Origin of the sequence: Zobellia sp. OII3 (genome assembly GCF_002211465.1) — a bacterium.
Lineage (GTDB): Bacteria > Bacteroidota > Bacteroidia > Flavobacteriales > Flavobacteriaceae > Zobellia > Zobellia galactanivorans.
In genome coordinates this window covers 57,672-115,342 of the sequence record NZ_MWRZ01000004.1, presented here as the reverse complement: position 1 = coordinate 115,342, position 57,671 = coordinate 57,672, and the positions used below count along the sequence as shown (strand labels likewise).

Sequence of the window (57,671 nt, the reverse complement as noted above, 5' to 3'; positions counted from 1 at the left end):
GTCTGGGCTCCGTTAAAAGACAATTTAAAATCCGTTTCCCTATCCGCCAACTGGATGTGGCCCTGTAAGAACGAAGGCGAAGACGCCCGATTGTACAAGGCCGTTGAAGCGGTTTCCGAATTCTCCATCGCCCTGGGTATCAACGTACCTACAGGAAAGGACTCGCTTTCAATGAAGCAAAAATATAAAGATGGGGATGTCATCGCGCCTGGTACGGTCGTTATTTCCGCCGCCGGAAATTGTAATGACATTACCCAAGTAGTAGAGCCCGTATTCCAAAAAAATGGTGGTTCGGTATACTACATCAACCTATCTAAAGATTCGTATAAACTAGGAGGCTCGTCCTTTGCCCAGATTCGCAATACCATCGGTAACGAAGCCCCAAGTATTAAGGACGCTTCTTATTTTAAGACCGTTTTCAACGCTATTCAAGACCTGATAAAAGAAGGGAAAATCGTTGCAGGGCACGATGTAGCTTCGGGCGGATTGATCACTACCTTATTGGAAATGTGCTTCGCCGACAACGATTTGGCCGCGGATCTCGACCTTTCAAGCTTAGGTGAGGAAGATACGATCAAACTACTTTTCTCAGAAAACTCCGGAATTGTTTTTCAAGCGAAAAATGCTTCAGTAGAGGAAAAATTAGCGGACCTCAACATCGATTTCAAGAAAATAGGAAGCGTAGTTTCCGATACCGTTCTGAAAATCAAGAATGGAGGAATGGAAATGGGCTTGAACATAGCATCGTTAAGGGATACCTGGTTTAAGACTTCCTATTTGTTAGACAACAAGCAAACGGCCGGCAATTTAGCCAAAGACCGATATGACAACTATAAAAATCAACCGCTTCAGTATAAATTCCCTGAAAACCTTGATTTAAGTACGGTTCCTGCAAACACTGCACCACGACCAAAAGCAGCCATCCTTCGTGAAAAGGGAAGTAATTCTGAACGCGAAATGGCCAATGCCATGTATTTGGCCGGTTTTGATGTTAAAGACGTTCATATGACCGACCTGATCTCGGGCCGCGAAACCCTTGAGGACATTCAATTTATCGGTGCCGTTGGCGGATTTTCCAACTCAGACGTTTTAGGAAGCGCCAAGGGTTGGGCAGGTGCTTTTAAGTACAACGAAAAGGCCAATGCCGCCCTTAAAAACTTCTTTGCAAGACCCGATACCTTATCCATAGGTATCTGTAACGGATGTCAGTTGTTCATGGAATTGGATTTGATCAATCCTGAACACGAGACCCATGGCCGAATGACCTATAACGATTCACACAAGCACGAAAGCAATTTTACTTCGGTAAAAATACAAGAGAACAACTCGGTGATGCTTTCAAGTTTAGCCGGAAGCACCCTAGGCGTTTGGATCTCACATGGCGAAGGTAAATTCAGTCTTCCGCATAATGAAGATCAGTATGACATCGTTGCCAAATACGGTTACGAAGGCTATCCCGCCAATCCGAACGGAAGTGATTTCAACACGGCTATGCTTTGTGATACCACTGGCCGCCATCTGGTGACCATGCCCCATATCGAACGCTCTATCTTCCCTTGGAACTGGGCGTATTACCCAGAAGGCACTACCGATGTAGTATCGCCATGGTTAGAGGCTTTTGTAAATGCACGAAAATGGATTTTGGAGAACAAATAGCCCTGTAAAACACCCTTATTCAAATCTTACAGCAGCGTGCATTTAAAAGTGCACGCTGTCTTTTTGTAATACATTAGGGCGTGAAACTACATCCTTAACGCCGTACAAAAGTCTAAAAGACCTTATTTCACCATCAATTTATTGCTCCATATTTTATCATTGCTGCTCGTGATCTTATAGAAATAGAGTCCCGAAGTCAAATTGTTCCTTTTCAAGACAATACTATTCTGGCCCGCCTTGGTATCACCGCCCATATCATGCGATGAGATTTTTTTACCGGCCATATTGAAGAGTTCCAAGGTATAGCTTCCCGCACCTTCCTCGTAAAAATAGAGATGGGATTCTGATTGCATGGGGTTGGGAAACACAAGAGATTCCGAAGTGTCTTCGGAAATAAAAATTCTTTCTTCCTCATTGTTATTAAAGGAAATATTCGATAGGCTCATTTGCTTGCTTTCCTGACTTCCATCTTCGGACAATAAATTAAAATTGATGACTTTCAGACTCGAGAAATCGGTTGTCGCATTCGTTGCGCTTTTAAAATCGGAATACAACACATTGTAAGTTTTGGTCTCTCCCGTTAAATTCACTTGGGCCGAATAGGATGCCCCATCACCTTTTAGCAATTTTACTTCCAATACACCCGTTCCACTAGCGTCAAATGTCAACTTGCCGTAATCCGATAAATTGACCGGTGTAAACCGTGGACTCAGTGCACGATATACCCCAATATAGCTTGATGTTTTTCCACTCAACTCAACATTTCGTTCTACCGGATAACCATCTTCGATATAAGGTGCCTGTACAGGTTTTACTTCATAGTTATCTACCGTAGTACCTTCCGATGAAGCGTCTAACCCCCATGGGGCATCGGCCACAAATAGGTCATCGGGAGTACCATTGGCGATACTCACCCTAAAGCCGAAATCAAAAATATTCCCCGTACTTAAAGCTACTGAATCTAAGTAGCCTTCTATTGGCGCACTTAAGGTTATATTCTCAGAATCACTGGTTTCCGTCCTTTTAAGACCACCTTCCAATTGTATTTTCTCCGTTTTATTGTTGTTCACCAAATTAAGTACCACCTCTCCTTTGGCATATTTTGCCGATTTCACGAAAACCGGTGGGGGTGTAGAGCCCTTAAATTCAGATATTGGACTATGTACTTCCAAAAGGTTCAAAATCTCATCTGCAAGCAGTAAAAGATCATCTACCGTATTGGACCATATCTGAAAATTATAATAGGCCGTGTTGTCGGCGTAGGTATCAATATTCCAATGTGATTCCACCACAAATTCGTCGTTGGCATCCAATCGCACCGAAAAGGTCAATGCGAATTCGGTATTTCCATCGGGCTGTTTGATGATCGACTTGATAAAGTCTTTCTCCCTTAGCTGTATGGTGGATACCGATAACAGTTGGGCCCCAAGGAATCTGTCACAAATAAACTTACTATGTTCATACACCTTGTTATCGGTCTTGATAACCATCAATGCGCCTATATTATCGTCCTTCCTTAAATAATCTACCGAGTAGATATCGGAAGCATTCGTAAGGTCTAAAAGATCGGCCGGGGAAGACTCTATGGTACTGGTTTCACCGACCACATCTAAGGGAACCAATTGCTCCAAAGGAATAGCGTCTGCCGCAAATTTTCCCGTCTTGGCATAGGTTGAACCTTTCATCACCCTTTTGGCGCTAAGCTTATCAAACTTATAATTGGTTTTGGCCCGGTTGTAATTCCGCTCTCCGATAAGGGAAGATAACCGGTCATTGCTTTCCAAGCCCCCATCATTGGCACCAGAAGTAAGGTTTATGGTCGGACAAGAAGCTACTCCCGAACACGAAGGGTCATCACAATCCACAAGTCCGTCCCCATCATCATCCACCCCGTTGATACAATCTTCCTGTGGTACAGGGGCCGTAGGACACCTTGCCCCATCATTACTTGAGGCCGCAGGACCAAAGGCGAAAATATTGGATTTGATGGTACCCGAAACAATGTCTTGCACCTTTTCGATTTTATAAACAGCCCCGGTTTGGTTGGCCGAAATATAAAAATTGCCATCTACATCAAAATAAACGGCTCCAAAGGAATAATTCAGCCCCTCTAAAACCGGGACTTCCCCCAAAGGTTCCACTACTCCCGTTTCTGCGGAAATTCGATACAGCACATTCGTTCCCCGCTCTACCGTATACAGCTTATTATCTTGGGCATTAAAGGCCCAGTCGGCTATTGAAAGGCCTCGACTTAGAGAGAACTGCCCTAAATATTCGAGGTAGGTTTCAGATTCAGGGTTTAAATCGATTTTATAGTAAGAAGTGCCACCCGCTTTAAAGTAATAGATACCGTCCGTTGAAATATCGCCTACATATTTATTACCCGTAGGCAATTCCGGAATGGTATATTGCTCAACCTTAAAATCCTTACCTATACGAACAATAGATTGTGAAGGGGTTGATAAATACCCCCAGATATAACCATCGGTACTATTATAAGCTACCGCATTAACATTACCTGGCGTAATGTTTTCCGATACCAAATATGAACTGCCAGACGCTAGGTCTAATGCATAAATATCATTATATTGAAATAAATACGCATTGAAGTCACAATCGAACGGAGTGGACTGTGATTGCCCTATTGTACCCAATAATACGATCAGATACGTTAACTTTTGTAAAAAAAATTTCATAAGAAGTAGTTTTAAGGCATACTTTGGGTGTAAAAATGGGAGGAGTAAGAATTATTTTAAAAGCGTATGTTTTTTCTTACTTTGATGCTTCGTCAAAAGATATAACTATTTCATTTTCTTTTTATTGCGGTCTTATAAAATTATCGGTCGAAAAGAGCGTTCTTAGTAAGTGAAATAGTGATTTCTCATAAAACCAATATCAATTTTATGAAAGCTGTTTTAAAATCCCGTGTTCTTTCCCTAATTTGCAAGGACCTTTTAGATATATACTATGCAAGAAATTAGCCGACTTTTTGATTTCCCCTACTATCAGTTGGAAAAATTCAATCTGGAAAAATCACTCGTCTCCAAAAAGGATGGCAAGTGGATTTCCACATCGACCCAAGAATATATAGACCAAGCCAACGCCATGAGCCGTGCCCTACTGCGAATGGGGGTACGCCCTAATGATAAAATTGCCGTCATATCGATGACGAACCGAACGGAATGGAATATTATGGATATCGGCATTCTTCAACTAGGCGCGCAAAACGTTCCTATTTATCCCACTATTTCGGAAGAAGACTATGCTTATGTACTGAACCACTCAGGGGCTAAACTTTGTTTTGTTTCATGTGAAGAGGTCTACAAAAAAGTGAGTTCGGTAAAAGACCAGGTGCCGAGTCTTGAACATATCTATTCCTTCGATGAAATCGGCGAATGCGATAATTGGAAGAAAGTACTTGAACTCGGTGCCGACACCTCTAATCAAGAGGAAGTAGAACAATTAAAAAAACAGGTCAAGTCAGACGATTTGGCCACCCTTATCTATACATCGGGAACCACCGGAAGACCTAAAGGAGTGATGCTATCGCACAATAACCTGGTCAGCAACGCCCTGGAAAGCTCAAAGCGCTTTCCCATAGAAGACGGCAAGACCAAGGCACTTAGTTTCTTGCCTTTATGCCATGTGTACGAACGTATGTTGATCTATTTGTACCAATTCAGGGGCGTAACCATATACTATGCGGAGTCACTCGATAAGATCAGCGAGAACCTTAAGGAAACACAACCTCATGTAATGACGGCCGTACCTAGGCTTCTAGAGAAAGTGTACGATAAAATATACGCCAAGGGCGCCGAACTATCAGGCATTAAAAAAGCCTTGTTCTTTTGGGCGGTAAACCTAGGGTTAAAATATGAGCCCTACGGCAAGAACGGTTGGTGGTACGAACAGCAATTGTCCCTCGCCAGAAAATTAATTTTTAGCAAATGGAAAGAAGGCCTAGGCGGCAACCTAAGCTTGATCGCTTCAGGAAGTGCAGCCTTACAGCCCCGTTTATCACGTATTTTCAACGCTGCTGAATTCGGGCTCATGGAGGGTTACGGCCTTTCGGAAACATCACCGGTCATTTCGGTAAACGACATGCGCGATGGAGGTTTCCGCATAGGCACGGTCGGAAAACCAATAGACCGTACCGAAGTAAAGATTGCCAGTGACGGGGAAATCTGTATAAAAGGCCCACAGGTAATGTTGGGCTATTACAAAGACCCACAGAAAACCGAAGAGGTGATTATAGACGGCTATTTCCACACCGGCGATATCGGAGAATTGGACAGTGACGGCTTTTTAAAGATCACCGACCGTAAAAAAGAAATGTTCAAGACCTCCGGCGGCAAGTACGTAGCACCCCAACTCTTAGAGAACCGCTTCAAGCAATCTCGTTTTATCGAACAGATCATGGTTGTCGGTGAGGGAGAAAAAATGCCCGCAGCCCTCATTCAGCCCGATTTCGACTTTTTACACGAATGGGCCTCTAAACACAACATATCGGCTTCAAGCAATTCCGAAATCATTAAGAACGAACAGGTCTTGGCACGCTACCAACAAGAGGTCGACCTGGCTAACGAAAAATTTGCCAAGTGGGAGAAAGTGAAACAATTTCGTCTAACCCCCGATGTTTGGAGTATTAATGAAGGGCATCTTACCCCTACCCTTAAACTTCGACGTAAAATTGTCAAAGAAAAATATATGGATCTCTATAACGACATCTATGGGCGTTCATAGGCACTCCCTTCGAGCGCTATAAATTTTCGCCCGAAAATATTCTTTTCCCAAAAAGGACCCTACCCCATTACGAATAAGGTAATTTCTTCGTAGGAAGGTTGTTTAATTGGTTTAAAAAATCAAAAATATATTATGCATGCATAATATATTTTTGTATATTTGATAACCGACAACCCACCTTATGTATGAAAGATATTACAATAGACTACGCGCTGCGTGCCACATGGCAAGCGGTAGCCCGTATGTACAATGAAGAAGCCAAAAAATTCGATTCCACCATGGCCGTGGGTTTTACCCTATTGAGTGTCGACCCTAAGACCGGCACTCCCTCCACAGCCTTGGGCCCCAAAATGGGCATGGAAGCTACGAGCTTATCGCGTATTCTAAAAAGGATGGAAGAACAAGGCCTTATTGAACGAAAACCCAACCCTAATGACGGGCGCGGTGTTCTTATCTATTTGACAGACTTCGGTCTCGAAAAAAGAAACGATTCAAAAAACGTGGTCTTAAAATTTAACGAATCGGTCAGGAACAGTTTATCCGAAGAAAAGATAAATACCTTTTTTGAAGTTATGGAAACCATAAACGAACTCATAGCGGAAAAAACAATTTATACCAACGATAACCCAATAGGCGGTCAAGGTGCACTTGATCCAAAAACAGATTAATTAATAACCCAATAACTACATCGTGAACAAGCATATTAAAAAAGTAGCAGTCATTGGATCCGGAATCATGGGGAGTGGCATTGCTTGCCATTTCGCAAATATCGGAGTAGAAGTGTTATTGCTCGATATCGTTCCTAGAGAGTTGAACGATAAGGAAAAAGCAAAAGGATTAACCCTTGAAGACAAGGCCGTACGCAATCGATTGGTAAACGATTCATTGACGGCAGCCTTGAAATCTAAACCTTCACCCATCTATCATCAAAAATTCGCCTCGCGTATCACCACGGGAAACCTTGAAGACGATATCGCCAAGGTGAGTAAGGTAGACTGGATCATAGAAGTTGTGGTAGAGCGTCTTGATATCAAGAAGAAGGTTTTCGAAAATCTTGAAAAATACCGTACTCCCGGTACCTTGATTACCTCTAATACATCGGGTATCCCTATCAAATTTATGTCCGAAGGCCGAAGTGATGACTTCCAAAAGCATTTCTGCGGAACGCATTTCTTCAATCCGGCACGATACTTAAAACTTTTTGAAATCATTCCTGGCCCGAAAACCTCTCAAGAAGTCCTTGACTTTTTGAACGGATACGGGGAGAAGTTCTTAGGAAAGACTTCTGTTGTAGCCAAAGATACCCCAGCCTTTATTGGTAACCGCATCGGTATTTTTAGTATTCAAAGCCTTTTCCACACAGTGAAAGACATGGGCATGACCATTGAAGAGGTTGACAAACTTACCGGTCCCGTTATCGGCAGACCTAAATCGGCTACCTTTAGAACCGTTGATGTGGTCGGACTCGATACCTTGGTACACGTGGCCAACGGTATTCACGAAAATTGTAAGGACGATGAAAGGTTAGAACTTTTTAAACTCCCCGACTTCATCGATACCATGATGGAAAACAAATGGTTGGGAAGCAAAACCGGACAAGGGTTCTACAAAAAATCAAAAGATAAGGACGGAAAGACGGAAATCTTGACCTTGGATTTGGACACGATGGATTACCGTTCAAAGAAAAGTGCCAAGTTCGCCACGCTAGAGCTTACCAAAACCATTGATAAGGTGGTGGACCGTTTTGCCGTATTAGTTGGAGGAAAAGATAAGGCCGGCGAGTTTTACCGAAAGAGCTTCGGTCAATTATTCGCTTACGTATCGCACAGGATTCCTGAAATAACCGATGAACTTTACAAGATTGACGATGCTATGAAAGCCGGTTTTGGCTGGGAACACGGACCTTTCCAAATTTGGGATGCCGTTGGTTTGGATAAAGGGTTGGAATTCGTTCAAGCCGAAGGCCTAGAGGCCGCTGCTTGGGTAAAAGAAATGAAAGCTTCCGGACACGACTCGTTCTATTCGGTGAAAGATGGGGCTTCTTATTTCTATGATATCCCTAAAAAGTCCATGGAAAAAATACCGGGACAAGATGCCTTTATCATTTTAGATAATATCAGAAAGACCAAAGAAGTATTTAAAAACAGTGGTGTTGTTATCGAAGATTTGGGCGATGGCATTTTAAATGTCGAGTTTCAGTCGAAAATGAACACCATCGGCGGTGACGTCCTTGCCGGTCTGAACAAGGCCATTGACCTTGCCGAGAAAGATTTTCAAGGTTTGGTTGTCGGTAACCAAGCGGCAAACTTCTCTGTAGGGGCCAATATCGGTATGATTTTTATGATGGCCGTTGAGCAAGAATATGACGAGCTTAATATGGCTATTAAAATGTTCCAAGATACGATGATGCGTATGCGCTACTCGGCTATCCCTACGGTCTCTGCCCCACACGGCATGACCCTTGGTGGTGGATGTGAGCTTTCACTTCACGCGGATAAGGTCGTAGCTGCGGCAGAAACCTATATCGGTCTTGTAGAATTTGGTGTTGGTGTTATCCCCGGTGGAGGTGGCTCAAAGGAGTTTGCCGTGAGAGCACAGGATACCTTTAAAAAGAACGATGTTGAACTAAACGTCTTGCAAGAGTATTTCTTGACCATCGGTATGGCCAAAGTTTCTACTTCGGCTTACGAAGCCTATGATTTAGGTATTCTTCAACATGGAAAAGATATCGTAGTGGTGAACAAAGACCGCCAGATTGCGACAGCTAAGGCACATGCCAAACTGATGGCCGAAGCCGGATATACACAACCCGTAAAACGAAAAGATATCAAAGTACTTGGTAAACAAGCTTTGGGTATGTTCTTAGTGGGCACTGATTCTATGGAAGCTAGCCACTACATCAGTGAGCACGACAAGAAAATCGCAAATAAATTGGCCTATGTCATGGCCGGTGGCGATTTATCGGAGCCTACTTTGGTAAACGAACAATATCTATTGGATTTAGAGCGTGAGGCTTTCTTATCGCTTTGTACCGAACGCAAAACGCTCGAGCGTATCCAACACATGTTAAAGACAGGTAAACCTTTAAGAAATTAATTATAAATAAGTATTGAGATATTAGAATTGGGAAATTAGATATAATGCATAAAGTAGTAAATTTAAAAATATGGAAGAAGGCTATTGAATTAGCTAAATCCATTTATCTACTAGCAGCTGATTTGCCTTCCGAAGAAAAATACGGGCTAGTTTCTCAAATTAAAAGATGCTCTGTATCAATTCCTTCAAATATAGCAGAAGGAGCTGGTAGAAATTCGCAAAAAGAGTTTAAACATTTTTTGAGTATTGCAAATGGTTCAGCTTATGAACTTCAAACTCAGTTAATACTCTTAATCGAATTAAACTTAATAAAAAAAGAAAAAGTAAAACCAGTAATTGACGTTTGTGTTGAAATTCAAAAAATGAATTATTCGTTTCAAAAAACATTATAGATCTCAATACAATAAACTCAATACTCAATACCATTTAAAATGAAAACTGCATATATAGTTAAAGCATACAGAACGGCTGTCGGAAAAGCTCCGAAAGGTGTTTTTAGGTTCAAGCGAACAGATGAGCTCGCCGCGGAGACCATTGAATACATGATGAAAGAATTGCCCGATTTTGATAAAAAACGGATCGATGACGTCATCGTTGGTAACGCCATGCCAGAAGGATCGCAAGGGCTGAACATGGCCCGATTGATTTCTTTAATGGGACTGGACATTGTTGATGTTCCCGGGGTTACGGTAAACCGATTTTGTTCTTCAGGTATTGAAACCATTGGTATTGCCACTGCAAAAATTCAGGCGGGAATGGCCGATTGTATTATAGCCGGTGGGGCCGAAAGTATGAGTTCCGTCCCTATGACGGGATATAAAACCGAATTGAACTACGATTTGGTAAGTGAAGGCCATGAAGATTACTACTGGGGCATGGGAAATACTGCCGAAGCTGTAGCCAACGAGTACAAAGTATCTCGTGAAGACCAAGATGAGTTTGCTTACAATTCGCACATGAAAGCTTTGAAGGCGCAGGCGGAAGACCGTTTTCAAGATCAGATCGTTCCTATTGAAGTAGAGCAAACCTACATTGACGAAAATGGAAAAAAAGCCACTAGAAAATACACCGTGACCAAAGATGAGGGCCCTAGAAAAGGAACTTCCATAGAGGTACTGAATAAATTACGCCCCGTTTTTGCGGCCGGTGGTAGCGTTACCGCAGGTAACTCTTCGCAGATGAGCGATGGTGCCGCATTTGTATTGGTAATGAGCGAAGATATGGTCAAGGAACTTAATCTCGAGCCTATCGCCCGTTTGGTGAATTATGCCGCTGCCGGCGTACCCCCAAGAATTATGGGTATCGGTCCGGTTGCCGCCATTCCAAAAGCTTTAAAACAGGCTGGCCTAAAACAAGATGACATAGAGCTTATCGAGTTGAACGAAGCCTTCGCTTCACAATCACTTGCGGTAATACGCGAACTCGGATTGAACCAAGACATCGTAAACGTTAACGGAGGTGCTATTGCACTGGGGCACCCATTGGGCTGTACCGGTGGCAAATTATCGGTGCAACTATTCGATGAGATGAGAAAACGGAATATGCAAGGCAAGTACGGCATGGTAACTATGTGTGTAGGTACAGGTCAAGGCGCTGCCGGCATCTACGAATTTTTGAACTAACACAAGAAAACTAACATTAAGCAAAAAACTATGAGCAAAGAAATTCTACGTGGTGGTCAGTTTTTGGTAAAAGAGACCAATTGCGAAGACATCTTCACTTTAGAAGATTTGAACGAAGAGCAGAAAATGATGCGCGAAAGTACCAAGGAGTTCGTTGATCGCGAACTATGGGCGCATTGGGAACGCTTTGAAAAGAAAGATTACGCCTACACCGAAGCGTGTATGCGCAAGGCGGGCGAACTCGGACTCTTAAGTGTTGCCGTACCCGAATCTTATGGAGGAATGGGCATGGGCTTTGTTTCTACCATGTTGGTCTGTGACTATATTTCGGGGGCTACAGGTTCTTTTAGTACCGCTTTCGGTGCACATACAGGTATTGGTACTATGCCTATCACCCTGTACGGAACCGAAGAGCAAAAACAGAAATATGTTCCTAAATTGGCTTCTGGCGAATGGTTCGGTGCCTATTGTTTGACCGAACCTGGCGCGGGATCTGATGCCAATTCGGGTAAAACAAAAGCGGTACTTTCCGACGATGGAAAATACTACAGCATTACCGGACAGAAAATGTGGATTTCGAATGCTGGTTTTTGTAACCTCTTCATTGTTTTTGCCCGTATAGTAGACGATAAGAACATTACCGGTTTCATTGTTGAGAACGACCCTGAAAACGGTATCTCATTCGGTGATGAAGAAAAAAAATTAGGGATCCACTCCTCCTCGACCCGTCAGGTGTTCTTTAACGACACCAAAGTACCGGTAGAAAATATGCTCTCTGAAAGGGGCAACGGATTCAAGATCGCGATGAACGCCTTGAACATAGGCCGTATTAAATTGGCCGCAGCCTGCTTAGATGCCCAAAGACGGGTAATCAAAGAGGCGGTGACCTATGCCAATGAACGCATTCAATTTAAGACACCGATTATCAATTTTGGCGCGATCAAAGCCAAAATCGCCAATATGGCCACCAATGCCTATGCCGGTGAATCGGCCAGTTATCGTGCCGCCAAGAACATTGAAGACCGTATTGCCATTCGTGAAGCCGAAGGCAATTCGCATCAAGAGGCCGAATTAAAAGGTGTTGAAGAATACGCCATCGAATGTTCTATCTTAAAGGTGGCCGTTTCCGAAGATGTTCAAAACACCACCGATGAAGGTATTCAGATTTTCGGAGGAATGGGCTTTAGTGCCGATGCCCCAATGGAAAAGGCATGGAGAGATGCCCGTATCGCCCGTATTTACGAAGGAACCAACGAAATCAACAGAATGTTGGCCGTTGGTATGCTGGTTAAAAAAGCAATGAAAGGCCATGTAGACCTATTAGGTCCGGCTACGGCAGTAGGTGAAGAATTAATGGGAATCCCATCGTTTGATACCCCTGATTTTTCAGAGTTGTTTGCCGAAGAAAAAGATTTGATCAAGAGGTTGAAAAAAGTCTTCTTGATGGTTGCCGGAAGTGCCGTTCAAAAATTTGGTCCTGAATTGGAAAAACACCAACAATTGATGCTTGCCGCCGCCGATATACTGATTGAAGTATACATGGCCGAAAGTACCATCTTGAGAACCGAGAAAAATGCGAAACGCTCTGGGGAGGATTCCCAAAAAACCCAGATCGCCATGTCTAAATTGTACTTATACAATGCTACCGAAACCATAATCCAAAAAGGGAAAGAGGCCATTGTCTCTTTTGCCGAAGGTGACGAGCAACGTATGATGCTTATGGGCTTGAAACGTTTCACCAAATACACGAACAATCCCAATGTGGTTGCCCTGCGCACACAAATCGCAGATCGAATCGCCGCTGATAACGGATACACTTTCGATTAGTGTTTATGAATGGATGAGAAATAAAAAACACCCCGGCCGGGGTGTTTTTTTATTATTGGATTTCTTTTATAAAAAAGGACTTACGCACGCATAGACTCCTTGATATCCTCGTTGGAATCTTTTTTTGAAAAGTTAACGGCACACTCGATCAATGCCAAATGGGAATAAGCTTGCGGGAAGTTCCCCAGCAACCTTTTGGTCTTAAAATCCAAATCTTCACTGAAGAGTCCCAAATGGTTACTATACCCGAGTAATTTTTCGAATAGCTCAAGCGCCTGGTCGTGTTCCCCAATTTTAAACAAGCTGTTCACATACCAAAAAGTACAGACCGTAAACGATGATGAAGGCAGTCCAAAATCGTCTTCATTCTTGTATCTATATAGCAGTCCATCATTGCTCAACTCCTTACCAATGGCCCTTACCGTGCTCTTATAACGCTCATCGGAGGCGTCAACGCAACCGTAAGATTCCATAAGTAAAACGGAGGCATCCAAATGTTTGGACCCGTACGATTGGGTGTACGCCCCTACTTCCTCGTTCCAGGCATTTTCGTAGATATCGTTCCAGATTTCCTCCCTCAAGGGCTTCCATTTTTCTATTTTATGGTGCTTTCCTAACATTTCCGCCACCTTTATGGCCCTATCCAAAGCCGTCCAACACAATACTTTCGAGAAGGTAAAGTGCCGGTCTTCGGTACGGAATTCCCATATCCCCTTATCCGCTTCATGCCAATGGTTTCCAACGATCCAAACGATTCCCTTGGTAATCGACCACAAGTCTTCACCGTTTTCGATATCTACGCTAAACTTTACCATCTGTTCGTAGATTACATCCATAAGGATCCCATAAATATCGTTCTGCTTTTGGTGATATGCGGCATTTCCGATACGTACTGGCTTTGACCCTTTGTAACCGCTTAAATGCTCTAAGGTTTCCTCGGTCAATTTTTTCTCCTTGTTGATCCCGTACATAATCTGTAGTTTCTCGGCCTTATCGGGAATCAAGTCGATAATAAACTTCAAATAGCGTCGGGCTATGTTCTTATGGCCCAATTCAGACACCACTTTTATTACCATGGAAGCATCGCGAATCCAACAAAAACGATAATCCCAGTTTCTTACCTCCCCTATGGTTTCGGGCAAGGAGGTAGTAGCTGCGGCCAATACCGCACCGGTTTTATCGTAACTCAATAGTTTTAGGGTTAGCGCACTCCTTGAAATTTCTTCGTTGAACTTTTTATATATGGGTGTCCGAGCAGACCAGTTCAACCAATAGACCTTGGTACTCTCTAGTTCCAAATAGGCCTTGTTCGTTGTGGTCGGGAATATTTTCTCGTTATAGCCCATTAAGAAAAAACCATCTTCGGTCAAACTGATTTCCTTTCCGTACAGTACGGCTTCCTTATCAAAGGAAGTATAAAGAAATACGGTATCAAACTTGATTTCATGGGTTAAGCTGGCAATGAAATCCTTTTTAATATAACTCTTGGTCTCCCCTTGGGCATATTCCAATTTGGGGTCGTAGCGTACCTTGAACTTTGGCTTACCCTCTACCAACCTAATATATCTTATAAATTCGGGCGGAGCCACATAGCTACCGTCTTCTTTATGATAACGCGGCATGAAATCATGGACTTCAAAACAATTATCCCCATCGGTAAACGTGGTTATTAAAATACAGGTCCTTGGTTCATATCGTTGTTCTATAGTATATTTTTCATCGACCAAAAACTCAAAACTCCCTCCGATTTCCTCATCTAAAAGTTTCGCAAATACCGAAGGGGAATCAAATTCTGGTAAACAGCACCAATCGACACTACCCGTCTTAGATATTAATGCTGCACTTCGACAATTTCCTATTATTCCGTAGTCTAAACTATCCATTCAATAAAATTGTTAATTCAATCAGGGTTCGTATTGTAATTGCCCTTCTTTTTCACGAAATTTAGAGAAATTAAATATAAAACACCGCAAAATATCCGATTTATGGGCAAAACTATCATAATCTCAAATAGACTACCCGTTCAGTTGCAAATCAGCAACGGAACCATTACCGCAATACCGAGTGTTGGCGGTTTAGCTACAGGTATGAAATCTGTACATTCGAGCGGAGACAGCTTGTGGATCGGGTGGAGCGGACTCACGGAAGAGGATATTGTACCGGAGTTGGAACCTAAGATCGATGAGGCCCTTGCTGCGCACGGTTCTTCCAAGGTGAAGCTTACCGAAAAGGAAGTGGACGGCTTTTACTACGGATTCAGTAACCGGACTATCTGGCCTTTGTTCCACTATTTTTTAGAGTATTCCGAGTTTCAACTGGACTATTGGAATACCTATAAGAAGGTAAACCAAAAATTTGCCGATGCCATTTTGGCAAAAGCGGAAGACGGCGATACCATTTGGGTGCACGACTACCAACTCATGTTGGTGCCACAAATGGTCCGCAAAGAACGACCCAATGTTTCCATAGGATTCTTTTTGCACATCCCGTTTCCCTCTTTCGAAATTTTCAGGACACTACCTTGGCGTGAAGAACTGTTGGAAGGCGTTTTAGGCTCCGACCTTATCGGTTTTCATACCTACGACTACGAAAGACACTTTCTTAGCTCCGTAAGACGTTTGTTGGGGCTGGAGGTGAGCTTTAACGATATCTCCATGGGCGACCGGTTGATCAAAGTGGATTCCTTTCCTATGGGTATCGATTACAAGAAGTTCAGCGATGCGGCCAAAATACACTACAACAGGGCCGAAGATGAACAATCCGAATTACAGCAACGTTTAAATGCCCATAAGAAGACCGACCCCGAAGCCAAATTCTTTTTATCCATAGACCGTTTGGACTACAGTAAGGGAATTGCCAAACGATTGAACGCCTTTGAGTATTTTCTAAATAAATATCCACAATATAAAGAGAAGGTAAGGTTGATCATATTGGCCGTCCCCTCCAGATCCAATGTGCCACAGTACCAATTATTGAAAAGGGAGATAGACGAGCTTGTGGGCCGTATAAACGGTGAGTTTTCAACCGTAAGCTGGACCCCCATCTGGTATTTCTACCGATCCATGCCCTTTGAAAACCTTATCGACCTTTATACTTCCAGTGATATTGCCTGGCTTACGCCACTGCGCGACGGTATGAATTTGGTAGCCAAAGAGTACATCGCCACCAGAACCGACAAAACCGGTGTTTTGATCCTGAGCGAAATGGCGGGATCGGCCAACGAAATGAACGAATCACTACTGGTCAACCCCAATAACTTTGAACAAACGGCCGATGCCTTGCACGAAGCGATAAACATGCCGGTAGAAGAACAAAAAGCCCGGAATTCAATACTGCAAAAGAGATTGGCACGCTACAATGTGGAAAAATGGGCCAACGACTTTATGACCTCGCTTAAATCGCAAAAGGAACGCGATGCGGCCAATGTTTCGCGTAAACTGACCGATAAGTTATTGGAGTCTATATCCGTACAATATTCCAAAGCGAAAAAAAGATTACTATTCCTCGATTATGACGGAACGCTCGCCGGTTTTCACAACGACCCGCAAAAAGCAGGTCCCGACGAACAATTATACGAACTGTTGGACATATTGAACGAGCAACCCAATACCGTTCTTTACTTAATAAGCGGTAGGGACAAAGATACCTTTACCCAATGGTTCTTGCCCAAAAAGTACAATATGATCGTTGAGCACGGGGTATGGATCTCGCAGGAAGGTGAACCCTTTAGAATGCTGGAAAACGTTAAGAACGACTGGATGGAAAAGGTGCGCCCCGTATTGGAATCCTTTGTAGACCGTACACCGGGAAGCTTTATCGAAGAGAAGAACTATAGCTTGGCCTGGCACTACAGAAAAACCGATCCCGATTTTGGTAGCAAACGCGCCATGGAGCTTTCCACAACCTTGACCAGCCTTATCGGCACCGACGACCTGAGCCTGCTCAACGGAAACAAAGTGGTGGAAGTAAAGAGCAGTAACGTAAACAAGGGCCGGGCTTCGGTACGGATCCTGGGTGAGGACGAATACGATTTTGTCTTTGCCATCGGCGATGACTGGACAGACGAGTTCATGTTTCAAGAATTACCGGAAAGCACGGTCACCGTAAAAGTGGGCATACAAAAAACAGCGGCCAAATATTATGTAGAGAGCACACAAAAAGTTAGGGGACTCCTGCAAAAATTTGCCGAACTGTAAAATCGCCTTGCCCTATACGCTCAAAAAACATACGAAGTACGGCCATACCGTTTGAATAAATACAATTCAGTCCAACAGGATATCAGGGTATACCTGTTGGACATCCTATAAAGAAACGGAAGGACCGAGAAACACAAAAATGGGCAAACCAAGAACCACATTATCACCGATAATAAAACTAGTGGCAAAAAGAAGTCTACCTCTGCAGGCGTCCCCTCTTGTACAGTTGCCCTTTACGCGCATGAAAAAGACAATAATGCCAGGGCCACTTTTGTTCCGTAAATTATATTGAAGCCGCGCGCCCACATACTCCCCATAATCATCCTCTCGCAATTTGCCTGCACCTCTTTATGGTTTGCCGGCAATGCCATTGTAGATGAACTGACGCTTAAAACGGGATTAGGACCTGAAATCATTGGCTACGTGCTCTCTTCGGTACAATTGGGCTTTATCATCGGCACTTTGGTCTTTGGCCTTTTTATGATTGCCGACCGGTTTTCGCCCTCCCGAGTATTTCTCATCTGCTCCCTTTTAGCCGCCCTCTGCAATTTTCTACTGCTCTCTGAAACCTTATCGAAGTGGACCTTGCTCTTCGCCCGTTTCGGTACGGGATTTTTTCTTGCCGGCATTTATCCCGTGGGCATGAAAATAGCGGCAGATTATTACCAAAAAGGATTGGGAAAGGCCTTGGGCTATTTGGTAGGCGCCCTTGTCTTGGGAACCGCCTTCCCCTATTTTGTGAGCGGTACCAGTTTGGGCAAGGATTTTACCTTGGTCATAAAAATTACTTCCGCCCTTGCCATAATGGGCGGTGTGGCCTTATGGGCATTCGTCCCCAACGGCCCCTTCCGTAAGCCCAGTGCCAAGCTTTCGCTAGGTGCGGGGCCCTTACTTTTTAAATTACACAGTTTTAGACAGGCCGCTTTTGGGTATTTTGGCCATATGTGGGAGCTTTACGCCTTTTGGGCCTTTACCCCACTCGCCCTTCAAACCTATAATACAATGTGGGCTTCGGAGATATCCGTTCCCTTATCCACTGGAATGATCATTGCCTTAGGTGGACTTTCCTGCGTGTTTGGAGGATTGCTATCCTTGCGAAGCGGAAGTCGAAAAGTGGCGGTGGTCTCCCTGCTTCTTTCCGGTCTTTTCTGCTTAATTTCCCCCGTACTCTTTACCCTCCCCTCGGGATTGTTTTTGGCCGGTTGGTGTTTTTGGGGGATGGCCATTACCGCAGACTCCCCTCAATTTTCAAACCTGGTGGCCACCTCGGTTCCACCCGAATTAAAAGGTACGGCACTGACCCTCGTAAATTGCATCGGTTTTGCTATTAGCATTTTCAGCATACAATTGCTTTCCTTCTTAGCGGAAACCTTCGACATTACCTACCTCTTTATCGCTTTGGCCTTGGGGCCTTTCATCGGACTCTTGGGTTTGCTTGGAAGAAAGCACAGGCATGTTCGATAGCATATCGGTAAAACGATATCGTCATTCTTTCAATCTCCCCAATAATTCTTATAATTAGTTCAAATACACACGCAAATAGGATTTTTCTTAATTACTTTTACACAATGGACACTTTCGATGATTTTAAGATTAAAAAACAGTTAAAAAAGGCCATTGTTGATTTAGGGCTTGAAAAGCCGACCCCTATTCAACAAGCGTCGTATTCTACCATTCTTGGTGGCTCCGATTTTGTGGGAATTGCACAGACCGGAACCGGAAAAACAATTGCATACCTGCTACCCATCTTACAGGATTTGAAATTTTCAGACCAACTACATCCTCGGGTAGTCATTCTGGCACCGACCCGCGAACTTGTAATTCAAATTGTAGAAGAAATAGAAAAATTAACACCCTTCCTTAGCGTAAGGGCTCTTGGCGTCTTCGGAGGCTCTAACAACATAAATCGTCAAAAAAGAGCCGTTGCAGAGGGGCAAGACATCATCGTAGGTACGCCCCAAAGGTTGTACGACTTGGTTCTGGCCAACGTCTTGCGACTCAAATCGGTAAAAAAACTAGTAATCGATGAAGTTGACATTATGCTCGACTTTGGCTATAAAACACAGTTAAAGAACATCTTTGAATACCTTCCCAAGAAACGGCAGAACATTCTTTTTTCGGCTACCATGACGACCTACATAGATGAATTAATGGACGATTTTCTGATCAACCCCGTTAAAAAAACCATCTCTATCAGTGGTACACCTTTAGAGACTATAAAACAAGAGTCTTATACGGCCCCTAATTTTTACACCAAGGCCAACCTACTGAACCATTTATTGAAAGACCGGGAAGAATATAATAAAGTCTTGATTTTTGTTGCGAGCAAGGTCGATGCCGATAGGTTGTTTGAAGTGCTCGATTTTGAATCTGAAATATCGGTCATCCATTCAGGTAAGGAGCAAAACTATCGTACCAAATCCATAGAAAAATTCGAAAGCGGTAAAAGCAGGATCCTAATTGCTACCGATGTTATATCCCGTGGAATCGATATAGAAAAAATCAGTACCGTAATCAGTTTTGACACCCCTTATTATCCTGAAAACTACATCCACCGTATTGGGAGGACCGGTAGGGCCGGGGAAAAAGGACGGTCTATCCTCCTTTATAATGAAAAGGAGACCATTTTAAAGGAAGCCATTGAAGAGTTGATGAATTACGCCATCCCCTTCAATGAATTTCCAAAGGAAGTGGAAATAAGTTCAAAACTCACTCCCGAAGAGGATGTCAAGCCCATAGACCCCAACAATGAATTGGACGACGACCAAGCACACAAGGCCGGGGCTTCCTTTCATGAAAAATCGGCCAAGAACCGCAAGAAAAAGCCCGAACTAAAGAGCTACGAGAGAAAACTAAAAAAGAAATACAAGAAGCCGCAAAAGCGAGGAGACAAAATACAAAACAAAAAAAGCAGGAAAAAGAGGTAATACATTCCTTAAAGAAAGGCGTTCTATCAAAACAAGCTTTCCTTTAAATTTTACAGAAAAGCGGAATCCAAAAAGCATAAGCCGCTATCTTGAACCTGTTTCTAATTCCATATACCCAATACCAATGAAACGGATATTAATTTTAACTATGATGATGGTTGCCACCGCAACCTATGCCCAACAATTCACAGAACAAGACAGCCTGAGGGGGAGCATTACCCCGGAACGCGAATGGTGGGACCTCAACTATTATCATCTTGACGTAGCCGTAGACCCCGACAAAAAGTTCATTTCAGGAAGCAATACCATTCGCTATAAAGTCTTAAAGAAAAATCAGGTGATGCAGGTTGACCTACAGCCTCCGATGACCATAGAAAAGGTAACCCAAGACGGCCAAGAACTACAGGTAGCCCATAATGGCAATGCCCATTTCGTACATCTGAAAAAGATCCAGAAAAAGGGAGATTTCAATGAGATCAAGGTATACTATTCCGGTCACCCGAAAGAAGCGGTAAGAGCTCCTTGGGACGGCGGGTTCTCTTGGAAAAAAGACAATAAGGGCAAAGACTTCGTAGCCACCTCGAACCAAGGCCTGGGAGCCAGCGTGTGGTGGCCCAACAAAGACCATATGTACGACGAGGTAGATAGTATGCTTATCAGCGTAAAGGCCCCAAAAGGGCTAATGGATGTCTCCAACGGCAGGTTGAGAAAAGTCGACAAAGACACCAATACCTACCACTGGTTCGTATCGAACCCCATTAACAACTATGGCGTAAATATCAACATAGGGGACTATGTACACTTTGGTGAAAAGTACAATGGGGAAAAAGGTATATTAGACATGGATTATTACGTGCTCCGCGATAATCTTGAAAAGGCCAAGGAACATTTTAAGGACGCCCCAAAAATGATGAAGGCCTTTGAACACTGGTTCGGCCCCTACCCTTTTTACGAAGACAGTTTTAAACTGGTAGAAGTTCCTTACCTCGGCATGGAACACCAAAGTTCGGTTACCTACGGAAATCAATATATGAAGGGGTATTTAGGAAGAGACCTTTCAGGAACCGGATGGGGGCTGAAATTCGATTTTATTATCATTCACGAAGCCGGACACGAGTGGTTCGCCAACAACATTACCTACAAAGATGTGGCCGATATGTGGGTACATGAAGGGTTTACCGCCTATTCGGAAAACTTGTTCGTGGACTTTTACTATGGAAAAGAGGCCGCCGCCGATTATGTAATCGGTACCCGTGCAAGCATTCAAAACGACAAACCGATCATTGGCCCGTACAACGTAAACGTAGAGGGGTCAAAAGATATGTACTATAAAGGGGCCAACCTTCTACATACGATAAGACAGCTAGTAAACGACGATGAAAAATGGCGACAGATCCTTAGGGGGCTAAACCGTGAGTTCTACCATCAAACGGTAACTACCGATCAAATTGAAGATTATATTTCCCATCACGCAAAAATAGACCTTTCAAAGGTGTTCGACCAGTATTTACGTACGGCAAAGATTCCTATGTTCGAGTACGAGGTGGATGGAAACGAGGTAAAATACCGATATACGAACGTTATAGCAGGTTTTAATATGCCTTTAAAAGTCTGGGTCGACGGTACGGCACATATCCTTAAACCGACCGGAAAGTGGAAAAAGCAAAAACTGGATGGAGATCTATCGACATTGGAAGTAGACCGGAATTATTACGTAGACCAGCAATTTTTACCCTAGCGTAATTTGCTTACTCCCCATAAAAAAAGCGGCCCACATAAATGTAGGCCGCTTTTCTATTTTTAAGGAAAGACGTTTTATTTAGACGTATCCGCTGCTTCCTTTTCTTTCAACACTACGGTTTGTACACCGGTAAGCGGTATGGCCCCTTCTTGGCCGTTATCGGTATAACTTGCCGTGATGACCATCACCTTGTCATCCTTGGTCGGTTTCGGTACAATACTGCCCGAAGCGGGAAGCGACTTCTCCTTTACCGAAGTGTCGGCCAAAGACATGATGTACTCCACGATCTGTCGGGTTTCATCTTTGGTGATATTCGGATGCGCAGGCATTACTACCTCGCCCCAAACACCGCCACCGCCTGAAACGATTTTTTTCTGCAGGTAGGCCTTGGCTTTTTTGTCCTTTTTATACTTATCGGCCACAGCCATATAATTCGGGCCAATAGACGGACCGTTCTCTTTGTGGCACGTTTTACAGTCCATTCCCTGAGTAAGCGCCTTTCCTGTTACGGCTGCGGAAACCTGTTGATGTCCCAATGACATATTCTGCTCATCAAAACTTTCCAAATAATCGACCGAAACAAAAATGTTTTTGGGGTCTATGATATCCCCATCGGCATCCTTGGCCTTCACCTCATATTTCACGGGAACCCCTTTTTCAAAAAACTCGGCGTTTCCTTCTAAAGCAATGGTCACTTCTGGTCTCGAATTTCCGGCCACTATGGTAATCATATCGCTTTTTACGGCATCGCCCTTATCGTCTTTTACTTCCACGGAAATCCTATAATCACCGGCCGTGTCGTACGTGTGACTTATTTGTGGTTCAGTAGTTTCCTTGGTCTCACCATTGCCCAAATCCCACACATAGGTAATAGCATCGTCTTCGCGGTCTCTTGCCTCTACCTTGGCATTGACTGTAAGCGGTAATTTCCCCGAAGTGTGATCTACGATCATATGGTCTATAATCGGTGGACGGTTACCGCCATTGTATTCAATATAACTTAAAGCGGAATTCTCGTTTTGGGTAAACCAACCGCTACCGTATTCCAACAAGTAGACCCTACCGTTCGGCCCCATCTCCATATCGATCAAGTTATTGACCTTAATATCGGAAGCAAAAGGCTCCATTTTATATAAGGTACCATCTTCAAAGAAGGTAACGGCCTTCATCCAACCACGCATCCAATCGTAAATAATGGTTTTTCCATCGAAATAACTTGGGAGTCCCCCTCCATTGGGATACATATCGGAATAATAGGTAGGTCCGGCCATGGCATTCCTTCCACCCGACCCTACTTCCGGAAATTCTTTGGAATCGACGTAAGGGTAGTAGATATAGGCCTCTTTTGCAGGAGGAAGCTCTCGGAGCCCCGTATTGTTCTTAGAATCGTTTATTGGCTTTTGCGGATCAAAAGTAATGCCGCTTTCACCGGTTTCGTAATCGTAATCTACATAAGGCTTGTTATCGGCAATGAACAAAGGCCAACCAAAGTTACCGGCTTCCGTTGCACGGTTCATCTCATCGTACCCCTTTGGCCCTCGTTTTTCAAACTGATCATTACGCGCATCAGGTCCGACCTCGCCCCAGTACAGGGTACTGTTTTTCTGGTCTACCGAAATACGATAAGGGTTTCTATGCCCCATCGTGTAGATTTCGGGCCTTGCCTTTTCAGTTCCCTTAGCGAACAAATTGCCTTCAGGAATATCATAACTACCGTCTTCGTTCACTTTTATACGAATAATTTTCCCTCTTAGGTCATTGGTGTTACCGGAAGACCTGCGGGCATCATATTGCTCATGTCCAGGGATGTCGTTTAAAGGTGCATAACCATTGTTCACATACTTTACCCCTTTTTCGTTAAAAGGAGTAGAATTGTCTCCCGTTGAAAGGTAGAGCAATTTATCAGGACCAAAGGCAATGGAGCCTCCGGTATGGCAGCAGATTTCACGCTGTGAATCCACTTCCAAAATAACCTGCTCCGAAGCTAGGTCGAAAACCCCGTCTTTGTATTGAAAACGAGACAGGCGGTTCACCCATTTATCTCCCGTAGGGGAATAATAAAGGTAAATCCAATGGTTTGTGGCAAAATCAGGGTCTTTCTGGAGTCCCATTAACCCTTCTTCCGCATTGACCCCCGGGGTGTTCAAGGTTTTATAATAGACATCCAACGAAGCCACTTCCTTGAGTTCTTGGCTAGCATCGCTATACAAGAGTACCTGTCCGCGACGTTGCGCGATCAATACATCGTTATTAGGTAATACGGCCATTTCGGTAGGCTCAAAAAACTCGCCTACACTCAATTGTTTTTTGGTGAAACGGTCTACATCGGGTGGTATCTGTGTAGTGGCCTTTGAATAGTCCAATACTTTGTTTTCACCGATGGCATAATTGATTCCTCCCAGTAAATGTTTTAAGAAAAGTTCTTCAGAAAAGGTTTCATCGGTATGACCCGCACCTGTATAAAAGGCCCGACCCCCATCAAACTCATGGTACCAAGCGAACGGATGGTAATCGCCGTTGGTGCCCCCTTCATAGGTTGATTCATCTACGGTCATTACGACGTGTACATCAGGATTGATCTTGTTGTAATTGTAGATTTCATCGCTTCTATGCCAAACGGAGTCGGTAAAAAATTCCGTTGCCGCAAAGTTTTTATCGGTAATGATAAAATCGGCCTCTGGTGTCCCTTTGGGGTGACTTGCAAACTGAGCCCCCACCAGTTTGGTGTACCAGCCCCAGTCGTACTCGGTATCGGCTGCAGCGTGTATGCCTACAAAACCGCCACCGGCCTGAATATAACGCTCAAAAGAAGCTTCTTGCCTGGCATCCAGTACATTCAGAGTGGTGCTCAAAAAGATAATTGCGGAATACTGCTTTAAATTGTCTTCATTAAAAAGTTCCGAATTTTTTGTGGTATCGACCTGAAAGCCGTTTTCTGCGCCCAACTTTTGAATGGCGGCAATACCGGCAGGTATCGATTTGTGGTGCCAGCCCGAGGTCTTTGAAAAAACCAAAACTTTAGGTTTACCCTCTCTTTTTTGGCTTCCATCACCACAAGCGGCAAGGATCAGTCCTACCATAAGGACTAAAATGGATACTGTTTTCTTCATAAATGAAATGCTTGACTTATTTGGTTTAGTTTGAAACAAGTTTTAAATGTAAGGATTAGCTTTCTAATCGCCCAAAAGGAAGTGTTAGAAATACAATTTTGGGAAAATATTAATACAGTTTGACCATGATTTTATACTAACTTGAAAATTCAGATTACTTTATTAAATAAAAAAATACGATGAACGACCAACATGACTATTGGACGCAACGGTACAAAGAAAACAATACGGGATGGGATATCGGCTACCCCTCTACCCCCATAAAGACCTACGTTGACCAACTTACCGACAAAAACCTTTCTATTTTAATACCCGGGGCCGGAAATGCCTATGAAGCAGAATACCTTTGGAAAGAAGGTTTTAAGAATGTTTTTGTGATGGACGTCTCGGAAATACCTTTAGAACATTTTCTCAATAGAAATCCCGATTTCCCCAAAGCACAATTGCTACAGGAAAACTTCTTTGAACACCAAGGGCAATACGATCTTATTCTTGAGCAAACCTTTTTCTGTTCATTCCCTCCTACCGACGATAATCGCAATGCCTATGCACGGCAAATGGCCAAACTTTTAAAACCCAAGGGGAAACTGGTAGGCCTTTGGTTCGATATTCCCCTGACAGGAGATATGGAAAAACGTCCTTTTGGCGGCTCTAAAGAACTATACCTGAACCACCTAAACCCTTTCTTCAAGACAACCACTTTTACCCGATGCTACAACTCGATAGGCCCAAGAGCGGATAACGAGCTCTTTGGTATTTTTGTAAAAAAGTAAACTACCTCGGGGCATTTAATCTCGATTATCGAGTAAAATATCTCGTACGAAGACTTTTATATGGTATTGCCGTAACCACAGAAACGATTCTTTTTGACAAATTCTATTTTGTCTAAAGGAAAAAGAAAGTATTTTTGCCGAATGAAACAGTACGTAGTGCTTTTCGTGGCGTTTATAATGATGGTCAAACCACTTTGGCCAGTAGCGGAATATATCGCCAACTACGACTATATCAAAAACGTACTTTGCGAGAACCGCGACAAACCGATGCTTCATTGTGACGGTAAATGTTACTTGGCCAAACAACTCGCCAAAGAATCCGAAGAAAATAGTAAAAACCCTTTTGGGGAAAAACAGGCGAAAGTAGAAATACAGCCCGTTGTTTTCTTTCAATCCCTATTACCAATAGAATTTGGTTTCTATACCGATATTCCTTCGATCAAAAACTACAAAATTGAATCGAATTTAATTTCCCTTCTTTTAACTTCCGACATATCGGAGCCGCCCGAGTGCGCATAAGGTCTTTCCTTGGAAAATAGCTACGCCAAACTGTATCCTAAATCGAACAGGGCGGGCATTTCCCTTTACTAAATCGACAGGTTTTTCCTTTTTTAGGATATAAACCCTTGTCACTCAAATAAAATACAACATTTGAATGGGTTTTGGTATGCCTAGAACACATAGCATCAACATAAGCTGTTAGGTCTACCGTCCCTCAAAAAATATTTATCCATGAAACATTCTTTATTGGCCCTTTCGGCCCTATTCGCCCTTTTTATGACCTCTTGTTCAAACGATGACGACATGAGCGATGACGATGCCCTAACAGGAAGCGGTGAAATCTCAATAAAATTCGATAATGGTTACAATGGTAACGACCTAGTATTAGGCGTCGAAAACGCGGCCAATGCCAATGGTGAAAAGATTACCATCAACCGTTTCAACTACATCATCAGCAACGTAAGGTTTGTCAACAAAGACGGTGCAGAGTACGCTTACGATAAAGACAATAGCTATTTTATCATCAGCCAAGAAGAAGAGGAAGACCAAATAGAACTTGACGATATCCCTGCCGGCGAATACACAACCTTGAAATTCGGTGTTGGTGTCGATCAAGAAAAATATCTTCAAGGTTCCGAAGGACAAGGCGATTTCCTCGTCGAGGCCGAAGAGAACAACATGATGTGGTCATGGCAAGCAGGTTATAAATTCTTGAACTTTGAAGGCACCTTTACATCGGAAAGCATAACCGAGGCGACGGAATTTAAGATTCATATGGGCAGCCACGGCTCAAGTCTTGACAACTACAAGGAAGTCGTTTTACAACTACCGATGAATGTTCGTGTAAGTGATGAGATCGACTCGAATATCCACTTAAAGATAGACGCCTCAAAAATATTGGCAGGGGCCACCAACAGTATTTCACTTACCGAAAAGCAGGTGATTATGGTCGATGCCGAAAAATCGCCTCAAATAGCCGTGAATACTTCTGAAATGTTCGAAGTAGACCACATTCACAACGGTGGAGGGCACTAAGCCAAAAGCAAAGTAATTGATAACCGGCCTTTATTCGGCCGGTTATCATAACAAAGTTAAGATGCAAAAATCCAGTATACTTGTAGTACTTGTAACCTTGGCGTTGTGGTCTTGTGATACATCCTCGGATGACTACCAGACCGTTAACGAACCCTTGGAATTTACAGTGCCCTCGAATTTTCCGGAGCCGATCTATGACTTAGAGGCAAATCCTCCGACTACCGTGGGTTTTGAGCTGGGCAAAAAGCTTTTCTACGATGGCCGACTGTCAAGCAATGGGTTTATCTCGTGTGGATTTTGTCATGAACAACGTACCGCTTTCACACACCATGGCCACCAATTCAGCCACGGCATAGACGACCTCGAAGGGGTTAGAAACACCCCCGCGATACAGAACGCGGCATTTATGAAAGAATTTACCTGGGATGGCGCCACAAGCCATTTAGACCTATTTCCTATAATACCCATTACCAATGAGGTCGAAATGGGCGAAACGGTTAGCAATGTAATCGCTAAAATCAAAAGCGACGACGAATACCAAAAACTCTTCGCTCTGGCCTTTGAAGATGAGGAAGTAAACACCGAAAACTTTTTCAAGGCCCTCTCCCAATTTATGGTGATGATGATTTCGGCCGATTCAAAGTACGATAAGTTCGTACGACAAGAAGAAGGCGGAACATTTACCGAAGAAGAACTTGAAGGGCTCTCCGTTTTCCAGAACAAATGTGCCTCTTGTCACGCCACCGACCTTTTTAGCGATGACGCTTTTAGAAATAACGGATTGGCCCCCAACCCAACTCTCAACGACATAGGCCGTGAAGAAGTGAGCGGCTCCCCTGATGACCGGTACAAGTTCAAAGTACCCAGTTTAAGAAACGTGGCCCTTACCGCTCCCTATATGCACGATGGAAGGTTCGGCTCACTAGAAGCCGTACTCGACTTTTACAGTGAATCGGTCGTAGACTCCCCCACCTTGGATCCTATTTTAAAACAAGAGAGCAGTTTAGGCATTCCCTTAACTGATAATGAAAAAAATGTATTGCTAGCCTTTTTAGGAACATTAACGGATGAAACTTATATAAATGACGAACGATTTGCTGAATACTAGAAACCTATATCGGTTTTTTACGCTCGTGTGCATTGGCTTTTACACTAGTCTTTCATACGGAAACGACAATCCGAACATTGACGGCCCGACCCCAAGTGGATGCGCTACGCACATTCATTATGATGGTGAATATTTCGATTTCTGCGACACCTGTGGCTGTGGCAGTAGCGGAGGAAGCATGGGCTACGGTACGGGATTGAACAATAATTTTTTCGGACTGCGCTATATCGGTCAAGAGTACCGATCACGTGATGGAATTTTTGCCGATTCCCCTTGGATTACCGAAAATTTCAACACCATACAGGCCTGGGCCAACCTTCCGATTAGCAAAAGGATAATCGCGAACGTTATCGTACCCTTTCAATTTCACAACAGAAGCCTGCCCGACAATACCGAACAGACCATCAGCGGCCTTGGCGATATTAGCGTTCTCGGATTCTACAATTTAATTGCGGCTACACCCGACAGCATCGTTTCCATAAAACCGGAACACTACTTACAACTGGGCGGTGGTATTAAAATGCCTACCGGAAAATATGACAAAGACAATAACGAAGGCAGTGTAAACCCTAGTTTTCAATTGGGGAACGGCAGCTGGGATTATGTGTTGGCCATGAATTACGGTTTCACCTATAGAAACTGGGGTATTAGCACTATGGCCAATTACACCATAAAAACCAAGAACCCAAAAGACTACCAATTTGGAAACCAGTTGAATTTAGGCATCAACGCCTTTAAAACCTATTACATCTCCGATGTTGCCCTAACCCCCATAGTTGGGGTTTCTGAGGAAATCTACGCCAGTAACAGGGAATTAGGTATTGAGGTAGCACATACCAAAGGTGATGTCTTCTTAGGAAAACTTAGTATTGAAGCCAGTTACAACAGATACTCATTGGGCCTGGCAGGTATGCTACCTATCAGCCAAAACCTAAACGACGACAAGGTTGAACTCCGCAATAGGATTTCAGTTTACATGAACATAAATTTATAGATGAATTTTTGTTCTTCATAGTCCTGTTTTCAATGTTTGATAGTCATTCGAAAGCAGGACTTTTTTTATTCCCTATACTAAAAACAACAAAGTCCTTTTCAACTGCATGGGTTAAGAGCTTTTTAAGAAATATGATGTAAAGTTTTTGGTATATTTAAAGTTTTCGTCACTGACGATCCAACTTATTTTCTTTAAACCAAATCCCTCATTTTTTATGAAGCGAAGTCTACTCAGTCTTATTTTTCTATGTTCAATTTTCGCCAATGCCCAAGAGACCGGGGAAAGCAGTCTCGGCACATGGCATATGTATTTTGGCACCAATAAAATTTCGGACCGATTTAGCATTCATACCGAAGGCCAATTACGCTATTTTGAACAAGCCGATAATTTTAATCAGCTTTTGCTTCGAACGGGGCTCAATTACCATCTCAACCCAAACACCATTGCCACTATGGGCTATGGCTATATTACCACCGATGGCAGTTTTGAGGAATTTCCCGATGAGATCAACACCAAAGAGCACCGTATTTTTGAGCAATTGATCCTTAAAAATAGGGTTTGGGAATTTTTGTTCGAACATCGTTATAGACTTGAACAACGCTTTCTAGATTTTGGAGAAACCACCGACACACAACACAGGGCAAGGTACCGACTACAGGTAACCCTACCCCTTACCGATGTGTTTTTCCTGAATTTTTACGATGAGATTTTTTTGAACCTGCAAGATGAAGTTTTTGGTCAAAACCGCTTGTATGCGGCCCTTGGCATTAATGTTACCCATAACCTGAGCGTACAGGCCGGATATTTAAAAAACCACTTTTCTACCGCAAATTTCGACAGGTTACAGATAGGTGTGACCTACAACCCCGACTTAAGAGGTATATTCAAAAAAGACAATAGTGGCAGCTAAGTATCGATAGCGGCCCGATCACACCAAAAAAAAACACAGATGAGCCTTCAAAAAGTACGTTTTGGGAATAAGGACGGGCAAGATTTAGTAGGAAGACTGGAACTACCCGCCAATAGACATCCACATAACTTTGCCATATTCGCCCACTGCTTTACCTGTACCAAGAACCTAACGGCCGTACGCAATATCAGCAAAGCCCTTACCTCAAACGGTTTTGGTGTGCTTCGTTTTGATTTTACGGGTTTGGGTGAAAGCGACGGCGATTTTGAAAACACCAATTTTTCCGGAAACGTCGAAGATCTGATCGCCGCCTCCGATTTTCTTGAAAAAAATTACCAAGCCCCCACACTATTGGTCGGGCATTCCCTTGGTGGGGCCGCTGTAATATTTGCTGCCGATAAAATCAACTCCATAAAGGCCCTGGCCACCATAGGCGCCCCTTCGAACCCTATCCATATAGAACACCTTTTAAAGGAGGGTATTCCCGAGATCGAAAAGAGCGGAAAAGCCGTCATCAACTTAAGCGGAAGGGACTTCACCATAAAAAAACAATTTTTAGACGACCTGCAGCACAAACCGCTGTCGCAAATACTGGGGCAGCTCCGCAAACCCATATTGATATTGCACTCCCCGCAAGACACCACCGTTGCAATTAAAAATGCCGAAGAAATCTATGTGGCCGCACGACACCCCAAAAGCTTTATTTCATTAGATGGTGCCGACCACCTGTTATCAAACAAAAGGGATTCTTTTTATGCAGGCGAGGTTATCTCAGGATGGGCCAAACGCTATTTGGAGATCGATACTACACGTAAAGAGGAACCAAAGACGAAACACCAGGTTGTGGCCAGCCTAGACCATGACGATGGTTTTTCGACCCAAATGAAAGTAGGCAATCATTTCCTTACGGCAGACGAGCCCGTAGATGTCGGCGGAAATGATTTTGGGCCCTCACCGTACGAACTTGTTTCTGCCGGTCTTTCGGCCTGTACGGCCATGACGATCCAAATGTACGCCAAAAGAAAAGCTTGGGTCATAGACAATATAGAGGTACACACCTCCCACAATAGAAGCCATGTGGCCGATTGTAAGGATTGCGAATCGGACGGTTCTAAAATAGACACCTTTGAAAGGGAAATAAAATTAACGGGCCCTCTAGATGAAAAGCAAAAGAAGCGTATTCTGCAAATTGCCGACAAATGTCCCGTTCACAAGACTTTGCACAGCCAAATACAGGTCATCACCAAGCTTATTGACTAAAGAATCCCTGCTTTCGCCCCAACAAACTACAAGAACAATGGTTTTTATGTGTTAAAATCGTCTTGATCTCACCTTGGTTTAGCTGTAAGAATGTTTAACTTTGATGTCAAACCTAAAAATTCACAGTGAACATGAAAAAAATTACACTTTTAGCCCTTGGGCTATTGTTAGTTGGCGCTTTTAGCTGTAAAGACGCCAAAAAGGAAAACACTGAACAAAGTTCCGAGGCACAAGCCGCTACGGAAACCTATAGCCTAGTACAAGACTCTACAAAGGTTAGCTTCACGGCATATAAGACTACCGAAAAATTACCTGTGGGCGGTAAGTTCACCAAAATAAACATTACTAAAGCCGGTGAGGGTACTTCGGCCCTGGAAGCTTTAAACGGTACGGAATTCAGTATTCCGGTGAGCAGTTTGTTCACTAATGATGCTACTGGAACCCGTGACCCTAAAATTTTGGAATTCTTCTTTGGGGTTATGGAAAACACCGAGCTTATTTCAGGTGTCTTTAAAGTATCTGCGGACAACAAATGTTCTATTGACGTAAGCTTGAACGGCAAGACCGAAAATATTGCCCTTACACATAAGGCCGTTTCTGACACTGCATTGACCTTTGACGGTGTTATGAACCTTGAAAACTGGGATGCCCTTGACGCCGTAGCTTCTATCAACAAGGCCTGTGAAGCCTTACATACCGGTAAAGACGGTGTTAGCAAAACTTGGAGCGAAGTAGCCGTTCACGCCGAAGTATTGCTTCAAAAAAACTAGACGCCTTAGAGGGAAAAAACAAACTCCCTTAACGGAATACAATTAAAAAAAGCCACTTTCCCAATGAGACGGAAAGTGGCTTTTTTTTATGCCCCCCTTCATTTTTGACACTATAGATAAGAATGATGCCGCATATGAATACACAGCCGAAAAACGATTATTTTCTGGTTAATTTCGGATGGAATCACAAAATCTAGTCACAATGAAAAATATAAAATTCAGCTTGGCCCTAGTAGTGGCCCTGACAATACTCAATTGTAAAGAAGCCAAAAAAGATACGGACGGAAGTCCAGACAGCTCGAACAAAAGCCTTGAAACAACAGGGGGAAACCTTGCAAAAACGAAGTCCCAAACAACTGACACCCTCACGGTCAACATGAGCTCAAAAAGCAACAGCACGGTCAGCGGCACAATCACATTTGTACAGAGTGGAACTGAAGTGGAAATGAAAGCCATCTTTACCGGTTTGGACGAAGGACCCCACGCCATCCACTTGCACGAAAATGCCGATTGCTCATCGCAAGACGGAAAGTCGGCAGGCGGACATTGGAACCCAACGGAGGAAGCCCACGGCAAATGGGGTTCTGAAAAAGGCTACCACAAAGGAGATATAGGCAATTTTACGGCCGATAAGGAAGGTAGGGCCACCGTTACATTCGCCACGGACGAGTGGTGCATTGATTGTAACGACGAGAACAAGAATATTATAGGTCGGTCAGTAATCGTACACAAAGGTCAAGATGACTTTACATCGCAACCAAGTGGCGATGCCGGTTCACGGATAGCTTGCGCGGGAATCACCAAATAAACGACATAACACCCCATCAAAAAAGCCACTTTTACAGTGGCTTTTTTTTATTCCGTAAACACCCTCTGCAGCTGTCGATATTCTTAAAAAGCTTCTTTAATGGTAAAGTAAAAATTACCACCCTCGCTAGACATACCGTAGTCGGCACGAATACGCACCCCATCCCTTTTGTTGATTATATACCGTATTCCGACACCACCGGCATTTTTATATGCTGACGAGAAGGCCTCATTTAAAGTAGGAGTCACGGTACCCGAAGAACCAAAGACGGCTCCCCCGAACCTACCGGCTATAGGAAACCTATATTCCAAAACCATACTCAGTTCCGAAGTGTCTTGAAATCGGCGGTTATTGATCCCACGCGTCCGTTTTGACCCCAAGTAGAACAAATCGTAAAACGGGGTATTTTTACTGCTACCTCCCAAAAATAGGTTGGCGGCTATAACCTGTTTTTTACCGACCTTTTGATAATAGCGACTGTCGAGCTCGAACTTCGAGTATTTAAAACTGGCCCCCAAGATCTTGCTGGAGGTAAACAAATTGCCCTGAATATACATCCCTTCCGTAGGAAAGAATACATTGTCACGCGTATCATAAAAAACGCGAATACCAATGTTCGATAGGGTTCCATCTCGTTTTCCCGGTACATCGGAGGCTTCTAAAATTCCACCCTCCTCAATTTTCAAACTACTGAAGTTATCGAATTCATAGCCAACCCCTATGTAGAAATTGGGCCATATATCCCGCATCAGCGCCAAGCGTGCCCTGGGAAATGTAACCTCATAGGTTTCCTCATCTTCTTCCCTGCTATCCACCCCTACCCCATAAAAATTGTAGAAATATTTATAGAAGCCGAGCTCTCCCAACAAACGCCAGCGCTCATTTTTCTTATAGAATTCAAAGGGCATATAGAGCAACAGCTGACTTTTGGTCGTATAACTTAACCCCAGTTGTACCGATGAAGGCCTAGTTTCCTTTTGTTCCTCCTTCAGCCAAAAATTGGCGATACCGATTCCCCCAAAACCAAATGCCGTTTCAGGTGTGTAAAACGCTACGGGAAATGCGGAAATTTTCAGATTTTTGACAATAGAGTCTTGGCTGCCTTGCGCCTGCTTTTGAGCCGTTAACTGACCGGTATGGACAAGGAACAGTGCCAGTACTATAATTTTGCTGATATGGGCCATTATACGCTTTAAATCGCCCGCGACAAATAAAGTTAGCCCGGCAATGATTTTATATGGGGCAATTTAGCCTCAGTAGACCGTAAGCGCTGTTCCATATGCACAAATTACTGGCTTAAAAAAGTTGAAGAACGGTAATTCGTTTCGAAAAACAATAAAATGGATGGGGGTTGGGACATTTAGCACAAAACCGCGTATATCGATGGAAAGCATCTATTGCAATTCCTTTCCCATTTTGAAAATGACAATTACGTATTGGCCCCGTTTTTAACAAAGCCATAAAGACAAAAAGAAGACTTTAGCCGTACGAAAACAATGCTATGATATATTTCTTCCAGTACCTAGCGATTAGCCGGCAGACAACTTATAACAACGTTGATTCAAGGTTTGATGGCCGTGTGCTTAGAAGTTGTGCCAGGGCATCATTAGCGACACTGCGGAATGGCGCATGATATGTTACGGTAATGCAGGGTACCGTAAAAAGGTAATTTAATTGTAGTCGTGGATGTTTATTTCTCCGCTTTAAGTAATTTTCTTAGTGCTTTCCGAGCTGATATAACTCTGTATACTAGAATCGACATGAAAGAAAGCCAAATAAAGAAAAGAATGTATTCCATAACGGTTGGGGTTTTTTTGGGGATTCATTTAGGTTAAATTACTCTAAATTCTACAGTATCAGCATACAATAGAATAGCACATGTTACAATTTGGAAGATAAACTTAGTTATTTATTTTGTAATTTCCTACGCTAAAGTTAAAAAAAACACAAAAATTTGCATTTTTTTAAAAGCCCTATAACATAAGGATAACCTTGTCGATCTTGATCAAATTAGCTAACCAACAAATACGGATAGGCAATTTGCACTACATGAACGAAAGACATCCAACTTTAGCGCCTTTTGACCGAAAAAATTTAATTGTCGCTTCTAAATGTTGAGCGGCTTAGCCTTGACCTTCGAATATAAACTCAACCCATTCATTACGGAAAAAGCAGACCACACCACTATTTAAAACACTTATGATCAACAATTTGACAAGCACAAGCTTTTAAACCCAACATCTTTTAAAAGTTGACCCTCCTTATGCAATTAAGTTCCCTATGCCCTTTTCATTTGCTCATTTTGATGTAATTTGGCGTTTTGAAACGATAAGACTATGAACCCCTCGGCTTCCGGTTGGATCAATAAATTCGGCTCCCTTGTAGAGGACCATAAGGAACTGTATTCCGATTTTGACGCATTATATTTTAGCTTAAAGCAAACGGGATTTGTATACGGTATAAACATTGAGATTCCCTCCTTCATTGATGCGGAACACCAGCTTTCCGACGATGAAAAGGCCAAAATCAACCTATTGAACGCCCTTTACGGCACTTTCGTTCTAGAGCAGACGAAAACCGACAAGGATTTCGATACCTTTCTAAAATATGTCTTTGATTTTTATACGGATTTAAAGGCCAACCATATTTCCTTCTTCAACAAGATCCTAACGGGCTCAAAGACTTCCGCCCAGCTGGAAAAACTAATCGACTCTAGGGTCTCTTTGGAGGATAACCTAATCAGCAAGACCTTCAACAGGATCATCACCAATTCCTTGTTGTTTATCGATGTACTGCTCTTCAAACGATACCTCAATCACCCGGAAGACATACGCCAACACGCCCAACTGATCGAATACCTCGCCATAAACATTACCTATCACGCGCTGAGCTCAAAGGAAATGAACAAAAGCGACGAACGCCTCGCCCAACTTTTTGCATCTTCCCTCACCTTTATCAAGAGCGACGTTCAAAATTTTGACGGCAGCTATCGCGAAAAACTCCTGAACAACAACTCGGTTTTGGAAAACAGGTATTTTTTAGATGTAGGATGCTTGACCGTATGGGAAGACAAATCACTGGAATACCAAGAATCGGAATTCATTTTCGGCCTTGGAAAAGATCTTGGTTTTAAACCCGACGAAATAGCAAAAGCCCTTGACGAAATCAAGGTCTTTTTTAGCAAAAACTCTAAAACCATCCCCTTTCTCAAAGACACGAATTTAGCGCTTCAGTTTTATGAAAGCATGTCAAAAATGGTCAACAAGCTTATTTTACGAAATAGCAAACGACTACAAAAGGAATTGGCCGAAAGCAAGGAATTGGTATTCCTACTTTCTAAATCTACAGTGAGGGACCTTAGTGAAGAAGAGAAGAAAAAAGTTCAAAACCAACTTATCGACATCTTCAAAAGCATTCCTTCCTTGGCTATTTTTATCCTCCCGGGCGGGGCCGTTTTATTACCGATTTTCATAAAATTGATTCCGAAGTTACTCCCTTCTTCCTTTGATGAAAATCGGGTGGAAAAATAGTGGCTATTATCGAAAAAAAGCCACTATAAGAAAAATCTATAACGAATTTAATTACACTTAAAATCAGATTATTAAATACCATTACTCCAACCATAACTTAAAGTCTCGAACGCGCTCCCGGCTCACTATAATTTCCTCCCCATTATAGTGATTTAATTTGATTTTAAGACGCGAATTGGTGTATGAAACGATGTCTTTTATATGATTAATATTGATGTAAAATTTCCGGCTCACCCGAAAGAAAGTTTTGGGCTCCAACTCGTTTTCCAAATTTTCCAAAGTAGTATCCAAAAGGTAGTTTCTACCATCTGAAGTAGCGGCATAAGTTCCTTTGTTTTCACTGTAAAAACCCTCGACTTCGTCTGCATTTATAATTTTAAGGTGCTGCCCCACCCTTGCCGTAAATCTCTTTTTGTATTCACGCTCCAACGGGTTCACCAAAAGACTTTTTATATCATCAAAATTGAGCGTCATAGGCCGTACCTCCGGCTTAAAAGACCTGTATTTTTTTACGGCTACCTCCAATTCCTCATCATCGATAGGCTTTAACAAATAATCGATACTATTCAGCTTAAAGGCCTGCAAAGCGTATTCATCGTAAGCCGTAGTGAATATGATAGCACTCTTCACCTCCACGGCATCAAAAATCTCAAACGAAAGCCCATCCGAAAGCTGAATGTCCAAGAAAATGAGATCCGGATGCGGATTGTTTAAAAACCACTCTACAGCTTCTTCCACAGAATGCAACATTTCCGACACTTCCACATCTAATTCGGACAATAAACGGGATAATCGCCTTGCTGCAGGCTTTTCATCTTCAATAACAATAGTCCTCATATTTGGTTTGATTAGTTTTTATAAAATAGGCTACAAATACTTTTTCATTTCGTTTTTATCAGCATCCATATACTTTTGAATTTGACGTTCCTCCCAAGCCTTACCAAAGAAAGGATTATACGAAAACACCTTAGCCCCATGAAAAACCACCCCTATTCCCCAAAAGAAAAAAGTAGAGAAGGTTCCAAAATTAAAGAATGCTTCCACAAAACTTTCACCATTGCCCATATTCCCTACAACAGCGCCCGTTATAACCATAATGTTTACGATTACAAAAACTGCCAAATGAATATAAAACCCTTTTAGCTGTTCTATTCTCTTTTTAGCCCTGACCTGCTTACTTCTTCTACCTAATGATGATGGTTCCATTTTTGTTTGTTTTTTATATTAAATCCAACCGAAATAAAGACTATTGCCACTTTCCTCCTTGCTCGTCCTCTTGCATGAATTGCTTTATCTTTCGTTCCTCCCAATCACGCCCGAAAAACGGATTGCCGCCAAAGGTCTTTACCGCACCAATAACGATACCTATTCCCCAACCGAATGCGGCCCAAAGAAACCAAGCGTACGCAAAGCCATTGGTATAGTAATTTATAGCCGCCAAAAAACTTATGGTCACCACGTAAGAAATCAACCCGTTATAGAATTTTTTCTCTCGCTCCACTCTTTCCTTTGCCCTGATATACTTACTTTCCCTTTCCATAATTTATATTTTTTTGGTTATTGATTACAAGTTCAAATTTCGCCAAAAGACCCTCCTTTTAAAAATACTACTTTCTGAACTGTAATTTTTTATGACCGAACTGTAAACTTTTAGTTTAACCTCACAAAAGACGATGAAAGTCCGTTTAAAAATTATCATCGTCCATATACTCCCGCATCTTTTTCTCCTCCCATCGCCTACCCCAGAGTGGATTGGCCCCAAAGGCCTCCATGGCGTGCATGGCTATACCAAAGCCCCAACCCAAAATAGGAAATATCACCCATGGAAAACTCGTGGTCCTATAATTTAAAAAAGCCAAGAAAGGCACCACAATACAATATGCTAAAAGGTTCCCATAAAAGCCTTTTATCGCCTCCACACGTTTTTTAGCTTTTTCGTAGCGCTTATCATTAATATACTCTTGCTGTATTTCCATGCTTGAAATTTGTTTTAAAAGAATAGGTAGGCTCACCCTGAACTCGGTAGCGGTCTTATCGATTTGAACCCTTCTATCGGTCAGAAGCGCATATCTCTCGCGAATATTATGCAAACCTACACCACTACTTTTCTTCACCACCTGCTTTTCCTGAAGGTTATTCACCACAACAAGTTCCCCATCCTGTTCAAAAACCCTTAAGTGCAGAGGCTTACCGGTGGTCACCACATTGTGCTTTACCGCATTTTCCAAAAGCAACTGGAGCGAGAGCGGAACAATCTTCGATTCAGGGTTCAAAGCCGCTTCAGGGATATCAAAAACGATACTATCTTCAAACCGCATTTTTAAAAGTCGAACATAGGTTTTTGCAAATTGAAGCTCCTCATCTACAAGTACCAAGTCTTTACTTTTTTGTTCAAGTACATACCGATAAACCTTTGACAGGGAAGAAGTAAACTTTTGCGCCTGATAGGGGTCCTCTTCTATAAGACTGGACAATACATTTAAGCTATTGAACAGAAAATGGGGGTCTAACTGATTCTTTAAAGCATCGAATTTTGCCGATGCCGTATTGGCTATTATTTTTTGCTCCTTAACTTTATTCTCTTGCCTATAACGGTAATAATAGATTGCATAGAACACTAAAGCCACTGCTAAAGCAATTGCAGTGGAGCGCTGGTAATTATCTATGGAATGATGCAATAAGGCCTCTTGAACAGATTTATCATAAAGCGTTACCCTAACGATAACAGTAGCCACAAAAACCCCAAAACACGAGATTGCCACATTACCCAGCACACCAATAGACATGCGTTTGACGGTATATATATTTCTTTCGAACTTTTTCAACAGAAAATAAAACCAATACATATTTACAACGTACAAGACTATCGAAAACACGAGATTGGTAAAATACTCCCTCCACATGTCCTGAAAGATCATATCAAACCTTTGTTCATCGGTAAAATAGTAATACGCGCTAAACCCAAAGAAGATGATGTTCCCAATAATAAAACCCCGAAAAAGCTCCTTTAAAATCCTGTTACCTTCCATTTTATGGTTTTCTAAAAAGTACCTGTCTTGTCCCTTATTGACACAAAGATGTCTTACAACACCCTATTTTTAAAATGAATACGACCCAATTGTAGATAAACTGTGCCAAACTGCAATCTCCACCTACTAAAACGGAACACCGTACTCTTGTTTGATAGTACCGATAACAAATGTGCTATGGGCACTACCGATATTCTCGACCGCACCAAGCGTATTGATCACAAAGTCCTGATAATCTTTCATATCCCTGACCAGCACCTTGAGCTTGAAGTCATAATCGCCCGAAATGTTATAACATTCCATTACCTCCTTTATGGAACGGATATCCCGTACGAACTTATTACCAATTTCCTTGGTATGCTGTTTTAAGGTAATATCACAAAAAACAATGAGTCCCCGTCCTAGTTTTTCCTCATCGAGCAATGCCATATACTTTTTAATATAACCTTCTTTTTCCAGTTTTCGCACCCGCTCATAAACAGGTGTTGGTGACAAATTCACCATGGCGGCCAACTCTTTTGTAGTAATATTCGAGTTTTTCTGAAGCTGTTTTAACAATTCTAAATCGATCTGATCCAAATTTTCCATAGATAAATCTTCTTTTAAAAGTCCTATATCGATACTTTAATTTCTATTTAATCTTTAAAAATACGTATTTACAGTTAAATACTCTAAATACAATATACAATTACGGATAAATTACCCTAATCAATAGCTTTGCACAGATAATAATTCAAAAAACACAGCATGAAAACTACCAACCTCGGTTACCCCAGAATTGGACGTAAAAGAGAATTAAAAAAAGCCTTAGAGCAATATTGGTCGGGAAACACCACCATAGACCCCCTATTGGATACCGCTAAAACTATCAGAAAGGAGAATTGGCTGCTACAGAAGGAACAAGGCATAGACCTGATCCCGAGCAATGACTTTTCGCTTTACGACCAGGTATTGGACCTCACCACCACCTTGGGATGTATTCCCGAACGTTACGAAGCCTTGGTCAACACCCCTTCTTTCTCTAGCTACGACCTCTATTTCGCTATGGCGCGGGGAATTCAAAAAGACGGTATTGACATTACCGCCATGGAAATGACCAAATGGTTCGATACCAACTACCACTACATTGTACCCGAATTCACCAAGGATCAAGTTTTCAAGGTATCTGCTGACAAAATCATCAATGAATACAAAGAAGCCTTATCCTTAGACATCAAAACGAAACCCGTATTGATAGGCCCTGTTTCCTTTCTATTGTTAGGAAAAGAAAAGGAGGGCGGCTTCCACCGAATAGATTTATTAGAGCGCCTATTACCGGCCTACGAGAACATACTTCAGCAATTATCGGATGTTGATGCAGAATACGTTCAATTTGACGAGCCTTATCTAGCGCTTAATCTTACGGAAAAAGAACAAAGGGACATACACCATACGTATGCCAATTTCGTATCGAAATTCCCTGATCTAAAAATAACCGTAGCTAATTATTTTGATTGTTTTGGAGCGAATATCGACACTGCATTAGCCCTACCCGTACACACCTTACACCTAGACCTTGTACGCTGCCCGCTCCAACTCGACGATATTCTAGAGTCAAATAAACTAAATAGTTACACCCATTTATCCCTAGGAGTAGTCGATGGTCGTAATATTTGGAAAAACAACTTTGAAGAATCGTTAAAACTGATTCAAAAAGCGGTTGACCATCTGGGAAGCGATCGTATACTCATCGCTCCTTCATGCTCGTTGTTGCATTCACCTTGCGACCTAGACCTAGAGACCAAGGAAGAAAATCTAAGCGCGGAAATCAAACAATGGCTGGCCTTCGCCAAGCAAAAATTAGGGGAAGTCGCCACGCTTAAAGCCTTGGCCAATAAGGAAAACCTTTCCGATAGCCTTGAAAAACTCCGAAAAAACAGCGAGGTACATGCCTACAAAAAAACGGCAGGCCTTATCCACAATCAAAAAGTAAAGCAAAGGGTAAGTTCCCTAACCCCGAAAGACGACCAAAGGGAAAGCCCTTTCCCGGTTCGACAAAAAATTCAAAAAGAAGCCTTAGGCCTTCCGCTCTTCCCTACGACCACCATCGGTTCTTTTCCCCAAACCAAAGAAGTGCGTAGCTGGAGGGCGAATTTCAAAAAAGGGAACCTATCTGCCGAAGAATACAATACCCTTCTTGAAAAAGAAACCCAAGAGACCATTGAATTCCAAGAACGTACAGGCCTTGATGTACTTGTGCACGGAGAGTTCGAAAGAAACGACATGGTTGAGTATTTTGGAGAGCAATTAAACGGTTTTGCCTTTACCAGCTTTGGCTGGGTACAGAGTTATGGCAGCAGATGTGTCAAGCCTCCCATCATTTACGGCGATGTATCCCGGGAAGCCCCTATGACCGTTAAATGGTCGGCTTTTGCCCAATCATTGACCGAAAAACCCGTAAAAGGAATGTTGACCGGCCCCGTTACCATCTTACAATGGTCCTTTGTCCGTAACGACCAACCACGTTCTGAAACCTGTACACAGATCGCCTTGGCCATACGGGACGAAGTAGTAGACTTGGAAAAGGCCGGCTTGAAAGTGATACAAATCGATGAGCCTGCTATCCGTGAAGGACTTCCGTTGCGAAAAGAAGATTGGAACACCTATTTGGATTGGGCCATTAAAGCCTTTAGGATTTCCGCCAGCGGGGTCAAGGACGAAACACAGATACACACCCACATGTGTTACTCCGAGTTCAACGATATCATCTCGAATATAGCCGATATGGATGCCGATGTGATTACCATTGAGTGTTCAAGGTCTCAAATGGAGCTATTAGACGTTTTCGCGACCTTTAAATACCCGAACGAGATCGGACCTGGCGTATACGACATCCACTCGCCCCGGGTTCCAGAACGCGCCGAAATGGTGGCCTTGATAGAAAAAGCCGCCAAGCAGATTCCAACGGAACAACTTTGGATTAACCCCGATTGTGGATTAAAAACAAGGCACTGGCCAGAAACCAGGGAGGCCCTGATAGAAATGGTGGCCGCAGCCAGGGAGTGCCGAGAGAAAAATATGGTCTTGGCATAATCCACTTCGGTCGATTTTATAAAAAATGCATCCTACAATTCGTGGGATGCATTTTTTTATATCATAAAGCGCAGTAGCTTTGCACCATGGTCAGAAGAATTCAGTTACGGGTATCGCTAAAAGAGGAAAGCCAGCCCAACATCCTCTTAAAAAAAACCGCCAAGTATTTGAGCGAAGATGAGAAGAACATCACCATTAAAGTGCTGCGAAAATCCATCGACGCCCGAAAACCGTCTATTTACTTCAATTACAAGATGGAGGTCTACATTAACGAGAAACCTTCAAAAACGCCCGACTACGAATTCAAGTACCTAGACGTTTCCAAGGCCAAAGAAGTGCATATCATAGGCTTCGGCCCAGCAGGTATGTGGGCCGCACTGCGTTGCTTGGAGCTAGGATACAAACCTGTTGTTCTCGAACGCGGAAACAACGTTCAAGACCGACGGCGAGACCTAAAGGCGATTAACCAAGACCATAGGGTAAACGAAGATTCCAACTATTGTTTTGGCGAAGGTGGTGCCGGCACCTATTCCGATGGCAAGCTATACACCCGAAGCCTGAAGAGAGGTGACGTACGCCGAATTTTTGAAAGCTTGGTACACCACGGGGCCACCGACCAAATTTTAATCGATGCGCATCCGCATATCGGCACCAATAAGCTCCCTAAAATCGTACAGAATATTCGAGAAACCATAATCGAACATGGCGGCGAGGTACATTTCAACACCCGACTGACCAATTTTACCGTAAAGGACAATAAGATCAAAAGCCTTCAATTGCAAAATGGCAATGAAATGAAGGTAAACCGGGTGATTCTGGCCACAGGGCACTCGGCCCGTGACATCTATTATTTGTTGAACGACAAAAAAATCAGCCTTAAGGCCAAATCTTTCGCCATGGGCGTTCGCGTAGAGCATCCACAGCAAATCATCGATTCCATTCAATACCATTGTTCCGGAGAGCGCAACGAACTGCTTCCCGCAGCGGCCTATAGCTTGGTAGAACAAGTGAAGAACCGCGGAGTGTATTCTTTCTGTATGTGTCCCGGCGGATTTATCGTTCCAGCGGCAACCGCCCCGGGGGAAGTCGTCGTAAACGGCATGTCTCCCTCCAAACGAAACAACAAATTTGCCAATTCGGGTATTGTAGTTGAAATCAATGCCGATGAAGATCTTTACAAATATGAACATTTTGGGGTTTTAAAAGGATTGGAATACCAGAAGGATTTAGAGCGATTGGCTTTTACCGCAGGCGGAAGGACGCAAACCGCACCCGCCCAGCGTTTGACCGATTTTGTGGAAGGGAAGCTATCGGCAGACCTCAACCCTACCTCCTACCAACCCGGATTGAATTCCGCCCCCCTCCACTCCTTACTGCCCAAGCTTATCGGCGGAAGGCTTCGACAAGGTTTTAAGGCCTTTGGGGACAAAATGAAGGGATATTATACGAACGAGGCCAATATCGTAGGGGTGGAGTCGCGCACTTCGTCACCTGTAAACATTCCCAGAAATGAAAAATTGGAGCATCCTGAGATCGAAGGCCTATTTCCCTGTGGTGAGGGCGGCGGTTATGCAGGAGGCATCGTTTCGGCCGCAATGGACGGAGAGCGCTGTGCGGAAGCAGCCACGGCAGGTCTATAACAGGCCTATACGGTTATCCAAACATTCGCCGTATCTTTGCCACTTATTAAATATACATGACATTTAAAGATTTAGGTATTGCTTTGCCTATACTCAAAGCTATTGAGGAACAAGGATATACGAATCCAACCCCCATTCAGGAACAAGCCATTCCCATTTTACTAAACAAAAAAGACCTTTTAGGCGTAGCGCAGACAGGAACCGGAAAGACAGCTGCCTTCAGTATTCCGATCATACACCATTTGCACAACAACCCAGAGCAGACCAAAGGCAAGCGGCGTATACGAACGCTCATTGTAACCCCGACTAGGGAACTCGCCATTCAAATAGCCGATAACTTTACCGCATACAGCAAGTATACGCATGTTAAAAATACCGTCATTTTTGGCGGTGTAAAACAGCAGCGACAAGTCAATGCCCTACGTAACGGTGTTGATGCGCTTATTGCCACCCCCGGAAGGTTATTAGACCTAATGAACCAAAACATTATCTCCCTAAGGGATATCGAGTTTGTAGTCTTGGACGAAGCCGACCAAATGCTCGACATGGGTTTTATTCACGATATCAAAAAAATTATCGCGAAGCTTCCCAAGCAAAGACAGTCCCTTTTCTTTTCCGCCACCATGCCGACCAGTATCGTGGAATTATCAAAAACGCTTTTGGGCGCATTTGAAAGGGTGACCATAAAACCACAACAGGCGACTGCCGAGAAAGTTGACCAAGGTCTCTTTTTTGTAAGCAAGTTGAACAAACCTAAATTATTGGTCCACCTGATCAACGAAAGACCCTCGGATTCGGTTCTGGTATTTTCACGTACCAAACACGGCGCCAATAAAATAGTCAAAAAACTATCGCAGGCCGATATCAAGTCGGCCGCCATACATGGCAATAAATCACAGACCGCCAGACAAAAGGCTTTGGGCGATTTTAAAGACGGTAAACTACGCGTATTGATCGCCACGGATATTGCCGCAAGGGGAATAGATGTTGAAGACCTTTCCTTGGTCATCAATTACGATCTGCCAAACGTGCCCGAAACCTACGTACACCGTATCGGAAGAACAGGAAGGGCCAGCGCCAGTGGTATAGCCCTTTCCTTTTGTGACAGGGAAGAGCGCCCATATTTAAAGGACATCGAAAAACTCATTAAACAACAGGTGCCGCGTATGCCGGAACACCAATTTACCGATGGGGATGACGAACCAGCTGCCGAAGAGGAAAAAAGGCCCCAGCAGAGACCTAATCCGAACCGTTCAAGGAACAACAATAGAAACAGAAATAGAAATCGCTCGGGAAACTCGAACAACAGAAGTGCGAACAATCGCAACAACTCAAGTAGACCGCGTAGAGACGATTAAATTAGCGTCGTCCATAATTTTGAACCACTAGAATTACCGCAAGAAGATCTCGATTCCAATAGGCGTCTTTTTCTTCTTACGGTTTTTCTTTTCCAGGCTTCATGGAAGCCAAAAAAATAATGGTTTAATATGTTTTTCTTAAGAAATATAAAATGGGAAATACTTAAATTGCCCCTATATACCAATACCACAATATCAAATGGCCTTAAGAACTATTTTCTTTTCATTTCTTTTTCTGGCCTTGTACACAGTGCAAGCCCAAGACCTCAAGGTAATGAGCTACAACATTAAATTTGACAACGTAAACGACACCGTTAACAATTGGAACGACCGTAAAACGGACATGGTGAAGCTTTTAAAGCATTATGCCCCGGAATTTATCGGCATGCAAGAGGTCTTGTACCGCCAATTGACTTATTTGGATGGCGCATTGGAAGATTACAACTCCATTGGTGTAGGCCGGGACGACGGAAAAAAGAAAGGGGAATTTTCCCCCATTCTATACAACAGTAAAAAATTCAAACTCATCCGATCCAACACCTTTTGGCTCTCTCCCACCCCCGATAAGATCAGTGTAGGATGGGATGCTGCCATGGAGCGGATCTGCACCTACGGATTGTTCGAAAACAAGGCGAACAAACAACGCTTTTGGGTATTCAACACCCATTTTGACCACATCGGTACCGAGGCCCGTGAAAGGTCGGCAGCGCTTATCGTTAAGAAAATCAAGGAAATCAACACGGATAAAATCCCCGTGGTCCTTACGGGCGATTTCAATTTAGAACCTGATACAAAGCCTATCCAATTTCTGAAAAAAGAAATGACAGACGGCCAAGAAGCCTCACTTCAACCGCTTTATGGCCCTACAGGAACCTTTAGCGGCTTTGACCATAAACGCATACTTGACCGACGCATCGACTATATCTTTATTGAAGGGCTCACCGTACTATCGTACATTCACATTGATGACCGTATGGAAAACAACAAACACATTTCCGACCATCTGCCGATACTGGCAACACTTAAAAAATAGCCCGTACAAGCGCATAAAAAAGCCCGCACCTTATCAGGTTCGGGCTTTTTTCATTAAAAACCTTCCCTTACTTCTTTAAAAAAGAAATCAGAAGTTCGTTCAACTCATCGGCATGAGTCAAGTTCAGTCCATGAGGCCCACCTTTAATTACTTCATACTGATTATCCTTGATTCCTTTTGCGGCCTGATCAGCGGAAGTCGCCTGGGGCACGGTAGCATCCGCATCACCATGAACAATAAGTGTTGGTACGGTAACATTCTTCAATTCAGGTCTAAAATCGGTATGCATCCATGCCAAGGCAGCTTGGATCGTAGCCCTGGGGGAAGCGTGTGACGCGATACTGAAATCATAATCAAGCTGTGCCTCACTCATTCTATCCGTATTATCCTCATAGTTATAAAATCCTTTGTGGAAATTCTTCAAAAAACCAACTCTGTCTTTCTGCAATGCTTCTTTTATTCCATCCAAAACTTCTTCCGGAACGCCATCAGGGTTATCTTCTTTCTTCTTTACCAATGGAATTATAGAGCTTATTAAAGCTGCTTTTGCAATTTTGTCCGCCCCATAATCAGTGAAGTAACGTACTACTTCCCCTCCACCCATAGAAAAGCCAACAATTACCACATTGTCTAAATTCAAATCTTCAATAATGGTATTTAGATCGCTGGCAAGTGCAGAATAATCGTAATCTCCCCACGGTGCCGAAGATGCCCCAAAACCTCTTCTATCATATGATATGCACCTATAACCTTCCTCTACAATTTTCCAAACCTGCTGCTCCCACGCCTTATGACTTAAAGGCCATCCGTGAATGAGTATAACCGGTTGCCCAGAACCATAATCCTCATAATAAATATCTACAGTTTCTTTTCCTTTTTTGTTCTTTATAAATGGCATATATTTATTTTTAAAGTGAATTTAAATTTACGGAATGTTTGTAATAGACTTTGCTTCAATCGCATTAATATTCGCATTAAAAAATACTTTTACAATTTCTTAAAACACAGTTTCAAAAGAACTGACAATTAACTTAGCTTATGTTTATTCCTAACCATCACCGTAATGAAAATGCTTCAGAAATTAGAGCGTTCCTAAAAGCGAACAGTTTTGGCATTCTCGTAAGCCAATATCAAAACAAACCTTGGGCAACGCACATTCCCTTAGAACTAGAGGTAAACAAAGAAGGAAAAGAAGTGCTCACGGCCCACATTGCCAAAGCCAACCCGCAATGGCACGAGTTTGACCAAAACGAAGAAGTACTATGTATCTTTAACGGACCGCATTCCTATATTTCCTCATCTTGGTACAAGGATGAAGAAGTACCTACTTGGGACTATATCGCCGTTCATGTCTATGGAAAATTGAGCATATTGAGCGAAGAAGAAGTCATGGCCTCCATGCACCGCTTGGTCGACAAATACGAAGCCCATTCGAAAGAACCTATTTCCCTGAAGAAGATGTCGCCCCACACACTAAAACAAGTGAAAGGCGTTATAGGCTTTGAGATCGAGATCACCGATATTCAAGCGCAGTACAAACTGTCGCGCAACCGCAAACAAGACCACCCGAAAATCATTGCCGAGCTTGAAGACACCAAAAACCCGATGAGTATAGCCATTGCCAAAGCCATCAAGAAGGAGTAGAAGGCAGGTTAAAGCGATTTATACGCTTGGAGTATCCGTTCTATTTGACGGTTCTTGTCTTCATTGACAATTTTGTGTTCGGGGTTTTCATCAAACCACTTTAAGGTTCTTTTGATTCCTTCGGAAAAAGGAATCGTCGCCTTAAAACCAGGAACAAAAGTCTTGATCTTGCTATTGTCAAAAATGACGCTTTCCCCCTTATCCGCCAATAAAGTTCCCGTAAACAAGGGTTCTATCTTACAGATAAAATCAGAAGCAATGTGCACTACCCTAGCTTCAAAACCAAGTGCATCGGCAAAAATCCTATAAATCATGTTCCAACTGAGTATTTCGTCGGAAGTGATATGAAAGGCATGTCCAATGGCTGTGGTGAGGCCCAACAGACCTACAAAACCCTTTGCAAAATCGTCGGCATGGGTCACCGTCCACAAAGACGTACCGTCTCCGTGAACGATAATTTCCTTTCCCTTAATGATGCGGTCGGCAGTGGTATACTCCCTAAAACCGCCAATAGCGATGGGTATTACGGTATCATAGGTCAAAGAGGGGCGTACGATTGTTACAGGGAAACCTTTTTCCCTATAGGCTTGCATCAGGCGGTCCTCGCACCGGATCTTATTCTGTGAATAATCCCATAAATTATTGCACAGCGGTGTAGATTCGGTTATTATCGGATACTGCAAAGGAGTTTGGTAACACGACGCAGAACTAATAAAAATGTATTGCTTCGTTTTACCATGAAACAATGTAATATCCCGTTCTATATCCTCTGGGGTAAAAGCGATCCAATTTACGACCACGTCCCAACTGTGCTTTTGCAGTTCAGACAGTTCTTCCGGTTTGTTTATATCGCCATAAATTGTCTGAACCCCAGTTAGGCCACCTTTCTTGGTCCCTCGGTTTAGATGATACAGATCTATCCCCTTTTCAAGCGCCAAACGGCTAGAGGCCGTGCTAATGTTCCCTGTCCCCCTATAAATAAAATCTTCATTACCCTATCGATTAAATGTTGTTCGAATATAAACATAAGCAAGCATATTCAGATAAGGGTTTACAAGTGAAATAACACACGCTTACACTTAAATCCCAATTCAGAGGAAGCAAAAGAGACGAAGCGCTTGCTTTCTACACCTAGGCTTGCCTTGATTTTAATCCTTTGACACAAAAAAGCCGGAAGAAGAAAAATAAAAAAATCCCCAACGGATTCTAGTTCCATCGGGGATTTTTAAGGCTATAAACGCCTATACTATATTTCTTCGGCCAACCAAGCTTTCATCATCCAAACGGTCTTTTCTTGACCTGTGATAAAATCACTCATCATAGAGTTGGTTCCTTCATCACCTGATTTATCGGAAGCGTCTAAAATGCGTCTTTCTATAACCAAAAGCTCTTTTAGGGAATCTACGATCAAACGAATAGCTTCTTCATCTTTGGTAATATTCTTTCCTACCGGGACTTTTGAACTTTCAATATAATCTTCAAAGGTATGTAAAGGCACTCCCCCAAGAGTCAATATACGCTCGGCAATTTCATCTACATTAAGGTTGGCCTCGTTGTAAAGCTCTTCAAACTTTGGATGGAGTTCAAAAAAGCGTTTTCCTTTAATATTCCAATGGATACCTCTTAAATTTTGGTAATAACGCTGAAAATTAGCCAACAATTCGTTCAAGTCCTCACTCAATGATTTTGAGTCTTTTTCACTTAATCCTATGCTATTTAGTTTCATGGTTTCTGTTGTTTAAATTATAGTATAAAGGTACGCAATATTAGCCCCCTTATCATGATTGATATCATTGATAGTTTTTATATTTTTATCATTCGAACTTATAGCAAATGACAATTACCCAACTACAATATGTACTGGCCGTTGCCGAGTACAAGAATTTCACATTAGCAGCAGAAAAAAGCTTTGTCACCCAACCTACATTAAGCATGCAGGTTCAAAAACTGGAAGACGAACTCGACGTCTTGATTTTTGACAGGAGCAAAAAGCCCATTTCCATTACGGAAGTAGGCGAAAAAATAGTGGCCCAGGCCAAAAACATTGTAAACGAAGCCAGCAGGATCAAAGATGTCGTCGACCAAGAAAAAGGGTTTATTGGCGGTGATTATACTTTGGGAATCATCCCTACCATTATGCCGACCTTACTGCCCATGTTTCTAAAAACCTTTATCAACAAATACCCCAAGGTAAACTTGATCATAAAGGAACAGAGTACGGAGACCCTTATCCGCAATATTCAAGACGGCCATATCGATGCCGCAATTGCCGCTACGCCTTTGGAAATAGAATTTATCAAGGAAAGACCCTTGTATTACGAGCCTTTCGTAGGCTACGTACCCCAAGAACACCGTCTTGGCAAGGCCGTGACCATAACCCCGGAAGACCTAGACATCAATGATGTACTCTTACTACAAGACGGGCATTGCTTCAGGGATAATGTCATCAACCTGTGCAAGGCCCCGAGAAATCTCGGTCAAGAGGCATTTCGTTTGGAAAGCGGCAGTTTTGAAACCTTGATCAATCTCGCCGATGAAAACCTGGGTATGACGTTATTGCCCTATTTGAACACTTTGGTCTTGGACGAAAAAAAGAAAGAGAAATTAAAGTACTTTGAAAAACCGTCGCCCGCACGTGAAATCAGCTTGATCTACCATAAGAGCGAACTTAAGATACAAATAACGAATGCCCTAAGGGAAGTGATATCGAGTGTCGTACGAGGCGCCATTGCCTTTCAGGACGTTAAAATTATCAGTCCTATCAACAAATAGCTCCCCTATCACAAACGATTGTGCTATGATGGGATATGATAGTTGCTTTACAAAAAAAAAGCCCTCTGGATCAGAGGGCTTTTATTATGCTTTTAAATAGATAAGAGTTTGTTTTAGTTCTGGTTTATCGGTGATGTATTGCTGTAACCAGAGTTTGAGTTCATCTACTTCCTCGGGAAGTAACCTAGTAACTGCTTTTTGTAATTCTTTGATGAACAATTTTGTGTCAAAACTAACTTTTTTCAATACTGTTTTAGAGTACTCAAGCATAGCTCTAGCCATATTTCAAAATGTTTAAGTTATTAGTTGTCTAAGAGATATTCTCTCCTTATAAAGTTAAACAATTATGCATTTACTATATTGCATGTGTGTTGTTAAATGTTAGCCAAATTCTTGTTAAACACATGTATAACGGGCTCTTACACATGTCAAAAATCATGAAAAAAATTTTAATCGCCTTCTCGATAGCTATTTTCATAACTAGTTGTTCTTCATACAAAAAGACCCTCAAAAAGCAGACCGACCCCATTCTTTCGTCTACTTTTTACCAAAACCAGTTTACGGGACTATTGGTTTTCGACCCCGAAAACAGGGACACCCTCTATGCCTACCAAAGTAAGAAATACTTTACCCCTGCAAGCAACACCAAGATCTTCACCTTATTCGCTTCGCTTCAATTGCTGCCCGATAAAGTTCCTACCCTCAAATATTGGCAACAGGGCAAGAAACTTTACGTTCAAGGCACCGGAGACCCGGCGGCCCTACATCCTTACTTTAAGGATAGTACGGCCCTAAACTTTCTAAAGCGCCACGCCAACATAGAACTCGACCTGAACAATCTTGAGGGGGAAAAGCTAGGTCAAGGTTGGGCATGGGACGACTACGACTATTACTACCAGCCCGAAATGACCCCAATGCCACTTTACGGCAATGTCGTGAGCATCTCACGGACCAAGGTAATACCCGAATTATTTAAAGGGAACATCGTACGCAATTGGCATCGCAGAAACAGGGATTTGGAAAAGAACACCTTTTACGTTGCGCCTTCTAGAAGAGACACCGTAGAAATACCCTATAGAACCGATTCCGTCCTGACCAAAAAGTTACTGGAAGCGGCCTTAAACAAGAACATCAGCCTAGGCAAGCCCGCTTATACCCCTAAGAAAGAAACCTTGTACGGCATACCCACCGATTCGCTTTACGTACGGATGATGCATGAGAGCGATAATTTTATCGCCGAACAACTCTTAATCCTGGCCTCTTCCACCCTATCGGACACCCTTAGCGGTAAAAAAGCCCGAGATTACGTTTTGGAAAACTATTTACAGGACCTTCGTCAAGCCCCAAGATGGGTAGACGGATCAGGCCTATCACGTTACAACCTGTTTACTCCCGAAGCTATGGTAAATGTGCTCGATAAACTATACCAAAGTATGGCCCGAAAAAGGCTGTTTGCCATTTTTCCCGAGAACGGGGTTTCAGGGACCTTAAAAGGATGGGATTACGATGGAGGGGTACCGAAACTCTATGCAAAGTCAGGAAGCTTAAGCAATAACTACTGTTTAAGCGGCTACCTCATTACCCGATCGGGCAAGACTTTGATTTTTAGTTTTATGAACAATCATTATAGGCAGCCTACCTCCGAAGTAAAAAAGCGAATGCAACAGGTGCTACGTCAGGTTGCGGAAACCTATTAGATTAGTATCGTTCTCAGGAAATACTATTCCAATAATTTGTGGATTGCGGCGTACTGTAGCAAAAGAATGGTCTTGGCATCTTTGATCTCGCCGGAAGCGATCATGGCCATTGCCGTTTCGAACGGGTACTCGAGCACCTCAATATTTTCGGTCTCGTCTTCCGCTCCTCCGCCTACACCTACTTTCATTTTTTCTTCGTAGGCGCCTATAAAAAAGTGAAGGATCTCGGTAACCGAACCCGGTGACATATAGGATTCGAATACCTTTTCCACATTGTCGACCTGATAGCCCGTTTCTTCCTCTACTTCTTTCTTGATGCAATCTTCCGGATTATCACCATCTAAAAGTCCGGCACAGACCTCGATCATCATTCCATTTGAGTTCCCGTTGATATAGGTCGGCATTCGGAATTGACGGGTAAGAACCACTGTACCTTTTCTTTGGTTATAAAGTAAAATTGCGGCTCCATTCCCCCTATCGTAGGCCTCTCTTTCCTGAGTTTCCCAAGAACCGTCTTCTTTTTGGTAATCGTATACATATTTGTTGAGTGTATACCAATTATCGGAGAGCACTTCTTTTTTTATATTCTTAATACTGCCGTTTTTCACCGTGTTGATCTATGGGTTTGTTCGGGCCGAAACGGCCCATGAAAGATGTAATAAATTAAATGGCATTTTCCTTTTCACCAAAAATACGGCCTAAGGCCCTTTTAGAAATAGGTTTATCAAAATAGCCCTTCACCTCTGAATGCTGCTTTGCCCGCTGCCTTTCCTTAGTACTTAAAAATGCGGATAGTATATAAATGTCGGTTTTTTTAACATGCATAGGCAATTCTTCAAATTTCTCCAAAAACTCCCAACCATCCATTTTTGGCATCACAAGATCCAATAAAATAATATCGGGAAGCTCTTCGGCCCCTTCAAGACTATCATGTAAAATTTTCAAAGCGACCTCCGCACTGTCAAAATCCAATACGGTATAAGGTTTGCCCAGTTGCTCTATTCCGTATCTGGCAGCAAATAGTGAGACGAGATCATCGTCTATTATCCAAACCCGTAGCTGTTTAAAGTCTTGTAGTTCCATATCCCCCCTAAAATATAACAAGAAAAACCTTTCAAATCTAGAGATTGATCTCTAAATACCTCAAAAGTATGCAAAACGATTAATTTAAGCGCTATCATCATACCACTGTTACCGCTTTATTGAGATATCTTCTAAAAGGGAGCATTTCTTTGTACACATTTATAATTTTCTCTTCGAAATCACCCCTAAACACTTCATTAGTAGCAAACTCGTGTGCCACGGCAAAGGTTTTATTTCTCAAAAAATCAATGTATTTATGGTCATTGGGGAATCCTTTGGGCGCTTTTACGAGTTTGACATCTTCATACAGGCCTCCGAAGGTGTTTTTAAACGACTTTTTCTCAACAATCTTCTTTAGGTTTTCCCCATCATAATCAATGGCATCTCGTATACTTTTCAATGTTGCCGCATCGGGTCGCCAAAAGCCGCCTGCCATGATACATCTTTCTATACCGATTTCAATATAAAAATCGCCCGTAAGCGGTCTTTTGTCCAAGCCTGCCCCAAAATGGTCTTTATACACCGGTTTATTGGGGTGAAACATGAGGTTGTTATTGATTCTGTTGATTCCTTTTTTGCCTGGTGTATCAAAATACTCCGCATCGATTTCGGCCAAGCTAAGGTTCATATGGTCTAACCACTTTATAAAATCGTCCCGAACTTCCTTATACCAATTCCTATTGGCATCCATCCATTCTTTGGAATTGTTTGTATTGAGTGCCTTTAAAAATTCTACCAGGTTTTTAAAATCCATCTAAATTCAGCGCCATTGCGCTTTTTCATTATATATGTTCTACGCTGTATCGGTTTGTGCTTTGGCTAAAACCGATTGTCACCTCCGACAATATCGCCAAGGGTTCCCAGAATACTTCCTTCCCCTTTATCTTTCCCTCCTTTTGGAATCGAGGCCAATACCCTACCGGCAAGTCTGCTGAACGGCAAGGATTGGATATATACGGTACCCGGCCCCCTTAAGGTAGCAAAGAAAAGTCCTTCTCCCCCAAAAATGGTGTTTTTTATTCCGCCCACGAACTCTATATCGTAATCTACGGTTTGCGAGAACCCCACAATACAACCGGTATCTACTTTTAGTATTTCGCCAGCTGCCAATTCCTTTTTTGCCATGGTACCTCCGGCATGGACAAAAGCCAAACCATCGCCTTCCAATTTTTGCATAATGAAACCTTCTCCTCCAAATAAACCTCTACCCAATTTCTTGGAAAATTCGATACCCACCGATACTCCTTTTGCCGCACACAGGAAGGCATCTTTTTGGCAGATGAACTTGCCTTGTTTTTCCGAAAGGTCTATAGGAAGGATTTTCCCAGGATAGGGAGAGGCAAAACTCACCTGTCTTTTTCCCTGTCCTATATTTAAAAAGGCCGTCATAAAAAGGCTTTCACCGGTCAAGATCCGTTTTCCAGCGGAAAAAATCTTGCCGAGAACCCCGGTATCTTGGTTGGAGCCATCCCCAAAAATAGTATCCATCTTTATATCGGAATCCATCATCATAAAACTTCCTGCCTCGGCCACTACGGCTTCTTGCGGGTCTAGTTCTATCTCTACGTATTGCATTTCTTCACCGTAAATCTGGTAATCGATTTCATGTGCGTTCATTTCTTATTCGTTTTTTCGTTGATGATTGTTAGTTAACTTTTGACGGGAAAATGTTACAATAAAATGGGAAAAAATTATTGTTTTACCCGTATCGTCCACTCAAATTTAAAAGTAGACACCACTACCCCATCTTCATTTACCCCAACGGACTTCATCCAAAAGGCTTGTCCTTCACCCGTAGCCAAGGTTTTGTCTATGGCCTCTTTGATCAAATGACCGTCTTCACAGGTAAACGTAATCTTACCGGTCGCCTTCTTAGAAAAATTGGCGGTGTTATTCGCCACGAGCATCGATATCTTTTTTCCGCTTTCCTTGATCTGGGCGATGACCATGGCCCCGGTACTTAGTTCGGCGGCCATCCCTTGTACCGCCCAAAACATACTTTTAAACGGGTTTTGGTTGAACCATTTGTGCTTTACCGTTACCACTGCCTTGGTTTTATCGATATAGCGCAACCGCACCCCACACCACCACGCAGAGGGTAACTTAAAGAATGTAAATGTGTTGAACTTGCCCGTAGATACTGCCATTGTGTTATATATTTTTCCTAAATGTATATATTTTTTTCGTCTTTTCAATTGTTAATTCTATGTTAATATTCAGTACTTTGTTTTGCATAGTACCTTCTTTTAGACATATATTTGCATAAGAAATTACTAAGTCATGGAAAGTACACTAACAAAACACGAACGGAATTTAGCTGCCATGCTACACGCCTCGGCCTTTTCTAAATTCTTTATTCCCTTCGGCAATTTTATTATACCCTTGGTATTATGGACGGCCAACAGAAGGGACTATGCCTTTGTAGATTATAACGGTAAGCAGGTTTTGAACTTTCAAATTAGCCTACTACTCTACTCTATCGTATTGGGTGCTATCAGTATACCGCTTTTCGCCGGCTTATTTCCTGGATTACTGAACGGTAGTCTTTTGGGTTTAGACCATTTGAACGACTACAACAACCTTAACATAGACTTTAGTCAGAGTTTTAATCTTAGTGGTTGGCTCTTTCCTTTGGGCATGGCCGGACTGGCGCACGGCGCTCTCTTTGTCGTTAATGTAGTCTACACCATTTTAGCCGTTATCCGTACCAACGAAGGCCAAGAGTTTACCTACCCCCTCACCATAAAATTTTTAAAATAATGAAGCTATACGTCGTCATCACCTTGATTCTTTTACTTTCCGGTTTTTCGGACATGACGGCGCAGCCTGTTATCGAAGCATCCTTAAAGGAAACCATAACCCAATTAGACCGTACCTACTTTGAAGCGTATAACAGCTGCAATATGGAAAAGCAAGCTGAAATGTACGCCGAAGACATAGAGTTCTATCACGACAAAGGAGGTTTGACCACCTCGAAACAAGATTTACTCGATAGTTTAAAGAAAAACATTTGCGGAAAGGTAACACGAGAGTTGGTAGAAGGCAGTATTGAAGTCTACCCCATTAACGAATACGGCGCCGTAGAAATTGGTTTTCACAAATTTCACAACAACGAGGAAGCCGACGCCATATCAGAACCGGGCAAGTTTATTATTATATGGAAAAAGACCGAAGCCATCTGGAAAATTACGAGGGTCATTAGCCTTCATTAGCATAAAAAAGGTACTCATCATACCTGATCAAAAAGGAGTTTATTCATCAATCAATTTACCCTGGTTCCGCAACAAGGGCCCCACTAATCACGGGGCGATAACCTCAGCGGAACCAGAGTAGACAAAAAACGAACAATCACACTATGCAGGGTACCATTTACGAACAGACACGTTCCCCCAATTTTAAGGAACTGCATAAAAAGCAAAACGAAATTATGAATGTAGAAAATACAAAAGCACAGATGCGCAAGGGCGTTTTGGAGTACTGTATTTTGTCTATCTTAAACGGAAAAGACAAATACGCCTCTGAAATTCTCGCCACGCTGAAAGATGCTAAAATGCTTGTCGTAGAGGGCACCATTTATCCTCTGCTAACCCGATTAAAAAATGCGGGACTTCTCAGTTATCGTTGGGAAGAATCAACTTCCGGCCCACCGAGAAAGTACTACGCCCTGACAGAAAAAGGTAAGCTTTTCCTAAAGGAACTGGACAGTACGTGGGACGAGCTAAGAACAGCTACAAAT

At 42.7% G+C, this 57,671-nt stretch carries 49 protein-coding genes (2 of these 49 cut by a window edge); 31 read left to right on the top strand and 18 right to left on the bottom strand.

The window, feature by feature from the left end; genetic code table 11:
- Positions 1-1,656 carry the 3' end of a phosphoribosylformylglycinamidine synthase gene (gene purL, locus B4Q04_RS13040; RefSeq protein WP_013991478.1) on the top strand. It extends 2,028 nt beyond the left edge of the window, so the window shows 1,656 of its 3,684 coding nt (coding positions 2,029-3,684); its start codon lies off the left edge, out of view; its stop codon occupies positions 1,654-1,656.
- Positions 1,657-1,778: 122 nt separating this feature from the next.
- Here the strand turns inward: purL and B4Q04_RS13035 are convergent, their stop codons facing one another.
- Positions 1,779-4,352 (bottom strand): DUF6923 family protein, encoded by a 2,574-nt coding sequence (locus B4Q04_RS13035; protein WP_088697068.1) that lies wholly within the window; start codon positions 4,350-4,352, stop codon positions 1,779-1,781.
- Positions 4,353-4,623: 271 nt separating this feature from the next.
- Here B4Q04_RS13035 and B4Q04_RS13030 point away from each other — a divergent pair, with 271 nt between their 5' ends.
- The 6 genes from B4Q04_RS13030 to B4Q04_RS13005 all read left to right on the top strand — a co-directional run bounded on the left by B4Q04_RS13030 (position 4,624) and on the right by B4Q04_RS13005 (position 12,944).
- Complete coding sequence (locus tag B4Q04_RS13030; protein WP_088697067.1) at positions 4,624-6,399, top strand: AMP-dependent synthetase/ligase; 1,776 nt, start codon at positions 4,624-4,626, stop codon at positions 6,397-6,399.
- Between the two features lie 185 nt (positions 6,400-6,584).
- Positions 6,585-7,067, top strand: a complete 483-nt coding sequence (locus tag B4Q04_RS13025) for a MarR family winged helix-turn-helix transcriptional regulator (protein ID WP_013991481.1) — start codon at positions 6,585-6,587, stop codon at positions 7,065-7,067.
- Between the two features lie 22 nt (positions 7,068-7,089).
- Entirely contained in the window at positions 7,090-9,495 is a 2,406-nt protein-coding gene (locus tag B4Q04_RS13020; RefSeq protein ID WP_088697066.1) for a 3-hydroxyacyl-CoA dehydrogenase/enoyl-CoA hydratase family protein, read from the top strand.
- A gap of 44 nt (positions 9,496-9,539) precedes the next feature.
- A complete protein-coding gene (locus B4Q04_RS13015) occupies positions 9,540-9,887 on the top strand; it encodes a four helix bundle protein (protein WP_088697065.1) in 348 nt (115 codons plus the stop codon).
- A 39-nt stretch (positions 9,888-9,926) separates the two neighbouring features.
- Positions 9,927-11,117: an acetyl-CoA C-acyltransferase gene (locus B4Q04_RS13010; protein ID WP_013991484.1), complete on the top strand. Its 1,191-nt coding sequence runs from the start codon at positions 9,927-9,929 to the stop codon at positions 11,115-11,117.
- A gap of 30 nt (positions 11,118-11,147) precedes the next feature.
- The gene (locus B4Q04_RS13005) at positions 11,148-12,944 is read left to right on the top strand and encodes an acyl-CoA dehydrogenase family protein (RefSeq protein WP_088697064.1); all 1,797 of its coding nucleotides are present in this window, start codon (positions 11,148-11,150) and stop codon (positions 12,942-12,944) included.
- Between the two features lie 80 nt (positions 12,945-13,024).
- Here the strand turns inward: B4Q04_RS13005 and B4Q04_RS13000 are convergent, their stop codons facing one another.
- Entirely contained in the window at positions 13,025-14,827 is a 1,803-nt protein-coding gene (locus B4Q04_RS13000; protein ID WP_013991486.1) for a glycoside hydrolase family 15 protein, read from the bottom strand.
- A 102-nt stretch (positions 14,828-14,929) separates the two neighbouring features.
- On the opposite strand from B4Q04_RS13000, the gene B4Q04_RS12995 reads away from it, so the two are divergent.
- From B4Q04_RS12995 to B4Q04_RS12980, 4 genes are all read left to right on the top strand, one after another.
- Positions 14,930-17,140: a bifunctional alpha,alpha-trehalose-phosphate synthase (UDP-forming)/trehalose-phosphatase gene (locus B4Q04_RS12995; protein WP_013991487.1), complete on the top strand. Its 2,211-nt coding sequence runs from the start codon at positions 14,930-14,932 to the stop codon at positions 17,138-17,140.
- Between the two features lie 288 nt (positions 17,141-17,428).
- Positions 17,429-18,604, top strand: a complete 1,176-nt coding sequence (locus B4Q04_RS12990) for an MFS transporter (RefSeq protein WP_088697063.1) — start codon at positions 17,429-17,431, stop codon at positions 18,602-18,604.
- 104 nt (positions 18,605-18,708) lie between these two features.
- On the top strand, positions 18,709-20,067 hold the full coding sequence (locus tag B4Q04_RS12985) for a DEAD/DEAH box helicase (RefSeq protein ID WP_088697062.1): 1,359 nt from the start codon (positions 18,709-18,711) through the stop codon (positions 20,065-20,067).
- A 124-nt stretch (positions 20,068-20,191) separates the two neighbouring features.
- Positions 20,192-21,805, top strand: a complete 1,614-nt coding sequence (locus B4Q04_RS12980) for a M1 family metallopeptidase (RefSeq protein WP_088697061.1) — start codon at positions 20,192-20,194, stop codon at positions 21,803-21,805.
- Positions 21,806-21,882: 77 nt separating this feature from the next.
- Here the strand turns inward: B4Q04_RS12980 and B4Q04_RS12975 are convergent, their stop codons facing one another.
- Positions 21,883-24,918 carry a ThuA domain-containing protein gene (locus B4Q04_RS12975; protein ID WP_088697060.1) on the bottom strand — a complete coding sequence of 1,012 codons (3,036 nt, stop codon included), beginning with the start codon at positions 24,916-24,918 and terminating at the stop codon, positions 21,883-21,885.
- A gap of 179 nt (positions 24,919-25,097) precedes the next feature.
- Here B4Q04_RS12975 and B4Q04_RS12970 point away from each other — a divergent pair, with 179 nt between their 5' ends.
- The 9 genes from B4Q04_RS12970 (at position 25,098) to B4Q04_RS12930 (ending at position 33,077) form a co-directional block, all read left to right on the top strand.
- Complete coding sequence (locus B4Q04_RS12970; protein ID WP_013991492.1) at positions 25,098-25,691, top strand: methyltransferase domain-containing protein; 594 nt, start codon at positions 25,098-25,100, stop codon at positions 25,689-25,691.
- A gap of 141 nt (positions 25,692-25,832) precedes the next feature.
- Complete coding sequence (locus B4Q04_RS12965) at positions 25,833-26,210, top strand: hypothetical protein (RefSeq protein ID WP_088697059.1); 378 nt, start codon at positions 25,833-25,835, stop codon at positions 26,208-26,210.
- A 213-nt stretch (positions 26,211-26,423) separates the two neighbouring features.
- Entirely contained in the window at positions 26,424-27,227 is an 804-nt protein-coding gene (locus B4Q04_RS12960) for an MbnP family protein (RefSeq protein WP_088697058.1), read from the top strand.
- A 61-nt stretch (positions 27,228-27,288) separates the two neighbouring features.
- Complete coding sequence (locus B4Q04_RS12955) at positions 27,289-28,335, top strand: cytochrome-c peroxidase (protein WP_088697057.1); 1,047 nt, start codon at positions 27,289-27,291, stop codon at positions 28,333-28,335.
- Entirely contained in the window at positions 28,310-29,329 is a 1,020-nt protein-coding gene (locus B4Q04_RS12950) for a hypothetical protein (protein WP_088697056.1), read from the top strand. Before B4Q04_RS12955 ends, B4Q04_RS12950 begins: the two co-directional genes overlap by 26 nt.
- A 214-nt stretch (positions 29,330-29,543) precedes the next feature.
- Positions 29,544-30,239: a DUF2490 domain-containing protein gene (locus B4Q04_RS12945; RefSeq protein WP_088697055.1), complete on the top strand. Its 696-nt coding sequence runs from the start codon at positions 29,544-29,546 to the stop codon at positions 30,237-30,239.
- 39 nt (positions 30,240-30,278) lie between these two features.
- The gene (locus B4Q04_RS12940) at positions 30,279-31,499 is read left to right on the top strand and encodes a bifunctional alpha/beta hydrolase/OsmC family protein (RefSeq protein WP_088697054.1); all 1,221 of its coding nucleotides are present in this window, start codon (positions 30,279-30,281) and stop codon (positions 31,497-31,499) included.
- A gap of 131 nt (positions 31,500-31,630) precedes the next feature.
- Complete coding sequence (locus B4Q04_RS12935; protein WP_013991499.1) at positions 31,631-32,269, top strand: hypothetical protein; 639 nt, start codon at positions 31,631-31,633, stop codon at positions 32,267-32,269.
- Between the two features lie 202 nt (positions 32,270-32,471).
- A complete protein-coding gene (locus B4Q04_RS12930; RefSeq protein WP_088697053.1) occupies positions 32,472-33,077 on the top strand; it encodes a superoxide dismutase family protein in 606 nt (201 codons plus the stop codon).
- A gap of 83 nt (positions 33,078-33,160) precedes the next feature.
- Here the strand turns inward: B4Q04_RS12930 and B4Q04_RS12925 are convergent, their stop codons facing one another.
- The gene (locus B4Q04_RS12925) at positions 33,161-34,261 is read right to left on the bottom strand and encodes a BamA/TamA family outer membrane protein (protein WP_088697052.1); all 1,101 of its coding nucleotides are present in this window, start codon (positions 34,259-34,261) and stop codon (positions 33,161-33,163) included.
- 1,152 nt (positions 34,262-35,413) lie between these two features.
- Here B4Q04_RS12925 and B4Q04_RS12920 point away from each other — a divergent pair.
- The gene (locus tag B4Q04_RS12920; protein WP_013991502.1) at positions 35,414-36,607 is read left to right on the top strand and encodes an LETM1-related biofilm-associated protein; all 1,194 of its coding nucleotides are present in this window, start codon (positions 35,414-35,416) and stop codon (positions 36,605-36,607) included.
- Between the two features lie 81 nt (positions 36,608-36,688).
- Here B4Q04_RS12920 and B4Q04_RS12915 read toward each other — a convergent pair whose 3' ends face one another.
- From B4Q04_RS12915 to B4Q04_RS12895, 5 genes are all read right to left on the bottom strand, one after another.
- Positions 36,689-37,444 (bottom strand): LytR/AlgR family response regulator transcription factor, encoded by a 756-nt coding sequence (locus B4Q04_RS12915; RefSeq protein WP_013991503.1) that lies wholly within the window; start codon positions 37,442-37,444, stop codon positions 36,689-36,691.
- Between the two features lie 30 nt (positions 37,445-37,474).
- Positions 37,475-37,813, bottom strand: a complete 339-nt coding sequence (locus B4Q04_RS12910; protein ID WP_088697051.1) for a 2TM domain-containing protein — start codon at positions 37,811-37,813, stop codon at positions 37,475-37,477.
- 40 nt (positions 37,814-37,853) lie between these two features.
- Entirely contained in the window at positions 37,854-38,147 is a 294-nt protein-coding gene (locus B4Q04_RS12905; RefSeq protein WP_013991505.1) for a 2TM domain-containing protein, read from the bottom strand.
- A gap of 145 nt (positions 38,148-38,292) precedes the next feature.
- Positions 38,293-39,636: a 2TM domain-containing protein gene (locus B4Q04_RS12900; protein ID WP_088697050.1), complete on the bottom strand. Its 1,344-nt coding sequence runs from the start codon at positions 39,634-39,636 to the stop codon at positions 38,293-38,295.
- Between the two features lie 126 nt (positions 39,637-39,762).
- Positions 39,763-40,224 carry an Lrp/AsnC family transcriptional regulator gene (locus tag B4Q04_RS12895; RefSeq protein WP_013991507.1) on the bottom strand — a complete coding sequence of 154 codons (462 nt, stop codon included), beginning with the start codon at positions 40,222-40,224 and terminating at the stop codon, positions 39,763-39,765.
- Between the two features lie 159 nt (positions 40,225-40,383).
- Here B4Q04_RS12895 and metE point away from each other — a divergent pair, with 159 nt between their 5' ends.
- The 4 genes from metE (at position 40,384) to B4Q04_RS12875 (ending at position 46,739) form a co-directional block, all read left to right on the top strand.
- Entirely contained in the window at positions 40,384-42,708 is a 2,325-nt protein-coding gene (gene metE, locus B4Q04_RS12890) for a 5-methyltetrahydropteroyltriglutamate--homocysteine S-methyltransferase (RefSeq protein WP_088697049.1), read from the top strand.
- Between the two features lie 86 nt (positions 42,709-42,794).
- Positions 42,795-44,348 carry an NAD(P)/FAD-dependent oxidoreductase gene (locus B4Q04_RS12885; protein ID WP_013991509.1) on the top strand — a complete coding sequence of 518 codons (1,554 nt, stop codon included), beginning with the start codon at positions 42,795-42,797 and terminating at the stop codon, positions 44,346-44,348.
- Positions 44,349-44,404: 56 nt separating this feature from the next.
- Positions 44,405-45,706, top strand: a complete 1,302-nt coding sequence (locus B4Q04_RS12880) for a DEAD/DEAH box helicase (RefSeq protein ID WP_013991510.1) — start codon at positions 44,405-44,407, stop codon at positions 45,704-45,706.
- Between the two features lie 199 nt (positions 45,707-45,905).
- Entirely contained in the window at positions 45,906-46,739 is an 834-nt protein-coding gene (locus tag B4Q04_RS12875; RefSeq protein WP_013991512.1) for an endonuclease/exonuclease/phosphatase family protein, read from the top strand.
- 67 nt (positions 46,740-46,806) lie between these two features.
- Here the strand turns inward: B4Q04_RS12875 and B4Q04_RS12870 are convergent, their stop codons facing one another.
- Positions 46,807-47,637 carry an alpha/beta fold hydrolase gene (locus tag B4Q04_RS12870; RefSeq protein ID WP_013991513.1) on the bottom strand — a complete coding sequence of 277 codons (831 nt, stop codon included), beginning with the start codon at positions 47,635-47,637 and terminating at the stop codon, positions 46,807-46,809.
- Positions 47,638-47,777: 140 nt separating this feature from the next.
- On the opposite strand from B4Q04_RS12870, the gene B4Q04_RS12865 reads away from it, so the two are divergent.
- Positions 47,778-48,383 (top strand): FMN-binding negative transcriptional regulator, encoded by a 606-nt coding sequence (locus B4Q04_RS12865; protein WP_013991514.1) that lies wholly within the window; start codon positions 47,778-47,780, stop codon positions 48,381-48,383.
- 8 nt (positions 48,384-48,391) lie between these two features.
- Here B4Q04_RS12865 and B4Q04_RS12860 read toward each other — a convergent pair whose 3' ends face one another.
- Entirely contained in the window at positions 48,392-49,321 is a 930-nt protein-coding gene (locus tag B4Q04_RS12860; protein ID WP_236631019.1) for an NAD-dependent epimerase/dehydratase family protein, read from the bottom strand.
- Positions 49,322-49,629: 308 nt separating this feature from the next.
- A complete protein-coding gene (locus tag B4Q04_RS12855) occupies positions 49,630-50,109 on the bottom strand; it encodes a Dps family protein (protein WP_013991516.1) in 480 nt (159 codons plus the stop codon).
- A 107-nt stretch (positions 50,110-50,216) separates the two neighbouring features.
- On the opposite strand from B4Q04_RS12855, the gene B4Q04_RS12850 reads away from it, so the two are divergent.
- A complete protein-coding gene (locus tag B4Q04_RS12850) occupies positions 50,217-51,155 on the top strand; it encodes a LysR substrate-binding domain-containing protein (RefSeq protein WP_013991517.1) in 939 nt (312 codons plus the stop codon).
- 84 nt (positions 51,156-51,239) lie between these two features.
- On the opposite strand, the gene B4Q04_RS12845 is transcribed toward B4Q04_RS12850, so the two are convergent.
- Entirely contained in the window at positions 51,240-51,437 is a 198-nt protein-coding gene (locus B4Q04_RS12845) for a hypothetical protein (protein ID WP_046287259.1), read from the bottom strand.
- 155 nt (positions 51,438-51,592) lie between these two features.
- Between B4Q04_RS12845 and B4Q04_RS12840 the strand changes: the two genes are divergently transcribed.
- Entirely contained in the window at positions 51,593-52,852 is a 1,260-nt protein-coding gene (locus B4Q04_RS12840; protein WP_088697173.1) for a D-alanyl-D-alanine carboxypeptidase/D-alanyl-D-alanine-endopeptidase, read from the top strand.
- 23 nt (positions 52,853-52,875) lie between these two features.
- Here B4Q04_RS12840 and nudK read toward each other — a convergent pair whose 3' ends face one another.
- From nudK to B4Q04_RS12815, 5 genes are all read right to left on the bottom strand, one after another.
- Positions 52,876-53,460, bottom strand: a complete 585-nt coding sequence (nudK, locus tag B4Q04_RS12835; protein WP_013991520.1) for a GDP-mannose pyrophosphatase NudK — start codon at positions 53,458-53,460, stop codon at positions 52,876-52,878.
- A 55-nt stretch (positions 53,461-53,515) separates the two neighbouring features.
- Positions 53,516-53,935, bottom strand: a complete 420-nt coding sequence (locus tag B4Q04_RS12830; RefSeq protein WP_013991521.1) for a two-component system response regulator — start codon at positions 53,933-53,935, stop codon at positions 53,516-53,518.
- Between the two features lie 97 nt (positions 53,936-54,032).
- Positions 54,033-54,689 carry a DUF2461 domain-containing protein gene (locus B4Q04_RS12825; RefSeq protein WP_088697048.1) on the bottom strand — a complete coding sequence of 219 codons (657 nt, stop codon included), beginning with the start codon at positions 54,687-54,689 and terminating at the stop codon, positions 54,033-54,035.
- A 65-nt stretch (positions 54,690-54,754) separates the two neighbouring features.
- The gene (locus B4Q04_RS12820) at positions 54,755-55,552 is read right to left on the bottom strand and encodes a TIGR00266 family protein (RefSeq protein ID WP_013991523.1); all 798 of its coding nucleotides are present in this window, start codon (positions 55,550-55,552) and stop codon (positions 54,755-54,757) included.
- Positions 55,553-55,626: 74 nt separating this feature from the next.
- Positions 55,627-56,082, bottom strand: a complete 456-nt coding sequence (locus B4Q04_RS12815; protein WP_088697047.1) for a DUF4442 domain-containing protein — start codon at positions 56,080-56,082, stop codon at positions 55,627-55,629.
- Between the two features lie 133 nt (positions 56,083-56,215).
- Here B4Q04_RS12815 and B4Q04_RS12810 point away from each other — a divergent pair, with 133 nt between their 5' ends.
- The 3 genes from B4Q04_RS12810 to B4Q04_RS12800 form a co-directional block, all read left to right on the top strand.
- Positions 56,216-56,695, top strand: coding sequence for a DUF4870 domain-containing protein (locus tag B4Q04_RS12810; protein WP_088697046.1), 480 nt, complete (start codon positions 56,216-56,218; stop codon positions 56,693-56,695).
- Positions 56,695-57,147 (top strand): nuclear transport factor 2 family protein, encoded by a 453-nt coding sequence (locus B4Q04_RS12805; RefSeq protein ID WP_088697045.1) that lies wholly within the window; start codon positions 56,695-56,697, stop codon positions 57,145-57,147. Before B4Q04_RS12810 ends, B4Q04_RS12805 begins: the two co-directional genes overlap by 1 nt.
- Positions 57,148-57,362: 215 nt before the next feature.
- Positions 57,363-57,671, top strand: partial view of a PadR family transcriptional regulator gene (locus B4Q04_RS12800; protein ID WP_046287670.1) — the 5' portion only. The gene runs 21 nt beyond the window's last position; the window shows 309 of its 330 coding nt (coding positions 1-309); it begins with the start codon at positions 57,363-57,365; the stop codon falls past the right edge of the window.

Excerpts from the sequence above, each read along its gene's own strand:
- B4Q04_RS13035 (WP_088697068.1), bottom strand. The coding sequence starts at position 4,352 with ATGAAATTTTTTTTACAAAAGTTAACGTATCTGATCGTATTATTGGGT.
- B4Q04_RS13030 (WP_088697067.1), top strand. The coding sequence starts at position 4,624 with ATGCAAGAAATTAGCCGACTTTTTGATTTCCCCTACTATCAGTTGGAA.
- B4Q04_RS13025 (WP_013991481.1), top strand. The coding sequence starts at position 6,585 with ATGAAAGATATTACAATAGACTACGCGCTGCGTGCCACATGGCAAGCG.
- B4Q04_RS13015 (WP_088697065.1), top strand. The coding sequence starts at position 9,540 with ATGCATAAAGTAGTAAATTTAAAAATATGGAAGAAGGCTATTGAATTA.
- B4Q04_RS13010 (WP_013991484.1), top strand. The coding sequence starts at position 9,927 with ATGAAAACTGCATATATAGTTAAAGCATACAGAACGGCTGTCGGAAAA.
- B4Q04_RS13005 (WP_088697064.1), top strand. The coding sequence starts at position 11,148 with ATGAGCAAAGAAATTCTACGTGGTGGTCAGTTTTTGGTAAAAGAGACC.
- B4Q04_RS13000 (WP_013991486.1), bottom strand. The coding sequence starts at position 14,827 with ATGGATAGTTTAGACTACGGAATAATAGGAAATTGTCGAAGTGCAGCA.
- B4Q04_RS12995 (WP_013991487.1), top strand. The coding sequence starts at position 14,930 with ATGGGCAAAACTATCATAATCTCAAATAGACTACCCGTTCAGTTGCAA.
- B4Q04_RS12985 (WP_088697062.1), top strand. The coding sequence starts at position 18,709 with ATGGACACTTTCGATGATTTTAAGATTAAAAAACAGTTAAAAAAGGCC.
- B4Q04_RS12980 (WP_088697061.1), top strand. The coding sequence starts at position 20,192 with ATGAAACGGATATTAATTTTAACTATGATGATGGTTGCCACCGCAACC.
- B4Q04_RS12975 (WP_088697060.1), bottom strand. The coding sequence starts at position 24,918 with ATGAAGAAAACAGTATCCATTTTAGTCCTTATGGTAGGACTGATCCTT.
- B4Q04_RS12970 (WP_013991492.1), top strand. The coding sequence starts at position 25,098 with ATGAACGACCAACATGACTATTGGACGCAACGGTACAAAGAAAACAAT.
- B4Q04_RS12965 (WP_088697059.1), top strand. The coding sequence starts at position 25,833 with ATGAAACAGTACGTAGTGCTTTTCGTGGCGTTTATAATGATGGTCAAA.
- B4Q04_RS12960 (WP_088697058.1), top strand. The coding sequence starts at position 26,424 with ATGAAACATTCTTTATTGGCCCTTTCGGCCCTATTCGCCCTTTTTATG.
- B4Q04_RS12955 (WP_088697057.1), top strand. The coding sequence starts at position 27,289 with ATGCAAAAATCCAGTATACTTGTAGTACTTGTAACCTTGGCGTTGTGG.
- B4Q04_RS12950 (WP_088697056.1), top strand. The coding sequence starts at position 28,310 with ATGACGAACGATTTGCTGAATACTAGAAACCTATATCGGTTTTTTACG.
- B4Q04_RS12945 (WP_088697055.1), top strand. The coding sequence starts at position 29,544 with ATGAAGCGAAGTCTACTCAGTCTTATTTTTCTATGTTCAATTTTCGCC.
- B4Q04_RS12940 (WP_088697054.1), top strand. The coding sequence starts at position 30,279 with ATGAGCCTTCAAAAAGTACGTTTTGGGAATAAGGACGGGCAAGATTTA.
- B4Q04_RS12935 (WP_013991499.1), top strand. The coding sequence starts at position 31,631 with ATGAAAAAAATTACACTTTTAGCCCTTGGGCTATTGTTAGTTGGCGCT.
- B4Q04_RS12930 (WP_088697053.1), top strand. The coding sequence starts at position 32,472 with ATGAAAAATATAAAATTCAGCTTGGCCCTAGTAGTGGCCCTGACAATA.
- B4Q04_RS12925 (WP_088697052.1), bottom strand. The coding sequence starts at position 34,261 with ATGGCCCATATCAGCAAAATTATAGTACTGGCACTGTTCCTTGTCCAT.
- B4Q04_RS12920 (WP_013991502.1), top strand. The coding sequence starts at position 35,414 with ATGAACCCCTCGGCTTCCGGTTGGATCAATAAATTCGGCTCCCTTGTA.
- B4Q04_RS12915 (WP_013991503.1), bottom strand. The coding sequence starts at position 37,444 with ATGAGGACTATTGTTATTGAAGATGAAAAGCCTGCAGCAAGGCGATTA.
- B4Q04_RS12910 (WP_088697051.1), bottom strand. The coding sequence starts at position 37,813 with ATGGAACCATCATCATTAGGTAGAAGAAGTAAGCAGGTCAGGGCTAAA.
- B4Q04_RS12905 (WP_013991505.1), bottom strand. The coding sequence starts at position 38,147 with ATGGAAAGGGAAAGTAAGTATATCAGGGCAAAGGAAAGAGTGGAGCGA.
- B4Q04_RS12900 (WP_088697050.1), bottom strand. The coding sequence starts at position 39,636 with ATGGAAGGTAACAGGATTTTAAAGGAGCTTTTTCGGGGTTTTATTATT.
- B4Q04_RS12895 (WP_013991507.1), bottom strand. The coding sequence starts at position 40,224 with ATGGAAAATTTGGATCAGATCGATTTAGAATTGTTAAAACAGCTTCAG.
- metE (WP_088697049.1), top strand. The coding sequence starts at position 40,384 with ATGAAAACTACCAACCTCGGTTACCCCAGAATTGGACGTAAAAGAGAA.
- B4Q04_RS12885 (WP_013991509.1), top strand. The coding sequence starts at position 42,795 with ATGGTCAGAAGAATTCAGTTACGGGTATCGCTAAAAGAGGAAAGCCAG.
- B4Q04_RS12880 (WP_013991510.1), top strand. The coding sequence starts at position 44,405 with ATGACATTTAAAGATTTAGGTATTGCTTTGCCTATACTCAAAGCTATT.
- B4Q04_RS12875 (WP_013991512.1), top strand. The coding sequence starts at position 45,906 with ATGGCCTTAAGAACTATTTTCTTTTCATTTCTTTTTCTGGCCTTGTAC.
- B4Q04_RS12870 (WP_013991513.1), bottom strand. The coding sequence starts at position 47,637 with ATGCCATTTATAAAGAACAAAAAAGGAAAAGAAACTGTAGATATTTAT.
- B4Q04_RS12865 (WP_013991514.1), top strand. The coding sequence starts at position 47,778 with ATGTTTATTCCTAACCATCACCGTAATGAAAATGCTTCAGAAATTAGA.
- B4Q04_RS12855 (WP_013991516.1), bottom strand. The coding sequence starts at position 50,109 with ATGAAACTAAATAGCATAGGATTAAGTGAAAAAGACTCAAAATCATTG.
- B4Q04_RS12850 (WP_013991517.1), top strand. The coding sequence starts at position 50,217 with ATGACAATTACCCAACTACAATATGTACTGGCCGTTGCCGAGTACAAG.
- B4Q04_RS12845 (WP_046287259.1), bottom strand. The coding sequence starts at position 51,437 with ATGGCTAGAGCTATGCTTGAGTACTCTAAAACAGTATTGAAAAAAGTT.
- B4Q04_RS12840 (WP_088697173.1), top strand. The coding sequence starts at position 51,593 with ATGAAAAAAATTTTAATCGCCTTCTCGATAGCTATTTTCATAACTAGT.
- B4Q04_RS12830 (WP_013991521.1), bottom strand. The coding sequence starts at position 53,935 with ATGGAACTACAAGACTTTAAACAGCTACGGGTTTGGATAATAGACGAT.
- B4Q04_RS12825 (WP_088697048.1), bottom strand. The coding sequence starts at position 54,689 with ATGGATTTTAAAAACCTGGTAGAATTTTTAAAGGCACTCAATACAAAC.
- B4Q04_RS12820 (WP_013991523.1), bottom strand. The coding sequence starts at position 55,552 with ATGAACGCACATGAAATCGATTACCAGATTTACGGTGAAGAAATGCAA.
- B4Q04_RS12815 (WP_088697047.1), bottom strand. The coding sequence starts at position 56,082 with ATGGCAGTATCTACGGGCAAGTTCAACACATTTACATTCTTTAAGTTA.
- B4Q04_RS12810 (WP_088697046.1), top strand. The coding sequence starts at position 56,216 with ATGGAAAGTACACTAACAAAACACGAACGGAATTTAGCTGCCATGCTA.
- B4Q04_RS12805 (WP_088697045.1), top strand. The coding sequence starts at position 56,695 with ATGAAGCTATACGTCGTCATCACCTTGATTCTTTTACTTTCCGGTTTT.